47 protein-coding genes are annotated in these 57,671 nt (G+C 46.1%); 18 read left to right on the forward strand and 29 right to left on the reverse strand.

Translation table 11 applies throughout. From position 1 onward, the window contains the following. On the reverse strand, positions 1-240 hold a 240-nt coding region (locus VNM22_21455), incomplete at its 3' end, for a hypothetical protein (GenBank protein ID HWP49737.1). Positions 241-649: 409 nt separating this feature from the next. Between VNM22_21455 and VNM22_21460 the strand changes: the two genes are divergently transcribed. The 7 genes from VNM22_21460 (at position 650) to VNM22_21490 (ending at position 10,232) form a co-directional block, all read left to right on the forward strand. Next, a complete protein-coding gene (locus VNM22_21460) occupies positions 650-1,927 on the forward strand; it encodes a VIT1/CCC1 transporter family protein (GenBank protein ID HWP49738.1) in 1,278 nt (425 codons plus the stop codon). Between the two features lie 66 nt (positions 1,928-1,993). Continuing rightward, positions 1,994-4,705, forward strand: a complete 2,712-nt coding sequence (gene acnA, locus VNM22_21465; protein HWP49739.1) for an aconitate hydratase AcnA — start codon at positions 1,994-1,996, stop codon at positions 4,703-4,705. A gap of 385 nt (positions 4,706-5,090) precedes the next feature. Beyond that, positions 5,091-5,363, forward strand: coding sequence for a TMEM165/GDT1 family protein (locus tag VNM22_21470; GenBank protein HWP49740.1), 273 nt, complete (start codon positions 5,091-5,093; stop codon positions 5,361-5,363). Between the two features lie 256 nt (positions 5,364-5,619). Next, positions 5,620-6,318, forward strand: a complete 699-nt coding sequence (locus VNM22_21475) for a succinate dehydrogenase cytochrome b subunit (protein HWP49741.1) — start codon at positions 5,620-5,622, stop codon at positions 6,316-6,318. Next, complete coding sequence (locus VNM22_21480) at positions 6,315-8,228, forward strand: fumarate reductase/succinate dehydrogenase flavoprotein subunit (GenBank protein HWP49742.1); 1,914 nt, start codon at positions 6,315-6,317, stop codon at positions 8,226-8,228. The genes VNM22_21475 and VNM22_21480 overlap by 4 nt, the downstream gene beginning before the upstream one ends. A gap of 343 nt (positions 8,229-8,571) precedes the next feature. Next, complete coding sequence (locus VNM22_21485) at positions 8,572-9,321, forward strand: succinate dehydrogenase/fumarate reductase iron-sulfur subunit (GenBank protein HWP49743.1); 750 nt, start codon at positions 8,572-8,574, stop codon at positions 9,319-9,321. 26 nt (positions 9,322-9,347) lie between these two features. Continuing rightward, on the forward strand, positions 9,348-10,232 hold the full coding sequence (locus tag VNM22_21490; GenBank protein ID HWP49744.1) for a haloalkane dehalogenase: 885 nt from the start codon (positions 9,348-9,350) through the stop codon (positions 10,230-10,232). A 5-nt stretch (positions 10,233-10,237) separates the two neighbouring features. Here the strand turns inward: VNM22_21490 and sppA are convergent, their stop codons facing one another. From sppA to pheA, 10 genes are all read right to left on the reverse strand, one after another. Beyond that, positions 10,238-11,125 (reverse strand): signal peptide peptidase SppA, encoded by an 888-nt coding sequence (gene sppA, locus VNM22_21495; GenBank protein HWP49745.1) that lies wholly within the window; start codon positions 11,123-11,125, stop codon positions 10,238-10,240. Positions 11,126-11,293: 168 nt separating this feature from the next. Continuing rightward, the gene (locus tag VNM22_21500; protein HWP49746.1) at positions 11,294-13,129 is read right to left on the reverse strand and encodes a 30S ribosomal protein S1; all 1,836 of its coding nucleotides are present in this window, start codon (positions 13,127-13,129) and stop codon (positions 11,294-11,296) included. Between the two features lie 61 nt (positions 13,130-13,190). Then, entirely contained in the window at positions 13,191-13,820 is a 630-nt protein-coding gene (locus tag VNM22_21505; GenBank protein HWP49747.1) for a lysophospholipid acyltransferase family protein, read from the reverse strand. A gap of 48 nt (positions 13,821-13,868) precedes the next feature. After that, complete coding sequence (cmk, locus tag VNM22_21510) at positions 13,869-14,549, reverse strand: (d)CMP kinase (protein HWP49748.1); 681 nt, start codon at positions 14,547-14,549, stop codon at positions 13,869-13,871. 53 nt (positions 14,550-14,602) lie between these two features. Beyond that, positions 14,603-15,682 carry a chorismate synthase gene (aroC, locus tag VNM22_21515; protein HWP49749.1) on the reverse strand — a complete coding sequence of 360 codons (1,080 nt, stop codon included), beginning with the start codon at positions 15,680-15,682 and terminating at the stop codon, positions 14,603-14,605. Next, the gene (locus tag VNM22_21520) at positions 15,646-16,212 is read right to left on the reverse strand and encodes a shikimate kinase (protein ID HWP49750.1); all 567 of its coding nucleotides are present in this window, start codon (positions 16,210-16,212) and stop codon (positions 15,646-15,648) included. Before VNM22_21520 ends, aroC begins: the two co-directional genes overlap by 37 nt. A 45-nt stretch (positions 16,213-16,257) precedes the next feature. Next, on the reverse strand, positions 16,258-17,535 hold the full coding sequence (gene aroA, locus VNM22_21525; protein ID HWP49751.1) for a 3-phosphoshikimate 1-carboxyvinyltransferase: 1,278 nt from the start codon (positions 17,533-17,535) through the stop codon (positions 16,258-16,260). A 90-nt stretch (positions 17,536-17,625) separates the two neighbouring features. Next, on the reverse strand, positions 17,626-18,657 hold the full coding sequence (gene aroF / locus VNM22_21530) for a 3-deoxy-7-phosphoheptulonate synthase (protein HWP49752.1): 1,032 nt from the start codon (positions 18,655-18,657) through the stop codon (positions 17,626-17,628). 66 nt (positions 18,658-18,723) lie between these two features. Continuing rightward, positions 18,724-19,830 (reverse strand): histidinol-phosphate transaminase, encoded by a 1,107-nt coding sequence (gene hisC, locus VNM22_21535; GenBank protein HWP49753.1) that lies wholly within the window; start codon positions 19,828-19,830, stop codon positions 18,724-18,726. 81 nt (positions 19,831-19,911) lie between these two features. Further along, on the reverse strand, positions 19,912-20,988 hold the full coding sequence (pheA, locus tag VNM22_21540) for a prephenate dehydratase (GenBank protein HWP49754.1): 1,077 nt from the start codon (positions 20,986-20,988) through the stop codon (positions 19,912-19,914). A gap of 504 nt (positions 20,989-21,492) precedes the next feature. On the opposite strand from pheA, the gene VNM22_21545 reads away from it, so the two are divergent. Next, on the forward strand, positions 21,493-22,779 hold the full coding sequence (locus VNM22_21545) for an extracellular solute-binding protein (GenBank protein HWP49755.1): 1,287 nt from the start codon (positions 21,493-21,495) through the stop codon (positions 22,777-22,779). A gap of 264 nt (positions 22,780-23,043) precedes the next feature. Here VNM22_21545 and lysA read toward each other — a convergent pair whose 3' ends face one another. The 15 genes from lysA to VNM22_21620 form a co-directional block, all read right to left on the reverse strand. Beyond that, positions 23,044-24,405 carry a diaminopimelate decarboxylase gene (gene lysA / locus VNM22_21550; protein HWP49756.1) on the reverse strand — a complete coding sequence of 454 codons (1,362 nt, stop codon included), beginning with the start codon at positions 24,403-24,405 and terminating at the stop codon, positions 23,044-23,046. Between the two features lie 33 nt (positions 24,406-24,438). Beyond that, positions 24,439-27,219 (reverse strand): hypothetical protein, encoded by a 2,781-nt coding sequence (locus VNM22_21555; protein HWP49757.1) that lies wholly within the window; start codon positions 27,217-27,219, stop codon positions 24,439-24,441. A gap of 108 nt (positions 27,220-27,327) precedes the next feature. Next, positions 27,328-28,731: an argininosuccinate lyase gene (gene argH, locus VNM22_21560; protein HWP49758.1), complete on the reverse strand. Its 1,404-nt coding sequence runs from the start codon at positions 28,729-28,731 to the stop codon at positions 27,328-27,330. Positions 28,732-28,805: 74 nt separating this feature from the next. Beyond that, positions 28,806-29,474: a thiaminase II gene (gene tenA, locus VNM22_21565; protein ID HWP49759.1), complete on the reverse strand. Its 669-nt coding sequence runs from the start codon at positions 29,472-29,474 to the stop codon at positions 28,806-28,808. 82 nt (positions 29,475-29,556) lie between these two features. Further along, a complete protein-coding gene (locus VNM22_21570; protein ID HWP49760.1) occupies positions 29,557-30,654 on the reverse strand; it encodes a zinc-binding dehydrogenase in 1,098 nt (365 codons plus the stop codon). Positions 30,655-30,744: 90 nt separating this feature from the next. Further along, entirely contained in the window at positions 30,745-32,514 is a 1,770-nt protein-coding gene (locus tag VNM22_21575) for a hypothetical protein (protein HWP49761.1), read from the reverse strand. Between the two features lie 271 nt (positions 32,515-32,785). Continuing rightward, positions 32,786-35,065, reverse strand: a complete 2,280-nt coding sequence (locus VNM22_21580) for a TolC family protein (GenBank protein ID HWP49762.1) — start codon at positions 35,063-35,065, stop codon at positions 32,786-32,788. Further along, positions 35,062-35,895 (reverse strand): 23S rRNA (guanosine(2251)-2'-O)-methyltransferase RlmB, encoded by an 834-nt coding sequence (gene rlmB, locus VNM22_21585; GenBank protein HWP49763.1) that lies wholly within the window; start codon positions 35,893-35,895, stop codon positions 35,062-35,064. The genes VNM22_21580 and rlmB overlap by 4 nt, the downstream gene beginning before the upstream one ends. A gap of 2 nt (positions 35,896-35,897) precedes the next feature. Next, complete coding sequence (gene cysS / locus VNM22_21590) at positions 35,898-37,421, reverse strand: cysteine--tRNA ligase (protein ID HWP49764.1); 1,524 nt, start codon at positions 37,419-37,421, stop codon at positions 35,898-35,900. 157 nt (positions 37,422-37,578) lie between these two features. Continuing rightward, positions 37,579-37,803 carry a hypothetical protein gene (locus VNM22_21595; GenBank protein ID HWP49765.1) on the reverse strand — a complete coding sequence of 75 codons (225 nt, stop codon included), beginning with the start codon at positions 37,801-37,803 and terminating at the stop codon, positions 37,579-37,581. A gap of 2 nt (positions 37,804-37,805) precedes the next feature. After that, complete coding sequence (locus tag VNM22_21600; GenBank protein HWP49766.1) at positions 37,806-38,129, reverse strand: cupin domain-containing protein; 324 nt, start codon at positions 38,127-38,129, stop codon at positions 37,806-37,808. A 154-nt stretch (positions 38,130-38,283) separates the two neighbouring features. Then, positions 38,284-38,790 (reverse strand): chemotaxis protein CheW, encoded by a 507-nt coding sequence (locus VNM22_21605; GenBank protein ID HWP49767.1) that lies wholly within the window; start codon positions 38,788-38,790, stop codon positions 38,284-38,286. Between the two features lie 111 nt (positions 38,791-38,901). Further along, positions 38,902-39,732, reverse strand: coding sequence for a CheR family methyltransferase (locus VNM22_21610; GenBank protein ID HWP49768.1), 831 nt, complete (start codon positions 39,730-39,732; stop codon positions 38,902-38,904). Continuing rightward, positions 39,729-41,654 carry a HEAT repeat domain-containing protein gene (locus VNM22_21615; protein HWP49769.1) on the reverse strand — a complete coding sequence of 642 codons (1,926 nt, stop codon included), beginning with the start codon at positions 41,652-41,654 and terminating at the stop codon, positions 39,729-39,731. The genes VNM22_21610 and VNM22_21615 overlap by 4 nt, the downstream gene beginning before the upstream one ends. Before the next feature lie 40 nt (positions 41,655-41,694). Next, complete coding sequence (locus VNM22_21620; GenBank protein ID HWP49770.1) at positions 41,695-42,060, reverse strand: response regulator; 366 nt, start codon at positions 42,058-42,060, stop codon at positions 41,695-41,697. A gap of 221 nt (positions 42,061-42,281) precedes the next feature. On the opposite strand from VNM22_21620, the gene cobD reads away from it, so the two are divergent. Both cobD and VNM22_21630 read left to right on the forward strand, forming a co-directional pair. Next, positions 42,282-43,376 (forward strand): threonine-phosphate decarboxylase CobD, encoded by a 1,095-nt coding sequence (gene cobD / locus VNM22_21625; protein HWP49771.1) that lies wholly within the window; start codon positions 42,282-42,284, stop codon positions 43,374-43,376. Between the two features lie 188 nt (positions 43,377-43,564). Then, positions 43,565-43,909, forward strand: a complete 345-nt coding sequence (locus VNM22_21630) for a hypothetical protein (GenBank protein ID HWP49772.1) — start codon at positions 43,565-43,567, stop codon at positions 43,907-43,909. Positions 43,910-44,170: 261 nt separating this feature from the next. Here the strand turns inward: VNM22_21630 and gltX are convergent, their stop codons facing one another. After that, positions 44,171-45,640, reverse strand: coding sequence for a glutamate--tRNA ligase (gltX, locus tag VNM22_21635; protein HWP49773.1), 1,470 nt, complete (start codon positions 45,638-45,640; stop codon positions 44,171-44,173). A gap of 544 nt (positions 45,641-46,184) precedes the next feature. Between gltX and VNM22_21640 the strand changes: the two genes are divergently transcribed. From VNM22_21640 to VNM22_21670, 7 genes are all read left to right on the forward strand, one after another. Beyond that, positions 46,185-46,655: a (2Fe-2S)-binding protein gene (locus VNM22_21640; protein ID HWP49774.1), complete on the forward strand. Its 471-nt coding sequence runs from the start codon at positions 46,185-46,187 to the stop codon at positions 46,653-46,655. 16 nt (positions 46,656-46,671) lie between these two features. Continuing rightward, positions 46,672-49,005, forward strand: a complete 2,334-nt coding sequence (cutA, locus tag VNM22_21645) for a glyceraldehyde dehydrogenase subunit alpha (GenBank protein HWP49775.1) — start codon at positions 46,672-46,674, stop codon at positions 49,003-49,005. 70 nt (positions 49,006-49,075) lie between these two features. Then, on the forward strand, positions 49,076-49,942 hold the full coding sequence (locus VNM22_21650; protein HWP49776.1) for a xanthine dehydrogenase family protein subunit M: 867 nt from the start codon (positions 49,076-49,078) through the stop codon (positions 49,940-49,942). 86 nt (positions 49,943-50,028) lie between these two features. Further along, the gene (locus VNM22_21655) at positions 50,029-50,598 is read left to right on the forward strand and encodes a carbon monoxide dehydrogenase subunit G (GenBank protein HWP49777.1); all 570 of its coding nucleotides are present in this window, start codon (positions 50,029-50,031) and stop codon (positions 50,596-50,598) included. 317 nt (positions 50,599-50,915) lie between these two features. Next, positions 50,916-51,500 carry a MarR family transcriptional regulator gene (locus VNM22_21660; protein ID HWP49778.1) on the forward strand — a complete coding sequence of 195 codons (585 nt, stop codon included), beginning with the start codon at positions 50,916-50,918 and terminating at the stop codon, positions 51,498-51,500. 177 nt (positions 51,501-51,677) lie between these two features. After that, a complete protein-coding gene (locus VNM22_21665) occupies positions 51,678-53,156 on the forward strand; it encodes an HlyD family secretion protein (protein HWP49779.1) in 1,479 nt (492 codons plus the stop codon). Next, on the forward strand, positions 53,153-54,763 hold the full coding sequence (locus VNM22_21670) for a DHA2 family efflux MFS transporter permease subunit (protein ID HWP49780.1): 1,611 nt from the start codon (positions 53,153-53,155) through the stop codon (positions 54,761-54,763). The genes VNM22_21665 and VNM22_21670 overlap by 4 nt, the downstream gene beginning before the upstream one ends. A gap of 326 nt (positions 54,764-55,089) precedes the next feature. Here VNM22_21670 and VNM22_21675 read toward each other — a convergent pair whose 3' ends face one another. Beyond that, on the reverse strand, positions 55,090-55,506 hold the full coding sequence (locus VNM22_21675; GenBank protein HWP49781.1) for a hypothetical protein: 417 nt from the start codon (positions 55,504-55,506) through the stop codon (positions 55,090-55,092). Between the two features lie 903 nt (positions 55,507-56,409). Beyond that, entirely contained in the window at positions 56,410-56,748 is a 339-nt protein-coding gene (locus tag VNM22_21680) for a hypothetical protein (GenBank protein HWP49782.1), read from the reverse strand. Between the two features lie 351 nt (positions 56,749-57,099). Here VNM22_21680 and VNM22_21685 point away from each other — a divergent pair, with 351 nt between their 5' ends. Further along, positions 57,100-57,324 carry a hypothetical protein gene (locus VNM22_21685; GenBank protein ID HWP49783.1) on the forward strand — a complete coding sequence of 75 codons (225 nt, stop codon included), beginning with the start codon at positions 57,100-57,102 and terminating at the stop codon, positions 57,322-57,324. The last annotated feature ends 347 nt before the right edge of the window (positions 57,325-57,671 follow it).

A 57,671-nucleotide genomic window follows, 5' to 3' on the forward strand; every position in this document is an offset into this window, starting at 1 on the left:
ACACCGGAAGGTAAAGGTAATGTCACTGAAGTAGATCATTCCATCCGGGCCTGCGGCTACCCCTTCGGTGAGGACGCAACCTCCCTCGAAGAGTTTCTCAAGTTTGGCTCCAGGTGGAATAATACTCGGATCCCCGGTTGGATCAGCGCCCAGAGCAGGAATCTGGGTAAGCACGATCCCCAAAACGACCATTCCCAGCAAATAGAAGCTTTTTGGATAAACACAATAACCTTTTAACATGGGCCACTCCTTTCATTTATAGAGTTAAAATGAGTCTAGGTTTACCTGGAGAATACCCTTCCACTAAATTACAGGTGCCATAAAAAGTCAATCAAAAAAGAAATATTTATAAAAAGACATTTTTTTCCCTACTCCTACCGATTCTTTATAGAAATGTGCCATTGAAAATCCTGCTGAGGGCAGAAACAGGTTTAAGACCGTTTCTACCCGGGCGGGTAAGTTTCAAAAGGGAATGGGGAGAGGAATCGGGCAGGATATCTGTAGACAAACAAGTAGAATTTACCATTTGATTAAGATTAGGGTTGATATTGCCTGTGAGGTAAGGTACAATGTAATAAATAGAAAAGATTTTTGAAGATGAATTTCAATTCATCTGGACTCTCAATTTTTTAAACAGGAGGAACACAGCATGGGGAGTAAAACCGATGCTAATCTTCAAGTCGCCCTGGCCGGAGAAGCGGATGCAAATCGTCGCTATATTGCTTATGGAATTCAGGCTTTTACGGAAGGTTATCCGGATATTGCCCAACTCTTCTTTGAGGCAGCCGGTGCAGAAACTATCCACGCACTGAATCATCTCCACGTTTTAGGTGCGGTCCACTCGACTCGAGAGAATTTGATGGCGGCAGCTTATGGAGAAGATCAGGAGATTGAGGAAATGTACCCGCGCATGATCCGTGAAGCCGAGGAGGAAGGACGACAGGATGCTGCGGAAGCCTTTCGACTTTCTTTAGACCGGGAGCGCCATCATCGAGAGATGTTTCGCGCAGCCTTGGAGAAGCTAAATAAAACAACGTCGCCCCGATCTATAGAGTCTTCGTCAGATAAAGAAAGTCCAAAACCCAGAATCCACAGTTCGGAGTCTAAAGGCAGGAGCCCGGAGGTCAGAAGTCAAAGTCCAGAGTCCCGAGGCCAAAGTCGAACGGATACGGGGGTTAAGATTGGGGATTTAGGATCTAAATTAAGAGGTATCGAGGAGTTGGAGACAGAGCCGGCCCGGATCGAACGTCTCTCCAACATTCGGGAAGTCATATTTGGGGCACAGGATGCACTGGTATCAACTTTCTCTGTAGTTGCGGGTTTGGCAGCTGCAGAAACCTCGAATCATATTGTACTTTTAGCAGGGGCTATATCGGCTATAGCCGGAATTTTATCCATGTCGGCAGGCACTTTTTTATCGTCTCGGGCCCAGCGCCAGGTTTACGAAGCTGAACTTGCGAAAGAACGTCGAGAAGTTCGGGAAAAGCCCGGGGAAGAGATTGCAGAATTGATGGCAGCCCTTGTAGCCCGGGGTATGTCGCGGAATGATGCGGTAGAGGTAACTCGACGCATAGGTCGTCACCCGGATCTTTTACTGGAAATCCTTGCTGTCTTCGAATTAGGGCTTGCTCCACAAAGACTTGGGACTCCTGTTCGGGATGCCCTGATCATGGCAGCGGCCTTTGGAGCTGCCTCTCTCATTCCTCTCTTTCCTTTCCTATTCCCCAACATCCATATCGATCTGGCCATATCCGGTCTGTTGACGCTTACAGCCCTTTTTGTCATGGGTGTGGCAAAAGCAGCTCTGGCCGGATTGGCAAGGATACGATCGGGTATCGAAGTTATGCTAGTAGGAGCCGGATCAGGTTTAATAGGCTATGCCCTGGGACGTTTGGCCTCGCTACTTTTAGGAGTGAATATAGGATAGTTCGTGGTCTGTTGTCCGCCGTTTGTTGGTTAAAGACTACGGGCTCCAGACTACGGATCAATAATTATGGAAACCCGTAAACTGAACTCTTTCGGTACCAAGTCTGTATTGAAAGTGGACGAGCAGTCCTTCGATTTTTTCTCTCTAGAAGCATTGGAACGTGCCGGTGTAGGTCAGATTTCCAGACTTCCTTTTTCTCTGAAGATTATGCTTGAAAATTTGCTGCGCCATGAGGATGGGCGGGCGGTAACCCGGGATGATATTGAAATTCTTAGTCGTTCGGCATCTCAGGCCTGGGTTGAAGAGGAAATCGCCTTTCAACCAGCCCGGGTGTTAATGCAGGATTTCACCGGTGTGCCTGCTCTTGTGGATCTGGCCGTTATGCGAGATGTCATCCAACAGTTTGGTGGGGATCCAAAAAAGATTAATCCCTTGCAACCTGTTGATCTGGTCATCGACCATTCGGTACAGGTCGATCAATTTGGAACGGCAACCGCTTTCAATTACAATGCCGAGCTCGAGTTTCAGCGTAACAGAGAACGCTATGTCTTTTTAAAGTGGGGACAGAACGCATTTAAAAACTTTCGAACCCTTCCCCCTGATATGGGTATTGTCCACCAGGTGAACCTTGAATATCTGGCCCAGGTTGTTTTTAGAGAAGAAAAAGATGGACGTATCCTGGTTTACCCTGATACCCTGGTAGGTACAGACTCCCACACCACCATGATTAACGGTATGGGAGTGGTTGGATGGGGAGTTGGTGGGATCGAGGCGGAGGCAGCCATGTTAGGGCAACCCCTTTCTATGTTAATCCCCCAAGTTGTCGGGTTCAGACTTTCTGGGGAACTACCTCCCGGGGCCACCGCAACGGACGTAGTCCTGACGGTTACTCAGATGCTTCGGGCAAAAGGGGTGGTAGGAAAGTTTGTTGAGTTCTATGGCCCCGGAGTGAGTCGGTTAAGCCTCGCAGATCGGGCTACCATTGCCAATATGGCTCCGGAATACGGAGCCACCATCGGATTCTTCCCGGTGGATGAAGAGACTTTAAACTATCTTCGTCTGACAGGACGGGATCCGAACCTTATCAAACTGGTGGAGGCCTATACTAAAGCCCAGGGCCTATTCCGTACCGATCAGACCCCTGACCCGGTCTTCCTGGATACCATCGAGTTAGATTTAAGTACCGTACAGCCCTGTCTGGCCGGACCCCGGCGACCCCAAGATCGGGTACCACTTACGGAGGCCAAATCCGAATTTCAACGGGCCTTGGCTTCCATGTTGGGGGGCTCATTCCCAGGGACCAAAAATGGGCGAGTTGTTGTAGAGATGAATAACGAGCGTTTTGAATTAAGCCATGGCTCTGTAGCCATTGCCGCGATTACCAGTTGTACCAATACTTCCAATCCTTCCGTTATGATTGGAGCAGGTATATTGGCCAAGAAAGCAGTTGAGAAAGGTCTCAAAGTTAAACCCTGGGTTAAAACAAGCCTGGCCCCGGGGTCCCGGGTGGTAACAGATTACCTGAAAGAAGCAGGATTGATGCCTTACCTGGAAGCGCTACGTTTCCACCTGGTGGGATACGGCTGTACAACCTGTATTGGTAATAGCGGACCGTTACCTCAACCCATTGCAGAGGCAATACGTGAAGCCAAACTTGTTGTGGCAGCTGTTCTTAGCGGAAATCGTAATTTTGAAGGACGAATCAATCCCCTGGTACGGGCCAACTATCTCGCCTCCCCCCCTTTGGTCGTCGCCTATGCCATTGCAGGACATATGAATATCGATCTATACCACGAACCCTTGGGGTATAGTCCCAGTGGGGAACCTGTTTATTTGAAGGATATCTGGCCATCCCAAAGGGAAATTCAAGAAGCCATCCAAACTGCAGTTCAAACCAGAATGTTTCATAAAGTGTATGAGGAGGCTTTCAAAGGAGATGAACGATGGAGGGCTCTTGAGGCTCCTATGGGAGACCTCTTCCAGTGGGATCCCCATTCGACCTATGTTAAACGACCTCCTTACTTCGAGGGTATGACCCTGGAAGTTCCGCCCCTCAAAAACATTTATAACGCCCGGGTATTGGCAGTGTTAGGGGATTCGGTCACAACCGATCATATCTCGCCGGCCGGCTCTATTGGGGTGGATACTCCGGCAGGTAAGTATCTTATAAGCCTTGGGGTAGATCCTAAAGACTTCAATTCTTACGGAGCCCGTCGGGGTAACCATGAGGTCATGATGCGCGGAACCTTTGCCAACATCCGCCTGCGTAATCTCATGGTACCGGGAACAGAAGGTGGCTGGACGGTTCATCTACCAGACGGTGAAAAGATGACCATTTACGAGGCGTCCGAAAAATATCGGAACGAGGGAGTACCTCTGATTGTTATGGCAGGTAAAGAATATGGATCCGGCTCTTCCCGAGACTGGGCTGCTAAGGGCCCCTATTTGCTGGGGATAAAAGCCATCATCGCCGAAAGCTTCGAGCGTATCCACCGGAGCAATTTGATCGGTTTTGGAGTTCTTCCCCTCCAGTTTAAAGAGGGTGAAAATCGAGAAACCTTGGGACTTACCGGATTCGAAACCTATAGCCTGGAAGGAATCGCCGATGGGCTTAAACCCCATCAAATAATTCCGGTCAGAGTCAAGAAAAAGGATGGAACGGAAAGGATCTTTGAAACCATCGCCCGTATCGATACGCCCATCGAAGTTCAATATTATCGACATGGAGGAATACTTCACTATGTGCTGAGGCAAATAATCCAACAGAAAAACTCTTAGAGAACAGTAGAGAGAGCGATGGGCAGTAGGCAAAAGATAGGATGAGGTCTTATGGACTTACTCACTTGGCAAGGTTAAAGGGGGTTTTGCTCCCGGGAAGTTACCGGGTATAGGTCGGGGGGTAACTCCTATATGCCTTAAGCTAATGCCCCCTTCCTGACCTTTCCCCGCTTCCCAGGGGAAGGGACTTTGAAGCGAAAGTTCCCTCCTCTGTGAAAACGGGATAAGGTGGAGATGCCCTCTAGTAGGGTTTTATGAAACTTAGCTTGATGCGTATAGGGGTAACCCCCTGAAGGATCTTTCCGAAATTTGACAGAATCAACCCACTTAACCTTCCCGGTGGCTTCCCTTACGTACTGCCCATGGTCTTCTGTAGGTCTGTACAATGGACTGGAAAACTTTTTGGACTGTTTTTGGAACCATTTTCCTGGCCGAATTGGGAGATAAAACCCAGCTTACCACCCTGACCTATGCAGCGTCCAGCAAAGCCGGTTTTTCTGTTTTTCTGGGAGCAGCTCTGGCCCTGGTCTTAACTTCTTTGATAGGTGTTATCCTGGGACAGATAATTCCACGTTATGTTCCAACTTATTATATTCGAATCTTAGCGGGAGGTTTCTTTATCTTTATGGGAATCTGGATATTGGTGAGCAGAAACTAGGACAGAAGTAAAACGGTAGGTAAAGACCTGGGAGTATGCGTTTTTCGCTTGAATATAATTCAAAAGAGGGTTAACCTAAATGTCAAGAACCCGGGTTGTGAACAAATCCCCTGAAGTCTTTACAAATTCGTAAGGATTATTCTTGACGTAGATTGGCGGAGTCAACAGATTCCTGAGTTGGATTTGCCTCAACACCTGGGGATCTTGGAATTCATCTACTCCGAAAATCTGCGGTTTCAAAAATTCTATTTGAGCTATGATCTCGCTGAAATCCTCGACACCTTCGGTCTTAAAGACCTCCATTATTAGGAAAATAGTCACAGGTTTAACCGGATTGGGGCTTTTCATCTTTGTTATTTTTCATCTGTTAGGTAACCTTTTGCTGTTTAACAAGGATCCCGCTCCCTATAACAAATATTCCCATACGTTGGTCAGTTTGGGATGGATTCTTATTGTATTGGAGTTGGGATTGTTGGCGTTTTTCATTTTACATATTGTCTATGCCATATCTATCCGGTTAAGCGGGAAAAAAGCCCGACCGGTTGGATATTATAAAATAAAGAGTGCTGGAAAACCCGGCCGGAAAACCATTGCTTCTACCAACATGTTGATAACCGGCGTGGTTATCCTGGTCTTTACCGTTATTCACCTGAAGACTTTTAAATTTGGGCCGGAATATAAAACCGTGGTGGATGGAATCGAAATGAGAGATTTACACCGATTGGTTGTAGAAGTTTTCCAAAAGCCGGGGTACGTCCTCTGGTATGTGGTGGCCATGGTCTTCCTGGGATATCATTTGAGCTTTGGTTTTTGGAGTGCTTTTCAATCTTTAGGTATTCATCATCCACGTTGGACACCGGCCCTCTATACCCTCGGTTATGTGCTGGCTATCCTGCTTGCGGCGGGATATATAGGCATACCGATTTGGATTTATTTTATGGGAGGTACTCAATGACACTCGATGCCAGAATTCCCAGTGGTCCTATTCAAGAAAAATGGGACCGACGTAAATTCGAAGTAAAGTTGGTTAATCCGGCCAATAAGCGTAAATATACCCTTTTGGTTGTAGGTACCGGGCTGGCCGGGGCGTCTGCGGCAGCTTCCCTGGCAGAGTTGGGTTATAATGTTAAAAGCTTCTTTTTTCACGATTCACCCCGAAGAGCCCATAGCATCGCAGCTCAGGGGGGTATCAATGCGGCTAAAAATTACCGAAACGATGGGGATAGCGTTTGGAGACTCTTCTACGATACCATCAAGGGAGGCGACTATCGCTCCCGGGAAGCCAATGTTTATCGACTCGCCCAGTTAAGTTGCAACATCATTGATCAGTGTGTGGCACAAGGAGTTCCCTTTGCACGGGAATACGGAGGGCTTCTTGATACCAGATCTTTTGGAGGGGCGCAGGTTTCCCGTACCTTTTATGCCCGTGGACAGACCGGTCAACAACTCTTATTGGGGGCTTATGGAGCCTTGATGCGCCAGGTTGATGCCGGACGAGTAACCCTGTATCCCCGGCGGGAAATGCTGGATCTGGTTGTGATTAACGGAAAAGCCCGGGGAATTGTAGCCCGAAACCTCATCACCGGAGATATCGAATCCTATGTGGGAGATGCTGTTGTGCTGGCGACGGGTGGTTATGGAAATATCTATTACCTCTCCACCAATGCTAAAAACTCCAACGCAACCGCCATCTGGCGATGTTACAAGCGGGGAGCGTTTTTTGCAAATCCCTGCTTTACCCAAATTCATCCTACTTGTATTCCGGTTTCCGGGGAGTATCAGTCCAAGTTGACCCTCATGAGCGAAAGTTTGCGAAATGATGGTCGGGTCTGGGTACCGAAAAAAAGAGGGGATAAACGCCCACCTAACCAAATCCCCGAAGAAGAACGAGATTATTTTCTGGAAAGAAAATATCCCAGCTTTGGTAACCTGGTCCCACGGGATGTAGCTTCTCGTAGCATCAAGGCCGTATGCGACGAAGGTCGTGGCGTTGGAGAGACGGGCCTTGCGGTTTATTTGGATTTTGCCGATGCGATTAAGCGGCTGGGCCTGGAAGTCATTAAAGATAAATACGGTAACCTCTTCGAAATGTATCAGCGGATTACCAACGAAAACCCCTATGAAGTCCCCATGCGTATCTATCCTGCAGTTCACTATACCATGGGCGGTTTATGGGTCGATTACAATTTGATGAGCACGATTCCGGGTCTATTTGTATTGGGAGAGGCAAACTTCTCCGATCATGGTGCTAACCGCCTGGGAGCCAGTGCTCTGATGCAGGGTCTCGCAGATGGGTATTTTATCATTCCCTACACCCTGGGAGATTATCTGGCCGGTACTGAACTACCCAAGATCAGTACAGATCATCCAGCCTTTAAGGAAGCAGAAGCACAGGTTAAGAATCAGGTATCTCGACTTCTCTCTATTAAAGGTAAAAAGACTGTGCTCGAATTCCACCGGGAGCTTGGAAAAATTATGTGGGACTACGTAGGTATGTCCCGAAACGAAGCCGGTCTCAAGCATGCCCTGGAAGTCATTCCCAAGCTCCGTGAAGAATTTTGGCAAAACGTGCTGATTCCGGGTGATTCGGATAGCTTAAACAAAAACCTGGAATTTGCTGGGCGGGTGGCCGACTTCTTAGAATTGGGTGAGCTGATGGCCTTGGATGCTTTGCATCGTAAAGAATCCTGTGGGAGCCATTTCCGTGAAGAATATCAGACCAAAGACGGAGAAGCCTTACGGGACGATGAAAATTTCATGTACGTAGCTGCGTGGGAATACACAGGTCCAGATAAAGCCCCGCAGCTTCACAAAGAACCTCTGGTATTTGAGAATGTGAAGGTTAGTCAACGAAGTTACAAGTAGATAAATTCTCTCGCTCCAGTTTTTAAACACGAAGAACCACGAAGATCACGAAGATTCCAGCTATATACAACCTCTTCCCTGTGAAAAGGTTGCCCAAAGGTCAGGCGACCCCTCTAAAGGGTCAACGGTATTAAGCTCAGGAGGGGAGTCCCTGTCGAAGATATCTTCCTGCTTCTCAGGGAAGGGAGATCCTGGTGTTCCCCTCTGCGATAGTCTGGGAAGTCAGGATCAGATAACAGGGCTCCTATCCGTTAGGGGGGGACCCTGACCGGGAGATGATAGAAAATCTCCTTCGTGCTCTTTGGGATCTTTGTGGTTTCTATTTCTTTACATGCAAAGGAAGATGACATTCAATTTGCTTGTCTGGCGCCAGGCGAATGCCGAAAGCCCCGGTAAGTTGGTTCCTTATACCGCCAGAGATATTTCTCCGGATATGTCTTTTCTTGAAATGCTGGATGTAGTCAACGAAGATCTCCTGAAGCGAGGGGAAGATCCCATTGAATTCGACAGCGATTGTCGAGAAGGAATTTGCGGCTCGTGTGGAATGGTGATTAACGGAATTGCCCATGGCCCTCTCCGGGCTACTGCAGCCTGTCAACTTCATATGCGGCATTTTAAAGATGGAGATACCATCACCATTGAACCTTTCCGGGCGAGTGCCTTTCCCATTATAAAGGATCTGGTGGTCAATCGAAGCGCCTTTGATCGAATTATGGCTGCAGGAGGTTATATCTCAGTTAACGTAGGCGGCGCCCCCGATGCCAATACTATTTTGGTTCCCAAAGAAAATGCCGATCAGGCCATGGATTCGGCTTCATGTATTGCCTGTGGGGCCTGTGTGGCAGCCTGTCCCAATGCATCGGCCGCACTATTTACGGCGGCTAAAATAACCCATCTCGCCCTTTTACCTCAAGGTCATCCGGAAAGAAAGCGGCGGGTAATACGCATGGTTCAACAAATGGACGCCGAAGGTTTTGGCGATTGCTCAAATTATGCCGAATGCGAAGCGGTATGCCCAAAATCTATTTCGATTTCCAACATTGCAAAAATGCGACGAGAATATCTCAAAGCGATCCTGGACTTATCAAAATAAATAGGGAACCGGTTCCATAAAAAATTATGAACCAAACTTCTTCCATCTCAGCTTATGATCTTTACCAACGGCAGCGTGTGACGGTGTTGAACACCCAGATGGCTTATATTGATACCGGCCAGGGGGCCCCCATTGTTTTCCTGCATGGAAATCCGACGTACTCCTATCTGTGGCGGAATGTAATCCCCTATGTGGAGGAGCGAGGTCGTTGCCTTGCTCCGGATCTGGTTGGGATGGGAGATTCCGGTAAGGCTCCGGACGGTTCTTATCGTTTTGTCGATCATGCCCGTTATCTGGATGCCTGGTTCCAGGCGCTGGACCTTCGGGAGAAGGTTATCCTGGTAGGACATGACTGGGGGGGAGCCCTTGCCTTCTATTGGGCCTACCGATATCCGGAACGGGTCAGAGCGATAGTTTATATGGAAACAATTGTAAGACCTCTGACCTGGAGCGAATGGCCGGAGGTAGCCCGTAATATCTTTAAAGGTTTGCGATCCTCCGCCGGTGAAGAAATGATTCTCCAGAAGAATCTCTTCATTGAGCGGATTCTTCCGGCCAGTATCCTTCGACAACTCACAGAGGAGGAAATGAATGCGTACCGTCGGCCTTACCTGGAGCCCGGGGAGTCTCGGCGGCCTATGCTCACATGGCCTCGAGAAATACCCTTAGATGGAGAGCCCGAAGAGGTCACGCGGATTGTAAATCACTATGCTACCTGGCTTGCAACCAGTAAAATCCCCAAGCTGTTCATTAATGCAGAACCCGGTTCCATTCTGGTAGGCGCTCAGCGAGAATTTTGCCGAACCTGGCCGAATCAGCAGGAAATTACCGTCAAAGGAATCCATTTCATCCAGGAAGATTCACCGGCTGAGATTGGACAAATCATCGCGGCTTTTATGGCATTGACTTAAAGTACTTATTGAAGCAAGTACATGAGCTTGAAAGAACGCCCTTCTGCCATTTGAGAGGATAAATGGGTTATTCCTTCTACTAACTGTTCTAAAATAGAGAGTCGTTTCTTCTTAGGCTCGATCACCTCGGGTTTGCCTTCAATATTTCCCAATTGGGCAGCTTTTTCCAGGGCATCCTGGAAATTACCCAATTCATCTACCAACCCATACTCTTTCGCCTGGCTTCCTGTAAAAACCCTTCCATCCGCAATGGATCTTAAAGTTTCTTTGTTGATATTCCTACGACCCTGAACGATGGCATCTAAAAATTGCTCGTAAACTTCATCGATCATTGCCTGTAGAAGTTTTTTTTCATCTTCGGTCATCTCCCGATCCGGGGAGAAAATATCTTTATATTTACCGCTTTTAACAACCATGGTCTTCACGCCGATTTTCTTGAACAACTCTTCCATATTCATACCTTGAAGGATAACTCCAATACTACCCGTCAAAGTCCCCGGATTGGCAATGATCCAATCTGCTGCACTGGCAATGTAATAGCCTCCGGAAGCTGCAAGGGAGCCCATGGAAACAACGATCTTTTTCTTTTCTCGAAGTTTCAGGATTTCTTTGTAAATTTCCTGGGAAGGTCCTACACCCCCGCCGGGGCTATCGATTCTCAGGAGAATGGCAGGAACTGCTTCGTTATCTCGAAGTTGATGGAGATGCTCGATGATTTCTTTGGAATCTAAAATAACCCCTTCAATCTTAACGAGCCCCACTTTTTTAACCGAGCTGACAAAACCCGGCTTTTCTTCCTTTAAAACCAGATAAATCCCAACGGCCACAAAGCCCAGAAAAATGAAAACTACCAGACATATTAAAAAACTTAGTATGAAGGTTCGCTTTTTCATGGAAGGATTAAAGAAAACAGCAAGGTATACGATATAGTCTCCTTGCTGCTATTCAGGTAACAGCAAAGTTTGCTTTAATTTTGAAACGCTGGAAGGCTCCGACAAACAAAAAATTAAGAAACCCGCCTTCCTGGAGAAAACGGGTTTCTTGGGCTAACCTCTTCAAGTCTAAGTTTCTTGGGCGGGCTTATCTTCAGAAGATTCGGCTTCGGTTTGAGCTTGTGGGACTTCTGCTTCATGGCCGGTCGATTCCGTTTCCTCATCCTGTTCGGTTTCTCCAACCTCCTCTTTATAGGCCTTAATGCTTAAGCCGATGCGACGATTTGCTTCATCCAGTTTAATCACCTTGGCCATAATTTCCTGTCCTTCAGATAAAACATCAGAAGGTTTTTTGATGCGTTTTTTACTGATCTCAGAGACATGAAGTAGCCCTTCAACTCCATTTTCAAGTTCTACGAACGCACCAAAATCGGTCAACCGAACAACCTTTCCTTTTACGTTAGCTCCCACCAAAATTTGGTTACTGATTCCCTGCCAGGGATCGGGTTGAAGTTGTTTAAATCCTAAGGATAATCGCTCTTTTTCAACATCTATTCCCAGCACCACCGCCTCCACAACATCTCCCTTTTTGACGATTTCAGAAGGATGCTTCACCCGACTCGTCCAGGACATATCCGATATATGAACAAGACCGTCGATACCCTCTTCCAGTTCGACAAAGGCTCCAAAGTCTGTAAGATTTCGTACTGTACCTCGTACCACACTACCTACCGGGTATTTCTCGGCTACTACCGTCCAGGGATTCGGTTCCATTTGTTTCAGCCCAAGCGAAATCCTTCGATTGGCCTTATCTAAATCCAAAACCACAGCTTCTACCATGTCCCCGACGTTGGCTATTTTAGAGGGGTGTTTCACCTTTTTTGTCCAGGACATTTCTGAGATGTGAACGAGTCCTTCAACACCAGGTTCCAGCTCTACAAAAGCCCCATAATCGGTTACACTCACGACTTTCCCCCGGACTTTAGAACCAACCGGATACTTTTGATCTGCAGTTTCCCAGGGATCCGGATACTTTTGTTTGAGGCCTAAAGAGACTTTTTCCTTCTCCCGGTCAAATTTCAGGACCTTTACTTCGATCTCCGATCCTACGGTCAAGATCTCTGAAGGATGATTAATACGGCCCCAAGACATATCGGTGATATGAAGCAGACCATCAATACCACCTAGATCTATAAAAGCTCCGTATTCAGTTACATTTTTAACAATACCCTTAAGGATCTTACCTTCTTCAATTTGCTGAAGCGTTTGCTTACGAAGCGCTCCACGTTCTTCCTCTAAAATTGCTCGACGAGAGAGTACAATATTACCTCGCCGTCTATTGAGTTTAATAATTTTAGCCTTAATCGTCTGACCTATAAAGGATTCTAAATTTTTAACCGGACGTAAATCGACCTGGGAACCCGGAAGGAAAGAGCGAACCCCAATATCCACCGTCAGGCCACCCTTGATCTTTTCCACTACTACTCCCTCTACCACTCTATTCTCCTCATGGGCTTTAGCCATTTGATCCCAGATTTGAATCCGATCTGCTTTTTCTTTAGAGAGAACCACCAATCCTTCCTCATCTTCAGTACTCTCCAGATAGACGTCTATCTGATCTCCGATTTTGATCTCCATGGGGGCTCCAGTGACCGTTTTAAATTCCCTTAAAGGAATCGTCCCTTCAGATTTATATCCAATATCGATAAGAACTTCTGTATCCGTAATTTGAACGATGGAGCCACGTACAATACTTCCTTCCTCAATATCTGCAAGGGTTTCCTCGTAGAGACGGGCTAACTCAGGATCTGGCTTCTCAGCTTCATCCTCCAAATCGAAATCCTCCTCTTGAGGAATATCTGGATTACCCCGGGAAGATGCGTTTACCTCTTTAGAATCCTCCTTTTTTTCATTTTTAATTTCACCGTTAAAATCTTTATCAGGTGAGGTTACGTCTTGAACCATGTAATTGTTTACCTCCTAGTTTTCATAAAATTTTTATGTGTAGCAACTCTATAACCTAAACCTATCTTTTATTTTCGTCAAGAACTTCTTGCTTCAGTTCTCTGATTTTCTCCATAATTAGAGTACTTACCTTGATATACAGTTCTTTTGAAGGGCCCTCATGGGTTATCTGATCTATATAAATGGGTTTTCCAAACTTGATGAGAACCCTATTCAATCTGGGAAATCTTTTTCCCCTGGGAAGAATTTTATCGGTCCCCTGAATCAGGGTTGGAATTATCACCCCCTTGGATTTAACTGCTATCATACCGACTCCCAATTTCCCTTCCTGTAACTCTCCCGTGGAGCTTCGAGTCCCCTCCGGAAACATTAGAAGGACTTCCCCTTGAAGAACGATTTCAATCGCTTTTTTTAAAGCGGCTCGATCCATCCCTCCGCGCTTTACAGGAAAGGCCTGCCATCGGGTTATAAAGAACCGAAGGACCGGATGTCGGAAGAGTTCTTCCTTGGCCATATAGTGGACCCGACGCCAGATCGAACAGCCAATAATGGGTGGATCCAGATAACTGATATGATTCGAAGCGAGGATAACGCCTCCTTTCTTGGGAATATTGGAACGCCCTATGACTTTAAGACGAAAACAAAGGGTGGATACTATAAAGAATAAACCGTGAAAGAAGGCGTAAAACATGGTTCATGACTCGCTGTAGGTAGTCCGTCATCTTATGCCCATCAGGGACTACGGATTACAGCGCCTAGATAATTTTTTCTCTACCTCCGATAACATTTTTTCCACCACTTCTTCAACAGAAAGTCCTGTTGAATCAATATAAATCGCATCCTTTGCTTTCCTTAAGGGGGCTACTGCCCGGGTCATATCCTGGGCATCACGCTGGATAATCTCTTCAGTAAGTTTATCCAGATCAACCGAAATCCCCTTACCTTGCAATTCAAGCCATCTTCGTTTGGCCCGTTCCTCTGGAGAAGCATCCAGATAAAATTTAATATCCGCCTCTGGAAAAATCACCGTGCCGATATCCCGACCATCCAGGACTACATTTCCTTTAGATCCTAAGTCCCGTTGGAGGGGTATAAGATTCTCTCGTACCTCCGAAATAGCCGATACGGCAGAAGCCAGGTTTCCCACCTCCTGGGAATATAAAACGGAAGTTACTTCCACCCCATCCACATAGACTTCATAAGATCCATTTTTACCCCGCCGGATATCTAGCCGGGTTCTCTTCATCAAGTCTAAAAGCCTGGGAACATCGGTGAAAGGAATTCCTTCTTGGGCCGCTTTCCATCCAATGGCACGGTACAGAGCTCCTGTACTAATATGTACGAATCCTAACTTTTCGGCCAGTAACTTTCCCACGGTACTTTTCCCCGACCCGGCCGGACCATCAATGGCAATAATCATCTGAAGGCTCAAGGTTTGAGACCGGTTTTGGATCTCCGGTCCTTTACCCTTTATTAAAGTTTATCGAATCGACTTACTTTATTCCGTAACCAGTGATCCACCAGAACAAGGGCTACCATGGCCTCTGCTACAGGAACCGCCCTTGGACAGAGACAGGGATCATGCCGACCTTCTACCCGGATCTCCGCCGGATGACCAAAAATATCCACCGTGGGTTGGGTTTTAAGGATTGAAGAGGTCGGTTTGACCACCATGCGAACGATAATATCTTCCCCGTTGGAGATACCCCCTAGAATTCCGCCCGCATGATTTCGAGTCGTTCGAATCTTTCCGTCGATCACGGTAAAAGGATCGTTATGTTCGGAACCCATCATTTCGGCGGCAGCAAATCCGGTACCGATCTCGACACCTTTTACAGCAGGTATACTCATCAAAGCCTTAGCCAGATCCGCATCTAATTTATCAAATACCGGTTCTCCAAGACCAGGAGGCACATGTTGGGCAACAACTTCCACGATGCCTCCCAGGGAATCTCCCTGTTTCCGTGCCTGCACAATGGCCTCTTCCATCTGTTTAGCCACCTCCGGATCCGGACATCGGACTAGGTTCTGCTCAATTTGACTGAAATCGATTTTTTGGGCTTTAAAACGCCCCACCTGTTTTGTGTAACCGATAATACGGATTTGTTCCTTCTCCCACAAAATCTTTTTCGCGATGGCTCCGGCAGCTACCCGACCTACCGTTTCCCGGGCACTGGCCCGTGCTCCCCCTCGATAGTCCCGAAGACCATATTTCATCTGATAGGTATAATCGGCATGCCCTGGGCGAAAAAGATGCTTAATGGGTTCATATTTGCTGGAATCTACATCTTTGTTATAAACGATCATGGAGATAGGAGCTCCGGTAGTTTTACCCTCAAAGATACCGGATAAAATCTCAACCCGATCCTCTTCCTTCCGCTGGGAAGTCACCCGACTTTGACCCACACGACGACGATCCAGCTCTTTTTGAATATCTTCTTCTTTCAGGTCAAGTCCTGCAGGACATCCATCGACTACAACCCCTATAGCCTTTCCGTGAGACTCTCCCCACGTGGTCAGGACAAAGAGGTTTCCAAAACTACTTCCAGCCATTCTAAAATTTTCCTTACGGCATTTTCGATTCCCATCGTCGAATTATCAATCACCAAATCGGCCAGCCTTTCATACACCGGAATTCTCTCCTCCAACAGCCTCTGAAAGGATTCGTAAGGCCGATCGGGTTGAAAAAAAGCCGGTATTCCCCGGGCGATAATCCGACGATAGAGAACTTCAGGATTTACTTTAAGGTAAATAACCTTGGAATTTTTCCTTAAAGGAATCGAAAGAGAATTATAAATGAACGTACCCCCCCCGGTGGATAGAACACAGCAATTTATGTGCTCCAGCCTTTCAAGGGCCTGTTTTTCTAAGCCTCGAAAGTAGGATTCCCCATGATTTTTGAATATCTCTCGCGAAGATAATTTCTGTCCGTGCTTTTCCCTATAGAGGGATTCCACAACATGGTCTAAATCTATAAACCGCCATTTAAGCCGATAGGCCAGCTCTTTACCGATAACTGTTTTACCACAAGATTTAAAACCGATTAAAATGAGATTAATAAAAATCCAGGGTCCAAAATCCAAAACCCAAAGTAACCTGTTAAAAACCGGTGAACTCCGGGCTCCGAATTAGGGACTCTCTAATTGCATATTTGCTCCTAGGGCTCTCATGGAATCAACAAAACCAGGATAGGTTACCTGAATGGCTTCGGCTGTTGTGATTTCCGTTGTTCCTTTAGCTTTCAGGCCGGCAATTGCCAATGCCATGACCACCCGGTGATCCCCATACCCCTGAACCAGGCAGCCTTGAAGCGAGCTTTCTTTTAGGACAAGGCCATCCGGTAATTCCTCCACCTGAGCTCCCAACTGGGTTAAAACCTCCCGCATGGTGGCAATCCGATCCGTCTCTTTAATTCGAGCATGGGCCACGTTACGCAACTTAGTTACCCCTCGGGCGAAACAGCCCACGACGGCCATGGCAGGTAAAGCATCGGGTGTATCGTTTAGATCCAACTCTACCCCTTGCAATTCCCCGCCCTGGATTCGGATTCCATCTTCTACCACTTGAATTCGGGCTCCCATTTCTTTCAGATAAGAAATCACCTTTTTGTCGCCTTGCGAGTCCTCCATATCCAAACCTTTCAAAATCACATCTGATTCTGTGATAGCAGCGGCGCAAAGGGGAAAAGTAGCAGAGGAGAAATCCCCGGGAATGCGCTGCCGAAAAGGTTGATAAGCCTGACCACCTTTTATCTTAAAATACTCCAATCCCTCCCGTTCATACCGGATTCCCTGTTTATTCAGCCACCACAGGGTCATTTCCACATAAGGCTTTTCTTGAAGGTGGAGAGGTTGTATTTCAGAATTTTTTTCGGCTAAAGGAGTACTCAATAAAAGACTGCTCAGATACTGAGAGGTTATTCCTTCGACCTGGGTCCGGCCCCCTTTCAGGGGACCCCGCACGACCACAGGAGCCAGCCCGTTTCCCCGGGTGGAAAAGGCTTCTGCTCCCAGATTTTTTAAAGCGGTTAGCAATGGTCCTACGGAGCGCCTCCGGGTCTGGGAGTCTCCGGTAAATACAGTGTATTGCAGGCCATGACAGGCCATCCCCATCACTAAACAAAGGGTGGTCCCAGAGTTTTCGACGTCAATAACGTCATCCGGGGTCTGAAGGTGTCCTCCGGTTCCTTCTACCATCCATTTCTCTTCCTGCACTTCGATATGGCCTCCCAAGGCCTGACAGGCTTTCCGGCAGGCTATGGCATCGGCTGAAGTTAAAGGATTTAAAATCTCCGACTTTCCCCCGGCTAACGTGGCAATAACAAGGGCTCGAATGGTATGAGATTTAGAAGCCGGAATCTCTATAAGACCCTGTAATTTGGGTGTTGGTTGAACCTTTAGACGCATGTAAAAGAGAACCTGTGCCTAAAGTACCCGAACTGTTTAATGTGTCTTTTACTTTAATTCGCTTCGGGCACCCTAGCGCACTTAAGATACTTAACTTATGGGAACGTAGGGCATCTTCTTCCCTATCGCTTCTGCGACCCTTCGACAGGTCTTCATGAGCTCCATGAATACATGGGGATAGGTGGCCTGGGGACCATCGCAGAGGGCTTCAGCCGGGTTTACATGGACTTCGATCATAAGCCCATGGGCACCGGCAGCTACAGCAGCCAGGGCCATGGCCGGAACGTAATCCCGTTTACCCAGGGCATGACTGGGATCTGCGATAATGGGAAGATGGCTAAGACTCTTTACCACCGGAATGGCACTGAGATCGAAGGTGTTTCGGGTTGAATCCTCATAGGTACGGATTCCTCGCTCACAGAGGACAATCTGATTGTTCCCTTCCGATCGAATATACTCTGCAGACATGAGAAGTTCCTTAATAGTTCCACTGATCCCCCTCTTTAACAAGACCGGTTTATTCGTCATACCTACCTCTTTGAGCAAGGTAAAGTTTTGTGAGTTACGGGCTCCAATTTGAATCATGTCAGAATACTTGGCTACCACATCGATATCTCGAGCATCCATCAACTCGGTTACAACCGGTAATCCGGTCTCTTCCCGGGCTTTTGCTAAAAGTTTAAGACCTTCTACCCCAAGCCCTTGAAAACTGTAAGGGGAAGTTCTCGGTTTAAAGGCTCCTCCCCTCAATATTCTTCCCCCCGCCGCCTTGACGGCTAAAGCAGCCTGGATCAATAACTTTTCATTTTCCACCGCACAGGGCCCCGCCATGACAACAACCTCATCTCCACCGATTTCCACATCTCCAACCTTTACAATGGTATCTTGGGGTTTAAAATCCCGGCTAACCAATTTATATTCTTTTAAAATAAGTACCACTTTTTCTACCATGGGTAAGGCTTCAAAAATTTCCCTTCTAGAAGGAGCATCTGAACCGATGGCCCCTATGACCGTGCGTTCCGCCCCGGTAGATAAATGGGGAGTTAATCCTACCTGCCTGACTTTTTCCATAACCTGATGGATTTCTTCTTCAGAAGTATGGGGTTTTAAAACGATAATCATAAAACTCAAAGTACAAGTACCGTGTACTGAGTACCGGATGGGGAAAAATTCAGTACCCGGTACCCATTACCCAGTACCCAGCACCTTTTTGAGAGCTTCAATAAATCGTTCATTTTCTTGTTCTGTTCCGATGGTGACCCGCAGATGATTAGGAAAACCATATCCCTTGACTGGTCGTACGATTACGCCATATCGCAACAGTTTCTCATAAATGGGTCCTGCCTCTTGCCCTACATCGAGCAAGATGAAATTGGCTTCTGAAGGAACATAGGAAAGTCCCATTTCCTCAAATTTTTTATAAAGGTACTGTTTACCCAACCGATTAATCTCTCGACACTTTGCAACATGTTCCCGGTCGTCGATGGCAGCCAGAGCAGCAGCCTGAGCCACGGAATTCACATTAAAGGGCTCTCGAACGCGATTCATAACTTCCACAAATTCCTCCGGGGCAATTCCATATCCTATGCGCAAACCTGCCAGGCCATAAATTTTAGAGAAGGTTTTAAAAATGACTACCTGTCTGCCTTCCCTCAGATATTTTAAACTATCGGGATAATCGGGAGCTTCCACATATTCATCATAGGCTTCATCAATAGCCACAATGACCCGTTCAGGAATGCTGTTCATAAATTTATCAAACAGCTCTTGACCGACCATGGTTCCTGTAGGGTTGTTGGGATTTGCAATGAAAACCATCTTGGTTTTAGGGGTTATAGCCGCCGCCATAGCCAGTACATCATGGGTGTAATTCTTCATAGGGACGAAAATCCCTTTTCCACCGATGGCCTGCAAGACCAGGGGATAAACTACGAAGGCATGCTTTGAGATAACGGCCTCATCTCCGGGTTGAAGGAAGGTTCGCATCAAGATTTCAATGACTTCATTGGAGCCATTTCCCAAAATAATCTGGTCCGGACTCACCCGGTGTTTTTGGGCCAACTTCTGTTTTAAATAAAATCCGCTCCCTTCGGGATACCGGTGAATATCATGCAACATGCGAGAGATGGCCTCCAGGGCTTTGGGTGAAGGACCGATAGGATTCTCGTTAGAAGCTAATTTAATCGAGTCTTTAATCCCTAACTCCCGCTCCAATTCCTCAATGGGTTTCCCGGGTACGTAAGGAACCAGAGTACGAATATGCTCCGGAACTAATGAAGTAATATCTCTGCTCACAAAAATAAGAAGTCAGGAGTCAGAGGTCAGGAGTCAAAAACTCTCCTTCCAATTCCTGACTTCTGATTCCTGACTCCTTTTTTAGGTTTTGGTAGCTGCTTTTGGATAAGATCCCAGGATTTTTAAAAAAATTGTTTCCTTTTCCAATTCCTGAAGGGCCTGCTTGATGTTTTCATCCTCCAGGTGGCCTTCAAAATCCAGGAAAAAATAGTAATCCCAGGCTTTGTGTCTGGAAGGTCTCGATTCGATTTTAGTTAAATTAATATTATTTTTAGCAAAAATACCTAGAATCTCAAACAAAATTCCTACACGATCCTTCACAGAAAAAATGATGGAAGTTTTATCGGAACCTGTTTTTTCCCGGATTTTATTTCCTATGACCAAAAACCGGGTGAGATTATTCGGATTATCTTGAATATTTCCTCGAATAATTCTCAAATTGTAGAGTTCGGCTGCCAGCTTGCTGGCAATAGCGCCGCAGGATGGGTCTTCACTGGCTATTTCCGCCGCTTTGGCGGTACTTTCCACCTCTATCAGGGGAATAGCAGGAACATTCCGTTCTAACCAATCTCGACACTGAGCCAGAGCCTGAGGGTGAGAACAGATTCTCCGGATCTTGTCCAATTCCCCTGTTTTAGAAAGAAGGTTCTGGGAGATTTCTAAACGGATTTCTCCGCAGATTTTCAAGGGAGATTCTATAAAAAGATCCAGCGTATGGGTTACAACCCCTTCGGTGGAATTTTCTATAGGAACCACTCCAAAGTCAGCTTCCTTGACCTCGACCAATCTAAAAACTTGCTTGATACTTTCCGTTGGAATATATTGGACCGAAAAGCCGAAATACTCCGTGCAGGCCTGATGGGTAAATGTTGCCTTTGGACCCAGGTAAGTTACCCGAACAGGTTTTTCCAGAGCCAGGGAGGCCGATAAAATCTCCTTGAAAATATTCCGAATAGCTTCATTGGGAAAAACTCCCGGATTTAATTTTTCTAATCGTTCATAAATTTCCCGTTCCCGCTCCGGTGCATACCAATCCCAATTTGCTTTTCTTTTGAGTTCCCCGACTCGAATGACCATTTCTGCCCGTTTGGTTAGCAGAGCAAGGATTTCGTTATCGATTTTATCAATTTCTTTGCGCAGATTTATAATTTCATCCATGGATTTTCTAATCGCTCCCATCATCTGTTAAAAGTGCTAAATTTTTATTTAAAAGAGAGTTGGAATAAAAGTCAAGAGGAAAAGAAGTTTTAGAGGAGAATTTTTTCTTGCCAAACCGGTTGGGTCCCTGTAGCCTGATATCCAGTTCCTTTAGAAAGACGGAGCTTTTAAGGATTTATCAAGGTTAACTTTACAAGGTCATAATACATTGTTTATTTAATTTTGACCTTCTGGAGCTGCTTTCACTCCCCAACTCTCCTCTTCTACAGCGTGGGAGAGGAGCCGGGGGTGAGGGTTGCTTAAAAGTTAAGCAAAACTAAGTGTGAAGTTAATTCCGGGTAACTCTCTGTCCCCACCGCCAACCCCTCTCCCGAAGTTTCAGGAGAAGGGGCGCTGGGGGAGTTGATTAGGAGATTTGCTGGCTTCCTTTGTAGGAGAAGAGGAGCTGGGGGTGAGGGCAGAAAGGGTTATTCAAACTTAACTTTACAGAGTAATAATTAATTTATGTATGACCCCTCTATAACCCGCCGCCAGTTTATGAAAAAAGCCGCCGGTACTGCCCTGGGCTTATCCAGCTTTTCTATCTTTCAGCCCTCCCGGGTCACATCGGCCACTCCCGAGTTGACGGTACTAAGTTGGAACCATTTTGTACCAACTTCTGATGATAAGTTGAGGGAACAAGCCGCCAGATTTGCTAAAGAACACGGCGTTATCGTTCGGATAGATACCATAGCCCATCTGCAAATCCCTGTTAAATTGGCCGCAGAAATCCATGCTCAGACCGGACATGACATTGTCTGGCTATTTAGAGCTGCTCCCTGGCTCTACCAGGAACAGTTAATCGATGTAGATGAGGTCATCGAAGATCTGGGTGAAAAACACGGAGGATGGTATCCCTTTGTCAGGGAAGCGTCCTTTGTTAAAGCTTCCTGGAAAGCGGTTCCCTGGTTTTGGATATCTGCACCGGGCTTATATCGGGAAGATCTGTTTGGTCAGGCCGGACTCCAGGTTCCCCAGCGTTGGGAGGATGTTTTAAATGTCGGACGGATCTTGAAGAAAGAAGGACATCCCGTTGGAATCCCCATCAGTCAGTGTAACGACGCTATCGGTTCCTTCTGGTCTATTCTATGGGGATTTGGGGGAAAGGTTCTGGAACCAGACGGGAAAACCCTGGCCTTGAGTTCTCCTGAAACAGAAGCAACTCTGGCATATTATAAAAGTCTGTACGAGGAAGCCATGGAACCAGAGGTTCTTTCCTGGGATGATGCCAGCAATAACCGATTTCTGCTGTCCGGAAAAGGTTGCTGGATCCATAATCCTATCAGTGCCTATGCAACGGCTGTTGAAAAGAAAATGGCTATTGCCGATAAAATCGGAATTCATTCGGCATTGGCCGGACCGGCGGGAAAATATGGGGTAGTGGGAACCGCCGGTTTAGGAATCTGGAAGTTTTCAAAGAATCAAGAGCTGGCTAAAACCTTTATCAAATATCTCCTGCAACCCGAAAATTACACCGAATGGATTGTGGCAAGCCGTGGATTTAACCATGGTCCCCTTCGGATGTATGAGAATCACCCTATCTGGACGGAGCATCCGAAAATGAAGATTTTACCCGGAGAAGCTCAATTTGCCCATATCCCGGGCTGGCCTTCTCCTCCAAATGCCCATATGGAACGCATTAACGAACTGTTCATCCTACCCAATATGGTTGCCAGGGTGGTCACGGGAACACCTATTAAAACGGCTATAACCTGGGCAGAGGAGCAGATCAGAAATGTTCTGGAGAGTTAGAAAACTTAATCCGACTTCTCTTTAGAGACCGGGTTTTGTAAAAGTGAGGAGTAGACTGATCTTGTGGTTGACAAGTCTGCATTTGAGGCCTATCGTTTAAAAACAAGAATTTATTATTTCCAAAGCGAGTCATGTTGCTAACCGTACTGAAAGAATGGGGACTCATTTAATGGAGGATCGCTTTGAGGTAGGTCAAACGTCCCGTTTGATGGAAGAGAACCTTTCCAAGATTCCGAACCCTGGAAAGGTTACAGAGTCTTTTTCCTACACTTTGTGAAATTGGGGAATTTCCTCCCCTGCTATCAGATCTTCGTATCGTTCCCGCCGTCGCACAATATGAAAAGAGTCTCCGTCAACCAGGACTTCTGGAACCCGAGGTCTAGAGTTGTAATTTGAAGACATGACAAAGCCGTAAGCTCCTGCGCTCATAAGTGCCAATAATTCACCGGGTTGAACATCTGGAAGTTCGCGGTTTTTTGCCATGAAGTCGCCGGATTCGCAGATGGGACCTACTACATCAGCCTTAATGAGAGGTCGCTCTCTTTTTACCACCGGAATGATCTCGTGATAGGAACCGTACAAACTCGGACGAACCAGATCGTTCATGGCAACATCGACAATCTTAAAGTGTTTTCCTTCATTGATTTTGTCGTACAGAACCCGGGTGACCAGGATTCCTGCATTCCCCACAATGACTCGACCCGGCTCAAAGATGAAAGTATAGGGGGCTTTTTTCATCATGGGAACCAAAACTTCTCCCAGTTCTCTGGGATGGGGAGGAGATTCATCCCGGTACCGGATTCCCAGACCACCTCCGATATCCATATATTTGATGTCAAGACCCATATTTCGAACTTCTTCCACAAAGGAAAGAAGCTTCTCTAGGGCATCCAGGAAAGGTTGAATTTTGGTAATTTGAGAGCCGATATGGGAAGAAACTCCCACCACCTGGATATTTGGATAATCCTTGATAGACTTTAACATATCCAGGGCGACCGACATGGAGATCCCGAATTTATTTTCTCGCAGCCCTGTTGAGATATAGGGATGGGTTTTCGGATCTACATCGGGATTAATGCGAGGGGAGATAGGAGCCTTCCGGTGGAATTCTCCAGCTATTTGGTCGATAAAAGCCAGTTCTTGTGGAGATTCCACGTTAAAACTCAGAATCCCTGCCTGAAGGGCCTCTTCAATTTCCTTACGGGTTTTACCGACCCCAGAAAAAACGATCTTTGAGGCGGGAATCCCGGCTTTCAAACACCTGTATAACTCGCCCCCTGAGACGATATCGGCCCCGGAACCCTCATCGGCCAGAACCTTCAAGACGGCTAAATTAGAATTTGCCTTCATGGCAAAACAGACCATATGGGGAACTTCTTGAAAAGCCGAATCAAAGGCCCGATAATGCCGGATTAGAGTCCGACGACTGTAAATGTAAACCGGGGTGCCAACTGCTTCAACAATCTTTTCAATGGGAACCTCTTCGCCATAGAGGATATTATTCTTATACTCGAAATAGTGCATAGGTTTAAGATGTAGGGGAGTGTGGGAGTAGGGGAGTGTGGGGGTATGGGGGTGTGGAGGCATAGGTAAGTCCCCCTCACTTCCATACTTCCATACTTCCATACCCCCACACCCCCGTACTTCTACACTCTTCTTTCATTCTTCAGGTGTGGTATTGATTTCCAAAATATTTGAATCCTTACTTTCATTGGGTGGTGAGGCATTATCTACAGCAGTCACTTTATAGTAGTAGATTTTATTTCGTTCAACATTAAAATCCCGATAAGAAGCCTGAGGAAAGGGCTCATCGTTTAATTGAACGTAGCCATCTTCCCGGGGGGTTAGCAGGCGGCAGATACCTGTCCGAGCATCGGGTAAGTACCATTTACAAAAGGTCAGAGCCAGAAGGTCTAAGGATAAATTTGATTTAGACTGTTTTCTAAGTAGAATCTCCTCTGGAGTCGCGCGGTAAATATTGTACCCAATAAAATCTCTCTCTCGATTTGGGTTCCAATATAAGCGTACAGAATCTTCTAGAAAGGTACCGCTAAGTCCGGTCGGAGGGGCCGGAGGAATAAGATCTCGTGGAGTTGCCTGCACTTCCCGGGAATTAGCACTCTCATGGGGAGGATTTCCAGGCTCACTGACCGTTCTAATTACGTAATAATAAGTTTGTCCGTTTTGGAGAGGAGCGTCTGTCCACTCAGTGTCCGTGAGAAGAGTTGTATTAACGGGTTTATCTGGATATTGACCCGATGTCGTAGATCGATAAACATTGTAACCTGCCAAAGACCTGAGCTTAAAACCGTCCTTGGTAAAAAAAACTGGCTGCCATTGAAGAATTACCTTCCCATCATCGGCTTTAGCCATAACTCTGGACGGTGGGGCAGGATCTCTCGAGATCTGAACGGTAACCAGATTGGATTTATCGCTCAGCTTTCGTTTACCTAAAGTGCTTATAACATAATACTCATACTTTGCTTGAGGTTTTACCTCAATATCTGGAAGCTGTTTTCTTTCTGAATCCCCTATCATTTTTTTGATAAGATCTTTCAATTCTACATGGACCAATTGCCCGGTATCTATAAATTTAACCCGACCTTTTTCAATACGAGCGGGTTCCGGGCGGTCCAGATGAATGACGGCAAGTTTAATGGGATCCAGACTCTTCTCTTTACCTTCCGGTAAGGCTTCATAGGAGACAAAGGTCGAGGTAGATCCCGAATCTGTTTCCGAGGCCTGTTTAGTGAGAACTGCCTCTCGTATTTCTTGATCTGACGGCGTTGTACTCTCTTTAGAGGAAGATACCATGGTTAAAAATTTTGGAGAAACGGTTTTACCAGGTGAAGGAGACGAAGGGAAGGTTTCCGTATCCCGATCCGGTTTCTGATCCTCATCCTGGGAGAACTTATCTGCGAAGGTCATGGAACCATCAACTGGAAGATTGGAGGTTGAAGACAAGGGTTGAATATAATCTATAAATACTTCTCGCTCACCTTTCACAGGGGGAAAGAGCAGACCGATTCGTCTGACCTTTCCGGTCCAACCTGGTAAGGTAGACAGGTTAAACCGATAAATTACATAAGTATTCAGATGAGGAATAGAAAACTGAATCCGATGGGGTGTGACCAGGGTGGAAAACTCCTTATTGTAGGAGGTATAAACTGCCGGAACATATTGCTGCTGCAAATCCAAATCCCATTGAGAAGCATTCTCCGGCTGAAACATCAAGTAACCCTCTCCTCCCTGGCTTACTTTCAGGCGGATTTCGATTTGATCGAATTTACTCGTATCTAAAGCGATTCCATCCCGGGAAGTCAAGAATATGGGAGTATTTTGAGACTTCGCATAGAGAAAACCTTTAGCCGCCCCGAAGACGATAGGTTGGAGAGGCGACTGGTCGGTCGCCCGTACCAGGGAGTCTGAGGGACCGGGAGATCCTTGAAGATTTTCATACTGCCGTTCTCCCACAGGAATAAGCTTACAGCAAGGGGATCCTTCCACGGGTTGGACAGACCAGCCCTCTTCATCTTCTATAAAGAGCCAGGGAGGTCGTTCATACGGAGTTGCCAATGGCTCTTTACCTTGATCGGTACGAATGTAATCGATCTCGATTTCTCGATCCCCATTTGGAGGAGATAGGGCAGTTATTTCCCTTTTCGCCTCTTCTCCCCTTCTTCCTTTTTCCTTTTCCTTCTTTTCCCTGGCTTTGGTGGATAAGAGTTCGGTCGTAAGAGTTTCCTCTGGCTGGGGTTCGCGGGAATAGACCAACAACAGACCAACTTGAGTGATATTTCCTGTCCAGGCAGGAACCGTACTCATATCCAGCGTATACTCATGAAAATAAGGATCATCGGCTAGTATAAACTTCTTTTGCTTAAGAGGAGCCAAATTTGATGAATAGGTTGCAAAGGAAGTATAAACCGAGGGAATATACTCTCGATTAATATCTAAATCCCATACCTTATCTGCTTCTGTAATAAACAGAAAATATCCTTCCAGGCTATTCCTGGCTCTTAATCGAATCCGGATATACTTTGTAGTTGTTGCATCGATTAGAGGTTTACCTTCTCTAGAAACCATGAAAGCGCGGTTGCCTTCTCTTAATACGGTCCGCAAAATTCCTTCATGAACCTTAAAAGGGGCCAGGGATCCTTTAGGAGTCCATCCTTCGGGATCTTTGGAAAATTCCCAGGGTGGAAAAGGAGGGATCTCCCTTCGATATACCTCAAAGGTTTTAAGGCCACGGAGCTCTCGACCCTTAGTATCCACGGTCGGAATAGTCCATTCCAGTTGAACGTGCCCATCTTGAACCACTGCAGTAAGATCTGTAATATTCGCCGGTACGACAGGTGCCGGCGCCTTTGGTGGCCCTGCCCGACCACAGCTTATATTTATTAAGCTTACAAAAAATACTAAAATACCAATAAGCCGCAAATCCACTTAAACCCAAACCGATGGAAAAACAGGAGGGCAGGAAATAGAGTATGTCATTTTCTATACATTAAATGAGACGTTTGACCTACTCCCCCATTTCCCCATCTTTTATTCCCTGTGCTTCTGTCTCTCCAGGTCTCCCAGCCGCTTTTTGGCCTCTTCAATGGCCTTTACGACACACTCCCGAGCCGTACCTCCCCGGCTCTTTCGGCTGTTGATAGATTCTGAAACTTGAATGACCTGGAGGATATCAGAATCAAAATCCTTGGAAAACTTGTGAAATTCTTCTAGATCTAAATCTAGAAGCTTTTTCCCCTGCTCCAGGCAGTAGCGGATAAGGTTTCCGGTAATTTCGTGGGCTACCCGGAAGGGAATACCTTTTCGAACCAGATAATCTGCCACATCGGTGGCGGTAGAAAATCCATCGTTTGCCGCCTGAAAGGTTCTGGATCGATTCACTTTGATTTCTAAAAGAAGTTCAGAAAGAATTTGTAAAGAAGCTTTTACGGTATCGATCACTTCGAAGATGGGTTCCTTATCTTCCTGCATATCCCTGTTATAGGCTAAAGGGAGAGACTTCATGGTCGTTAAGAGGGAGATGAGAGCTCCATAGACCCTTCCGGTTTTCCCCCGGATGAGTTCAGGTACGTCCGGGTTTTTCTTTTGAGGCATGATACTACTTCCCGTACAGAAGGCATCACTCAATTCGATAAAACCAAACTCGGCAGAGGACCATAAAACCAACTCTTCACAGAGTCGACTCAAGTGCATCATCACCAGGGAGGCGGCCGAAGCTGTCTCAATAACAAAATCCCGATCACTCACCGCATCAATACTGTTTCTGGAAACTTCTTGAAATCCCAACTCCCAGGCCACAAACTCCCGGTCAATAGGAAAAGAAGTACCGGCCAATGCGGCGGAACCTAAAGGTAACACATTCACTCGCTTTTGACAATCTTGAAAGCGCTCCTTATCCCGTTCCAGCATCTCAAAGTAGGCCATTACATGATGGGCAAAAAGGATGGGTTGTGCTCTCTGCAGGTGGGTATAACCCGGCAGGATGACCTCTAAATTATTTTCGGCTAACGTCAGCAGGGAAAGCTGAGTTTGTTGAATGAGATCAATGAGTTGCTGGATTTCCTCTCTTAGATAAAGTCTGAGATCCAGGGCGACTTGATCATTTCGGCTTCTGGCGGTATGAAGCTTACCACCTACCTCTCCGATTTTCTCGATAAGGCGTCTTTCAATAGCCATATGGATATCTTCTAATTCTGTCAAAAAGGCAAACTCACCCCGCTGGATTTCGGCCAGTATTTCTTCCAGGCCTTGAACGATCTGTTTAGATTCGGCTTCCGTAATAATCCCGCATTTTCCCAGCATCCTGGCATGGGCAATGCTTCCCTGGATGTCCTGTTTGTAAAGCCGTTTATCGAAATGGATGGAAGCCGTAAATTCTTCGACGATTTTAGAAGTGTCCCGGGTAAATCGTCCCCCCCATGGTTTTTGAGACAAGTTAGAGAAAGTACCGGGTACTGAGTGCTGAGTTTTTCTATCCTGCTCAGGACTCCGTACTCAGTACTTAATGGTTAAACTATCCAGTTTTCTTCTCGATAACACATTTCCCAAAACATATATTCATAGCGGCTGCTGACGAGGAATTGTTCTTCCATTCTGGCCAGATTCTTTTCTTTCTCCCCTTCTGCCAGGGTATTCATCAGATCAGAGAGTCCCTGTGCCAGCGCCCCAAACTCTTGGGAAGAATACATCTGAATCCATTCCTGGTAAAGAGGTTGAAGGGGAGGTTTTCCGGTTTGGGCGAGATGGTTGCCGATCTCCCAATATCCCAGTTGGCAGGGAAGAATTGCAGAAATTAAATCTCCCAGGGTTCCTGTTTCGGCCACGTGTAATAAGTGACGGGTATAAGCGTGGGTAGTGGGCGCCATGGAAGTGCATTCTAATTCCTCGGGAGTGATTCCGAATTTCCTGGCATATCCCCGATGGAGATCCATCTCCACGGTAAGGGTTGCGTGTAAAAGCTGTGCGAACTTTCCCATCGTAGGAAGATCTGGGGCTTTAGCCACGGCTAAGGCGAAAACCCTACAATACTCGATGAGGAAGAGGTAATCCTGACCCATATAAAACTTGAATTTTTCCACGGGCAAAGTTCCATCGCCGATTCCCTTAACAAAGGGATGTTGCAACTCCTTTTCCCAGATAGGGGCTGCTTTTTGTCGGAGTCTATCGGTAAAAAGCATGGGGTTAGAATCCAAGGTCAGAAGCCGAAAATTAGAAGTTTTTTACTCTGATTTCCGGCCTCTGACGGGCTTCTACTTTTGTTTAATCCGGTACCAGTGCTACTCGAATGACCTGACGCTGAAAGGCCTTTTCAAACGCCTGGTTGATATCGGTTAGCTTGAACTTATGAGAAATGATCTTTTGATAGGGGTATTTATGAAGTGTTCTCTTCAGAAAACCCAGGGTACGTGGAATGACCCAGGGTTCGTAAACAATGACACCCAGAATGGTTTTAGCCCCCCGTACGGCCTGAGCCGGGTCTATTTCTCCTTTAAGTCCCAGGTTAATATTTCCGATCCAAAGATATCTTCCGCCGGGTCGAAGCATTTCCAGGCCTTCTTCGAGGACTACGGGAGATCCTACGAGTTCGGCCACCACATCTGCTCCGATATTTCGGGTGAGGTTTTTAATTTCGGCCACCCGGCTCTTACTATCTGTTTCATCGGCATTAATCACATGATCTGCTCCGAACTCCCTGGCCAGTTCTAAGCGATCCTTCAACTTATCGATCACGATGACCTGTCCGGCTCCCATTTCTTTGGCAATTGCAGTAGCGTAAAGTCCCAGACCTCCGGCACCCTGAACAACCACTGTATCCCCCAGCACCACACCTATTTTATAAAGACCATAGACGAGTTGAGCAAAGGCACAGTTAATAGGGGATACCACCTCATCAGGTAATTCATCGGGTACTTTAAAAAATACCTGACCCGGTCCCATATAGTAATACTCTCCAAAAGCCCCCACGAAATGAGGGGGTTCCTCACAGGATACTCCCAGCCAATGTTTATAACGGTTGGGGCATCCTGGTTGTCCGGTTAAACAGGCCCAGCATTTACCACAGGGACGGAAGTAAGAGTAAACCACGCGGTCTCCGACTTTAACAGGCTCTCCCAGACTGTCGGTTTTAACATTTTCACCCAACGCATAGATCCTACCCGTCATTTCATGCCCCAGGATCTGGGGAATACCACTTGGAATTCCGGGTCCCAATCCTTTCAGGAAGTGCAGATCAGAACCACAGATGTTGGCCATGGTAATTTTTAATACAAGGGAATTGGGATCTGGAGTAGGCACGGGATATTCTCGAATTTCTAAAGGTTTTCCTACTCCTGTAAAAACGGCGGCTTTACCTTTCATTTCAAAAAAAATCCAAAGTCCAGAATCCAGAGTCTAAAGTTCCGAAGAACCGGAAACTTTGGACTCCGAACTTTAGAATGATTTTTAGATTTATTGTCTTCTCAGCGCTTCGATGTATCTTTGATGAAAGTACTGTGCATTTTTTGCTTGAACACAGGGGTCCCGGCGAGTGTCAGGGACGGGAAATAGTTCCCGGCGGGTATCAGGAATAAGGGAGCGCTCCTGGCGGGTACCAGGAACAGGAGTTTGATCACAGGGTGCCTGACAAATGAGAAATTCTTCGAATTCTCGGGCAGAGTCCGGGGATACTCCCAGAAAGTCTCCAAAGATCATGCCTCTAGAGTCACGAATTCTTTCTCTAGGTCGAACATTTCTATGTCCGGTTGGTCTTTCCGGGCGTCTCTCCCGGGTAGGCTTTTCTCGCGTAATACCTCGGGTTCCTGTCTCCGGGGTCGGAGTGGGCAGGGGGGGGATAGGGGTTGGGAAAATCGTCACGGTTTCTACGACCGGAAGTCTCGGTCGAATGTTAAGATATAAAAATCCCAGATGAAAGTGGGCCGGGGCATAGGTACACTCCTGACCCCCCTGTCTGGCTAAAGCTACAACCTCTTTGAAGGCTTTGATGGCCAAATCATTATTTTTACAGACCCGTTCATGAAGTAAGCCCAATGCCATAGTTAAATCAATATTATTGGGAGTAGCCTGAACCTGTTTGGTTAACGTACGAATTGCCTGTTCATAACGATCCTCGGCAGGTCGTAAGAGATCATAGTTGAGGTAAATTTCTGCAACGACGGTATCGGCAAAGGCTTTCTGTAAAAGATTTCCACTTAAACTCGCCTGAAGATCAATTTCCTCAATAATCTGGGGATAAGAAAGGGCTTTTCTTCTACTTTTATCTAAACCTCTCTCTTCTGAACGAGAGGTAGCAGGTGGTTCCCTCTCATTAGATGGCTTTCGACCTATAGCCTCCAACATCATCTTCTGAAACCAATCTCCCTCTTTGTTTCCAGGAACGGGAGGATATTGACCGGACCTGTTTAAATAAGCCAATAGCTCTGTGGTAAAATCCCTGGAATCATCTACCGGAAATTCTTGTAGTTGTCGGCATGCCTGGATGGCCGCTTCATAACCTTCCAACGTGTGGTCATTAAAATTCTCAACAATATATTCAATCCTTTGAACCAAGGGGGTAGGATCACTACATCCCAAAACCCGGGCTCGAGGTACACAAACCCGAATAGCCTGCAGGGTTTGTTTCTCCAGAGTTTCCCAGTATAAACTCTCAACCCGCCACCAGTTAGGTCCCAGACACCAATCATACCCCTGCCACCAGGCCCTAACCCCTCCTCCCGCCGTAGGTGTCGGAGTTGGTATAGGACGACTAAAACAGGCGGCTCCAGGGCCTCTTGCAAACCCACCTTCTCGTTTTAATCTCTCAATGAGAGCTTTGACTTCATCCATGTTATATCCGATCTTTTCAGCATAATCGATCCGCGCCTCCATATCGGCAGCCCAATTCTCGCCCCCTTCGATGGGTTCCAGAGGAATCCTTCCCCTTTCCCGCAGATTAGGACAGACTTCCCAGAGAGTTCTGAGAACATCCTGAATCTTACCGGTAATATTATCGGTTACCTCTCTCACCCAGCGGCCTAAATCCCGGCTGATCGCTACGATTCGATCTATAAGCCTATCCAGGAAATCCAGAATTTTTGGAGTAACCGGAGCAGTTGGAGGAAGTATCGGCCTTGTTAGAAGTACATCGTATAGGGCAATCAATAGGATTAAAGCCGCCACAACAATCAGTAGATTCCTGATGAGAGAAATCCCTCTTTCTGAGCCCAGTAAGGTACGTTTCATAGATCCGGATACTATATAGAAGGAGTTTGTAGACCCTATCGACTCCCCTATATAAAACGGTCCTTATGTGTTGAACCTCCCGGCGATAGCATAAATTATTTATTGAATTTACACGGTTTATGACTTAGCTGTCAAGCAGGAATAGCATTATCTCTTTCTACCTGTGAAGTCCCTATGCTCCCACGAAATCCTCCAGGAAAGTTCCTTCCAGAGGCCACTATCTGGATGTCCTCTCAACTTTTCTGGGAAGCCAGGATAGATCAGTTTCAAACTACTGGACTTTGATATTCTTGGCCTCCAGGGTAGTCCCCATAGCTCTTTGCAAATTGGCCAAAGATTTATTATAATCTGTTATGGCTCGAACTTCGTTACTTACGGCTGTGGCAAGATCACTTTGAAATTGAAGCACGTTAAAGTTGGTTGACAGACCTTCGTTGAATTTTTTCTGCTCGGCATCTAATTGTTTTTCGGCAAGCTCCCGAGCTATCCGGGTTGACTCGACGCGTTTAATATTCGTACGAATTTGCCGAACTGCCTGACGAACATCGAGGATAATTTGTTGTTCGAGATTCTTAATGGTAACCTCGGCCTGTTCTGCCGCCAGCTTGGCAACGGCATAGTTACTTTTGGCAGCTCTGTTTCCCAGGGGAAACTCGAAATTAATCCCGGCCTGCCAGGTATAGAAATCACCGCTGGTTAATTCATTGAGATTATCCCCGTAGCTGGCCCCCAAACCGTTAAGTCCTAAAGCTCCCTGGAAATTGAGAGCAGGTAATATTTGATTTCGGTTGGTTAAGACATCAATATTCCGGTTTTTTAAGTTAATTCGAGCCTGCACCAGTTCAGGACGTTTTTGAAGGGCTATTTTAATACTTTCTTCCACAGATACATCCCGAATCTCGAAAGGCGGTTTATCCAGCGGCACGATCGAAACATCCCAAAATTTCCTATCCCCTGCCTGGAGATTGAGAATCCTTTTTAAATTATCTTCGGTATCTCGTAGGGTTTCTTCAGCAACGAGAACTCCTTCCTCTCTGGCTGCGGCACTGGCTTCAGCCTGCAAGACCTCAATGGGAGCCAGAGTTCCTACTTCTACCTGAGCCCTATTAATTCTTATAAGATCCTGGGCCAATTTCAAGGCAAGCCGTTTGGCATCCAAATCACCAATGGCAAAAACCAGATCCCAATATGCATTCTGAACATCGGTGATAACTTGAATAACCCGACCCTCCAGGACGCTTACGGAAATATCACGGTTGTTTCTGGCAATATAGATAGGGGCCTTATTGACGGCCGTTCCAAACCCCCTGAGAAGCGGCTGGGTGACCGTCAACAACCCGTTGGATCCATAAGCAGGATTAATAATAGCCAATGGACTATTCGTTTGCCGCCAAGAATTATTAAAGGCAAAGGAATATGAGGTACCTGGACTTAGAGTTTGTTGAATCCCGGCATTAAAATTTCGCGTTTCTTCTTCTGAGCCGGTAGTCTGGCTGGCTGCCGGAGTCAGACTTTTGGAGGCGCTGCCATTAGCTACTACCGTAGGATCGAATTTAGCTTCTGCTACAGTAATTCTTTCGTTGTTAATTTTTGGATTGAATCTTTCAATGGCAATATCAAAGTTGTTAACCAAGGCCAGATTAATCGCTTCCTCCAGGGACAGGAAGACTTTGGGAAGTTCTTCTCCGGGCTTAGCCGATGGAGGGGAAGGTTGTTGGGTCGTAGGGGAAGGAGTAGTTGTTGGAGCTTGAGGGGTTCCAGTTGAAGGGGCTGGTTGGGTAGTTGCCGGGACCTGAGGTTTCCCGGTTGTTGTAGCCGGAGTCTGCGGCCTTCGAGTCGAAGGGGTCGGCGATGGAGTTATGGGGGCCTGAGGTTTCCCGGCTGCAGGTGCCGGAGCTTGCGGCTTTCGAGTCGATGGAACCGGTTGGGTGGTTGCAGGGGCTTGAGAACTCCCCGTTGAAGGCGCCGGTTGGGTAACCGCTGGAGTCTGGGAAGCTCCTGGGGATGGAACTGGTTGGGTAGTTGCGGGGACTTGAGAACTCCCCGTTGAAGGCGCCGGTTGAGTCGTTGCAGGAGCTTGAGGAGACTCTGTTGAAGGTGCGGGCTGAGAAGTCGTCGAGGCCTTGGATTTCTTTGTTCGAGAACCGGGCCTGGAGGGTGTTACCTGGGATTTTTTAGGGGACAGCGGTATTGGGGTCGGTGTTGGAGAAGATTCCGGAGGTGGAATCGGGGGATTAGACCCAGGAACCTGGTCTGTTGAGGGGGTAGGAGAGGGATTTTGAGTCGAAGGGGTGGATTCTGCCCCTTGAGAAGTATCAGCTGGAGAAGGATTCGCCGGAGTCTCCTGCGTAGCAGCAAGTATTAAGGACTGTGGGATTTCACTTCCTGGAGGGGGGAAAGAGGCCGGGTTTTGAAGATAATTTACTAAGATGGCTTTAGCCCGAAGTTGATCCCGGACTGTAATGGAAGAATTGCCTCCTTCGGTTGGAATAAATAAAAAAACAGTGGTCACTCCAATATAAATCAACAATCTATTCACTCTATATTTCAACGTGTAACCTCCTTTTTTTCCCGTTGCTGCCGAACCTCGAACATGAGGAGGGCAGCAGCAACAGAAGCATTAAGGGAAGCAATTTTACCGTATAAGGGAATAGAGATAAGAAAATCACACTTCTTTAACGTTAAGTTTTTAAGACCTTTAGATTCTCCTCCGATAACCAGGGCTACAGGTCCTTTAAGATCTACACAGTAATAAGCCTTTCCAACTTTAGGTACCGCTCCATAAATCCAGAGACCATAATCTTTAAGCCGATCCAGGGCCGAAGCCAGATTAGAAACCCGACAAACCGGAAGATACTCGAGGGCCCCGGCTGAAGTTTTAACAACGGTAGGGGTAAGTCCCACGGATCTCCGCTTGGGCAGAATAATCCCATGGACTCCGGCTCCTTCTGCAGAGCGCAAAATAGCCCCTAAGTTATGGGGGTCTTCAATGCCGTCTAAAAGGACGATAAAGGGAGGTTCGGTTTTTCTTTGAACTTCTTCCCATAATTCTTCCAGGGAATGGTACCGGTAAGGAGATGCGATTCCTAACACCCCTTGGGTATGAGGGGGAGGAGGGGGGGAGGGGCGGGAGTGTGAGAGGGATTCATCCGTACCTTCATATTCCCATACCCCCATACTCCCAGACAGTCTTTCCCTCTCCTGAGCCCGTCGAGCGATCTGCTCAATTCGTTCCCTGGATTCAAATCGAATTTCAATTCCCCGGGACCGGGCCAGGTTTAGAATCTCCTGGATAGGTTTGCCCTTCCGGCCCGAGGCTATGTAGATCCTTTCAAAAGAGCGATCTGCACGAAGGGCTTCCAGTATGGGATTAACTCCCATGATTATATTTTCTTCTCCCAACTTGTCTCACCCCCCGGATGGTCTTTTAAAATAATGTTGAGCCGGGCTAATTGATCCCGGATCTGATCGGCCAATTTCCAGTTCTTGTCCCTTCGAGCCTGCTTACGAACTTCGATTAAAATCTCGATCAATTTATTTATCAATTCCTTATCTTCCGCTCCCGCAGTTACATCCTGTCGGGATCCTTCGCCCCCTTCCTGAGAGAATAGACCCAAAATCTGTCCCAGCGATTTAATAAGGGAAATAGCCTCTACCAAAGGTATAAGGGCCGATTCTTCATATTTTTCTTCTGCGCGAACTCTGGCTATCACCACATTAACCTGTTTGACCATTTCGAAGAGATACCCCAGCGCATCGGCGGTATTAAAGTCATCATCCATCGCTGCTTCAAAATCCTTTTTTAAGTTGAAGGAATGGATACTCAAATTTTTTAATTCAGCTTCGAGTTCTTCAGAACTTCCAGGGGCCAATTTCCACTCTGATTCTGGAACAAGTTGGCGCTTTTTTGCCAGGGTTTGAAGTGCCTCCACATCGTTAAAGGTATTATAAAACCTTTCTAAAGCTCTTGTAGCTTCTTCTAAACGATCTTCTGAGAAGTCGATGGGACTTCGATAATGGGTCGAGAGGAGGAAAAACTTTACCGCTTCCGGTTTATATTTCTTCAAAATTTCCCGAATGGTAAAAAAATTCCCCAGGGACTTGGACATCTTTTCTCGATGGATGGTCACAAACCCATTATGCAACCAGTACCGGGCGAAAAGCTTTCCCGTGTAACCGGTCGACTGAGCGATTTCATTTTCATGATGGGGAAAAATAAGATCCTGGCCTCCTCCATGGATATCAAAGGTTTCTCCCAGATATTTCATGGACATGGCCGAGCATTCAATGTGCCATCCGGGACGTCCTTTTCCCCATGGACTCTCCCAAAAAGGTTCTCCGGGTTTGGAGCTTTTCCATAGTACAAAATCTAAAGGACTTCGCTTTCGCTCGTCTATTTCTACCCGGGCTCCCGCTATCATCTCTTCTAACTTCCTGCCCGAGAGTTTTCCATAATTTTTAAACTTCTCCACCTCAAAGTATACATCCCCGTTGACCCTATAGGCTAATCCCTTTTCCATCAGACCCTGGATAAGGGCTATCATCTCTGGAATATGCTCGGTAGCTCTGGGTTCAACAGAAGCCCTTTTAATTCCCAGAGCCTTCATATCCCGATAGAACTCCTGGATGTATCGCTCGGCGATTTCTTGGGAACTAACCCCTTCTTCTTGAGCCCGCTGGATAATCTTGTCATCTACATCGGTAAAATTTCTTACAAATCGGACCTTAAAACCTTTATACTCCAGGTAATTCACTATGACATCAAAGGTAAGCATTAACCGCGCATGACCTAAATGACAGAGATCATAAACGGTCATACCACAGACATACATCCCGACTTTTCCAGGTTCAAGGGGAATAAACTCTTCTTTTTGTTTCGTTAAAGTATTATAAACCCTTAAAGCCAAAAAACTATTCTTTATCTGTTGTCCGCGATCTGTTATGAATTTGAAGGGGTGATCTCTATAAAGGGCATCTTAAGCCCTTCGACAAACTCAAAACAGGTTGATGGATCAACTTCCCTATCTTCAAATTAACAAGTAACAGATAACGGACAATAGACAACTAAGCTATCAAAAAAAGAAAATATCGCTTCGCCTTTGGATTTTTATGCGATATTCTTTTTAATTTGTATCGATCGTAAGAAACGCTGGGAATTTTACCTGCTGCCTCAGGATAGTCCAGGGAAGGAAGCAAAATACCGGAATCGGGGTGTTGAGATAAAACGGATAAGCTGGTTCTGGGACTCTGCTCCCTCCGCTCATTCCTTTTGCTTAAACCCTTTTTCACACCTATCTGTACTCTTCTCTGGGCGGAGAGAAGATATCCATAGCGACTGCCGGTTTATCCAGAACTCTTACTCCGTGCATAACCCCTCCTGGAATGATGTAGGTATCTCCTTTCTTGCAAATGCGCGTCTCATTTCCGATGGTAAACTCCATCTCACCTTCCAGGATGATCCCAACCTGTTCATGGGGATGATTATGTAAGGGAACCTCGGAGTGAGGGGCCAAGGTCACATAGGAAATCATCATCTTCTCTCCCGAGATAGTTCGAATCTTAACATTTGGAGCAATCTCTTTTTCCTTTAGTTCATCCAGTCCGAAAAAGTACATAATTTCTTTATCCTTTACCTGTAGTCCATTGTTTTTTGCGATTTTGTGTAGCCATTTTCTAACAAATTCCACAGGGATTTTCACTTTCTATCCGTACCCTGAGACTCCGTTACTATCAAAATACAGCCAACAAAGGACAACAGACAAAGGATAATTACAGTTTAGCCAGTTCCTTTGCTTCTTTAGTCGATAAAATTTTATTAAAATCTAAAATGATCAGTAAACGATTCTCTAGTTTACTAACCCCTGCAATATATTCAGAATCCACCCCGGCTACCACCTCGGGGGGCGGTTCGATAATACTGGTTGGAATACGTAATACCTGGGATACGGCATCTACAATGAAACCTGTGATTTTACCCTCCAGCCGAACGACCATAATCCGGGTATTCCGGCTGGATGCCTGGTCACTCTTCACATTAAGCCTTTTTCTCAAATCAATGACCGGAATAACTTTTCCCCGTAGATTAATAATTCCTTCTACAAAATGGGGAGCATTGGGAACCCGCGTAATAGGCACCATGCGAATAATTTCCTGAATCATCAAAATATCTGCACCAAACTCTTCGTTCCCTAAGAGGAAACTTACCACCTGGAGTTCTTCCACTTTTTCACCGGTTTTCAAAGGTTGAAGTCCATCATACTTTTCCGGTTTGTTCATATTAACAGATGGTGAGGGCGTGAGGAAGAAAGCCTGCCATGCCCCCTGCTCTTGCCCTCTCCTCCTCCTACTCCCTTACGCCTTTACGGTAAATTACAGACAACCGATTGCTTACTCTTTCATATATACCAAAGAATTCTTAAATTTAACCAGTTTAAAAATTGCCGTAATTCGATAAAGAGACTCTGAATGCCCCAGAAATAGATACCCCCCTTTATTAAGACTGTCATAAAAAGCATTCACTACTTTTTTACAACTTTCCGGGTTAAAATATATCAGCACATTTCGGCAAAAAATAACATCTATATTACGCAAGGACTTCATCTGTTCGGTGTCGACTAAATTTAAGGTCGCAAAGCTGACCATATCTTTAATTTTCTCTTTAATGAAATATTTTTTATCCTTGAAATGAAAATATTGTAAGGTATATTGAGAAGGCATTTCTCGGATAGATCGATAATCGTAGACTCCTTCTTTAGCCCGTTCCAGGACCTGGGTATTAATATCGGTTCCCAGAATTTGGATTTTCCATTGATAAATATCGGGAATGACCTCTAAAAGGAGCATAGCGAGGGTATAAGGTTCCTCCCCGGTCGAACAGCCGGCACTCCAGATTCTTAACTCATAATCCCGAATCTTCCGCTTTCGGGATATTATCAGAGGAAGGACTTCCTCTTTAAAAGCCATAAGTTGAGGGATATTTCTAAAAAAATAGGTCTCATTCGTTGTTACGACATTAAAGAGGTTAATGAGTTCTTTGCCCGACGTATCGTATTTTAAGAACCGGTAATAATCTAAAAGCGTTTCACAACCCAAAGTCCTCATGCGATTTTCCAGGCGCCTGATCAGATAATGCTTTTTCTCATCATCAAAAAAGATCCCGGTTTTCTCACAAATCAGATCCCGCAGGTATTTGAACTCCTGAGTTGCCAGATCCTTCATACCCTTGATGTCAGAATTTTAATGGCCTGGGTTGCTTCCTTAACCAGATCCGGGTCCTGCATCCTTACTAACTGACGAAGCGGTTCAAGGGCTTCAACGGCTTTAAAATGACAGAGAGTTTCAATAGCTGCTAATTGAACCATGCCGCTACGATCCTGCAAGCATTCTATAAGCTTGGGAATAATACAAGGATGATTAAAATTTTTTAACTGTTTACATATTTCGTAACGAACCCGTGGATCCGGATCTTTCAGTTGAGATAGGAGCACTTCAACGGTCTGATTTCCCGGAAAACGGGCTATAGCTTTAACCACCATGACACGAACCTGAGAATTTTCGTCTTCTAATAGGGGAAGTAAAAACTTATTAACTTCCGGATTTGTAAGAGAACCTAAAGCCCGTACGGCTCCTTCTCGAACTTTCCAACTGGAGTCTCTTAAACATTGGAAGTAAAGGGGGAATAACTTTTCTCCGGCTATATGAAATAAAGTCTGAAGGGCCAGTACTCTGACCTCGTCTCTATCCTCATTTAGCAAGGGTTGAATCCATCGGATCTTTTCTTCAGAAGGCAGGCCTTGAATTTTCACTATGGCCTCAGAAGCCGCCATTCGGACATCTGGATAGGGATCCTTGAGGATTTCAACTAAAGGGATTAAGGCCCTTGGATCTCCCATGGCGCCAAGTGAGGAGGCCGCAGCACGCCGGACATGCCCAAAACTATCTTGAAGCCGTCTGATTAGAGGGTCCACCGCCATAGAAGATCGAATCTGTCCTAGAGCCTTGGCTGCAGCTACTCTAACTTCTTCATGGGAATTCTCCAGGGCTTGAAGAAGAATAGGAACCGAAGCTTCCTTTCCGATTCTTCCTAAAACTTCCAGGACAATCGTCTTGATTCGAAGGGACTCCATAGATAAAGCCCGATGGATAGCCTCCAATTCCTGATCTCCAATGGCCACTAAAGCATCCACCGACCGCTCCAGAAGCTCTTCGTCCTCTTCAAATTCAATCAAACCAATTAACGGCACGATAGCCTCTTTAAGACGAAGTTTTTCCAAAAAACGAAGGGCACTCCGTCGGATGGCTACCTTATGACTCCTCAACAGGGGAATTACATCTGTCCAGTTGGCCTTAGCTTCCCTGACTTTTTCGTAAATCTCATCCCCCAGTTTCTCGCTTAACTTCTCCAAGGCCTGAATCACCGGAACCACGAATCTGGGATGGTATTTCAAAGCGGAAAGAAGGTAAGGTAAACAACGCTCATCCTGCAGGTTTCCTAAGGTCCGGATAACCATGAAGGTTACCATCAAGTTTTCTTCAAAGGGAATTTGCATTAAGGGTTCCAGAACCCGAAGATCTCCTATTTTCCCTAAAGCCTCTATCCCGGCACACCGAACCCAGGTAGGTCCTTTCAAACTCTGGAGAAGATAAGGCACTGCCTGAGGGTCTCCGATTTGCCCTAAAGCTTCCGCAGCTCCCATAGCAACCAGGACATGGGGGCTCTGCAAACAGAGGATTAAATGGGGAATACTTTCCGGATCCCCCAGGGCTCCTAGAATTTCACAATAAGTTTTTTTAATGAAAGGATCCTGAGCTTCGTGAAGGCCTGTGAAGAGGACATCGGGAGCATCTCCACCGATATGCTTGAGGACTTCCAGGGCCAAATTACGGGCCGTAAGATTGGTTTCCGCAAGAACAGGAACCAGGGCCGTAACAACCTCCCGTCCCCGGATCTGGATCAAGGCATCTACCACAGCTTCTTGTACAGCCCGGACAGGGTCCTGGAACAAGTTTATCAACCGGGGAATAGAGCGCTTATCCTTGAGTTCTCCTAACTTGAGAATAGCCCGTCTTCTTTCATCTGGATCTTCATGGGAAAGATTCTTTAAAACCCTTTGGATATCCGAAACATCGTTTAAGTACATAACTGTTATTCCTTGAAGCAGGTAAATCCGTTTTTGGTTATCAACTTTGATCCAGTATCTGGCTCACCTGACGAATTAGATGTTCGGGTTCTATCAATTCAGATAAATATAGCGGACCACTATCCGGGAATTCTTCTGGATCTACGGGCTCCCCCTTGGTCATTAACAAAATGGGTAAGTTCTTATAGTGCTCAACCTTGCGTATCTCTTGGATTATTTCGTAGCCGGAAAGCCCGGGTAAATCCCCACCGATAATGGCAAGATGATAAGGACTTGAATGAATTTTTTCTAATCCTTCGGTTCCCTGGGCCGTCGTATGGACTTTAAAACCCTCTGATTCCAGGAAGAATTCCAGAATTGTCCTTACGACGGAAGAGGATTCTATGACCAAGATAGATTTTTTCATAAAGTCAGGAGTAGAAATTATCTCTCTGGGAGAATAAATAATTTTATTCTATCATAAGTTAATTATTAAGCAAGAAAAAAGTATAGAGAAAATTTATCGCAACGAATTTCTATAAGACTATTCATTTATTCTGGATTAGGAGAAAGAAATATAGAACGTAAATTTCTTATTTCGGACCGTCCGAACAGTTTACGTTTTATATTTTTTACATTTACCCTGGGATGCAAGATATTCATGGCGGTAATATTTGGAAATGGCGGGAAGCTCTCAACATTCACCTTCTGGACTTTAGTGCCAGTATCAATCCCCTGGGTCCTCCTCAAGGGGTTTTCCGGGTTATTACCGAGAATCTATCAAACCTGGTTCATTATCCAGATCCTGAGAATCAAAAAGCCTGTCAGGCCCTTTCAGAGTATCACGGCATCGATTCCTCCCATATCATTTTTGGAAATGGAGCCATGGAACTCTTATACCTTCTCCCCCGTGCCCTTCTTCTCCAAAGTGCTTTAATCCCCATTCCTACTTTCAGTGGCTATGAAAAGGTTCTATTTTACCATGCTGTGCAGGCTAAGTTTGTAAGCTGGTGGGTCCGGGAAGAAGGGAAAAAGGACCACCTCCCATCTCCTTCCCCTTTAGCTCTCCTGTCTTCAGCAGCAAAGGAGGTTCAGGGAGTTTTTATCTGCCATCCCAATAATCCAACGGGAGAAGTGCTGGAAAAAGGGTTTCTTTTGAACCTCCTGGATTTTTGTGAAGAACAAAAGATCTGGTTGATTCTGGATGAGGCTTTCATAGATTTTCTGGATCAACCCGATGCCTATTCCCTGATTCAGGAAGCAGTCTCTTCAACCCGATTGGTGGTTATCCGTTCTTTAACTAAGTTCTTTGCTTTACCGGGTCTTCGATTAGGTTATGGGGTGGGCCCTCAAGCTATCATTCAAAGACTCAAGCAGGTGCAAACCCCCTGGAGTGTTAATGTTCTAGCCCAACAGATCGTTAACGAAATTCTGAAAGATGAAGCCTATGCCAGAAATTCGAGAAAATTCATCCAATCGGAAAGGGTTTTTTTGCTTAACGCTTTATCTGAAATGGAAGGAATTCAGCCTGTATCCGGATCAGTTAATTTTTTGCTGTGTCGACTGACCCGTCCGGGATGGACTTCCCCTCAACTCACCACGAAATTAGTCCAATTCGGTATTCTCATTCGAGATTGCAGTACCTTGCGAGGGCTTAATGAGCGGTATTTCCGGATTGCCGTGAGAACCCGAGAAGAAAACAGGAAGCTCCTCTCCACGCTTCAAGAAGTCTTATCCGAATAAAAGGGTAGTATAATCTTTGAATAGCTATCTTTAATAAAGTCATTTTATCGTATTAAGAAAATTATTTTAACGCAAGCTTCCTGAAAGGTAAGAGAATTTCTCCTTAATAAATTTCTTGACCTTTTGTTTAGAAAAGGTATTAATTAAACAAATAAAGAGATTTTGTGGTCAGAGACCGGATTTAGATCTTGAAGTCTCAATTCAGTCATCACGTTGAGCTTAAAGAGCCGATGGAAGAAGCGTGTGATGACCAAAAGGAGGTTGTTAATATGGAGCCGGAGGAGCCGCGACAAGAACAACTCCGCACAAGTGAAAGATTATATGAAAAAAAATGGTACCTTTATCAAGTATCTCAATGTAATAGTATGTTCGATTTTGTCATGAACCGGGCTATTATTGAAACGACTTGTGCGGCCTTTGTATGCTTTCATGATAATGGCTATTTACCCTACACCTGCAACAAAAACCGCTGTATCGGAGTTGAACTCTATTGTAGACAAAAAGCCGAGGAAGAAAACCAGGAGCTCGTTTAAACTGAAAGAGGCTGTGAGCGGACCTTAGATTTGAAGAGCCGCTGAAGTTCCCGGTGAGGACGCTTGGTTTTAAACGAATCCAAAACGAATTTCACCTCAACGATGACTGTCCCTTACCGAAGTAGGAGAAGGATCCGAGAGGAGGAGGTTTATATCTCACCACCTTCTAAGAAAACTACCCCCTGAAGGGGTTTAATCCCCGGGCCTCTTGCAAAGGCATGAGGGGAGAGGCAAGGAACTTTTTAACGAAGACTTCCCGGTCTATGCCTTTGCAAGCTGTAGTGCAAGGTCCAGCCGTTTTAAACATTCCTCTTTACCGAGAATATCCATGAGTTGATATAATTCAGGACCGTGGGTTTGTCCGGTTAAAGCGGCCCGAACAGGCAGGTAGAGATTTTTACCCCCGCTTCCTGTTTTTGCTTTTAGGTAAGCCAGGAGATTCTTAAACGTATCCGGAGTTATTTCCTTCATTCCTTGAAGTTCCTCCCGCAGGACTTCGATAACCCTTTGGGCAGAATCGGTTTTCAAAATTTCTTTAGCCTCCTCACTCCATTCTAGCCAGGAAGTGTAAAAAATCCTGGCATGTTCCGGAAGTTGAGCGAGGGTTTCCACATACCCCCGGGTGACTTGGATGACCCTTTCCAGTTTAGAGAGCTCTTCTGAAGTAGGCTGGTTAGATACCATCCCTGCCCTTTGATAATAAGGAAGAGCCAGAGAACTCAGCTTTTTAATATCTTCGTTTCGAATATAATTCCCACTCATCCAGTTTAGCTTTTTTATATCAAAAATGGCCGCACTTTTCGATACCCGTTTAAGGGAGAATTGACGGATCATCTCCTCCCGGGAGATAATCTCTTGTCCGGATTCCGGAGTCCATCCCAGTAAGGCCAGGTAATTGATTAAGGCCTCCGGTAGATAGCCTGCTTCTCGATATTGAGCCACAGAGGTAGCTCCATGCCGTTTACTCAGCCGGGTATGATCAGGACCCAGGATCATGGAAAGATGGGCAAATTGAGGGGGTTGAAATCCCAGGGCTTCATACAGGAGGAGTTGTCGGGGTGTGTTGGAGATATGATCCTCTCCCCGAATAACATGGGTAATCTGCATCAAGGCATCGTCGATAACCACTGCAAAGTTATAGGGAGCTATACCATCGGAGCGAAGAATGACAAAGTCTCCAATATATTGCTTTTCAAAAACGACTTCACCCCGAACCCAATCCTGAAATCCTACACTTCCCCAAGGGTCGACTTTAAAACGCAGGGCAAAAGGGATCCCTGCGGCTTTTCTTTCTTCAACCTCTTTTGGGCTTAAATTTCGGCATTTTCCACCATATACCGGCATCCGGCCGGCTGCCAGCAACTTTTGTTTTTCGGCTTCCAGCTCTTCCTCTGTACAAAAACAAGGATAGGCTTTCCCGGCATCTACGAGTTTTTGGGCATACTCCCGATACAGGTGAAGCCGCATAGACTGCCGGTAGGGACCGAAGGCGCCCCCTTTATCTGGCCCTTCATCATAATCCAAGCCCAACCACTTCATGTCTTCTAAAATCAACCGATCTGACTCCTGAGTTGAGCGTTCGATATCGGTATCCTCAATACGGAGAATAAAAGTTCCGTGATGATGCCGGGCAAATAACCAGTTGAAAAGCGCCGTCCTGGCATTTCCAATATGTAAATAGCCGGTAGGGCTGGGAGCGAAACGGACTCGAACCGGATTGATTACAGACATAAGACAGGACTCTTTATCTGGGTTAAAATCACCAGGAAGTCCAGAACCCAAAAGTTAACCCCATATTTTCCCCCTCTATTAAGTTTCATCTGTCTTCTGGGATTCCTCAAGACAAGTTCCTTCCTATCTTGTATTCGGTGAATCATGGGTTATCTCTGGGTCTGTTTTCCTTCTCCAATTGAAGAGTTAAGAATTTTTTTATTTCTGATAACAAATTACTTGAAAGACCCTTCTTTTGCAAAAATTTTAAACCTTCCTAATCCTTTGGTTGCTTTATGGCCCGGTGGTGGGGAAACTTTAGACTTCGGGCTGAGGATTCCCAGGCAGGCCAAAATAAAATTATTTTAAACCGCTTATCTGGAAAATAATAATTGACACCATCCGCAGGTTATGATTTTATGATCTAACATAAGAGCTGTCTGTGTATTTCCTAATTTTTGCGAATAAGCAGGTTCATTTTGAATAGCTTTAATAGAAAAACCCTGATTTTCCTTTTAAATCTCCCAGGATCAAAACCTTTTTTAAACCCGAGGAGGTGAAGAGAATGAAACAAGTTATCCAGGTTACGATAAACGGCAAGCCTCGTCAGGATGAGGTGGAACCCAGACTCCTGTTGGTTCATTACCTTCGGGACGTTGTAGGATTAACGGGAACCCATATTGGTTGTGAAACGAGTATCTGTGGAGCTTGTACGGTCTTATTAAATGGAGTTGCGGTTAAGTCCTGTACGATATTGACGGTACAGGCAAACAATGGAGAGGTCGTGACCATCGAAGGATTGGCTACCGATGGTAAGTTACATCCGGTTCAGGAAGGATTCTGGGAACGCCATGGGTTACAGTGTGGTTTCTGCACACCTGGGATGATCATGGCCGGTGTCCAAATTCTTCAAAGAAATCCAAATCCGACCGAGGAGCAGATCCGAGAAGGTTTAGAGGGTAATCTCTGCAGATGTACCGGATATCAGCATATTGTCGAGGCTATCCAGTATGCTGCACAAAAGATGAGAACCTAAAAAGGAGGGATAAAATATGGCTACGAAACTTATTGGGGAAAGAATTAAACGAAAAGAAGATCCCCGACTTATTACAGGAACTGCAAGTTATGTAGATGATATCAAGTTGCCAAATATCCATCATGTGGCCTTCCTCCGAAGCATCTATGGTCATGCAAAAATTAACAAGATTGATGTATCAGAGGCCCGTAAGCTTCCCGGGGTTGTGGCAGTCCTGACCCATGATGACATTAAAGGGGTTTTGAAACCCATGCCCTGTGTAGGGGGGGTTCCGGACATGCATCTACCGGAGCATTATCCCCTGAGCGGGGGAAAGGTCCGATTTGTCGGAGAGGCTATTGCCGCCGTGGTAGCCAACGACCGTTATGTGGCCCGGGATGCCCTGGATTTGATCAATGTAGATTATGAACCCTTACCCGTGGTGGTGGATATGGAAAAGGCCCTGGAAAAAGGAGCTCCTCTTCTCTACGAGGAGTACGGTGAGAATCGGGGTTTTACCTGGAAAATTAGTGGAGGGGATATAGATAAAGCTTTTCAGGAGGCCGATCGTATTGTTAAGCTTCGATTGGTTAATCAACGGGTTGCTCCCATCCCTTTGGAGACCCGGGCCGTGTTAGCCCAATACCAGGATCGTGGAGTCGAAGGGGAGTTAACGGTATGGACTTCTACACAAATTCCTCATGGAATCCGCACTTCAATTGCCAGCATGCTCAATCTCCCCGAACATCGAGTTCGGGTTATTGCACCCGAGGTGGGTGGTGGATTTGGTTGCAAGGTTGATTTCTACGGAGAAGAAGTTTTGATTCCTTATCTGGCCATGAAGCTCAAAGTTCCGGTCAAATGGGTGGAAGGACGACGGGAGAATATCCAGGCCACAGACCATGGACGGGATCAAATTAATTATATCGAAGCCGCAGTTAAAAATGATGGAACCGTGGTAGGATTAAGGGTCAAAGTGCTGGCAGATATGGGGGCTTATTACCAACTTTTATCCCCGGCTATTCCTACCCTCACAGGCCTCATGATGTGCGGTCCTTACAAAATTCCCAACGTATCTATGGAGGTTCTGGGGGTTTTCACAAATAAAATGACCACCGATGCTTACCGGGGAGCCGGACGACCGGAAGCCACCTACCTCCTGGAGCGTACCATGGATGCCATTGCGGCTGAGCTGAATCTGGACCCTGTAGAGGTAAGGATGAAGAACTTTATCCAGCCCCAAGAATTTCCTTACAAAACGGCTACAGGCCTTGTTTACGATAGTGGTAATTATCAGGCCGCTTTGCAGAAAGCATTAGATCATGTTGGATACAAGAAGTTACGGGAAGAACAGAAAAAACTCCGAGAGCAGGGCCAATACATGGGAATCGGGATTTCCAGCTATGTCGAGATTTGTGCTTTTGGTCCTTCTGCAGCCACGGCAACCGGTGGCTGGGAAAGTGCTACCGTCCGTATCGAACCTACCGGTAAGGTTACGGTGTTGACAGGATCTTCTCCCCATGGTCAAGGACAAGAGACCACCTTCGCACAAATCGTTGCGGATGGGTTAGGATTAACCATGGAGGATGTAACCGTTCAGCACGGGGATACTGCTGTGGTTCAGTACGGAATCGGAACCTTTGGAAGTCGGGCCACCGCGGTGGGAGGAACGGCGGTTTATCTGGCCCTCCAGAAAGTTAAGGAAAAGGCAAGTAAGTTTGCGGCTCATATGTTGAAGGTAGATCCGAAAGGCCTGGTTTTTAAAGACGGAAAGATCTTCCCGGAAAATAATCCGGAGAAATCGGTCACCTTAACCGAGGTCGGATTGGCGGCTTATCTGGCTAAGGATCTTCCCCCGGACACAGAACCCGGACTGGTAGCTACAGCTTTTTACGAACCCAAGAACTTTACTTATCCTTTTGGAACCCATATCGCAGTCGTAGATATAGATCCGGAGACCGGCCAGATTAAATTCCGTCGTTATGTAGCCGTAGACGATTGCGGTAATATTATCAATATGTTGACAGTCCATGGTCAGGTGCACGGCGGAATCGCCCAGGGGTTAGGCCAGGCATTGTATGAAGAGATCGTCTACGATGAAAACGGACAGCTCTTGACCGGTTCCTTTATGGACTACTGCATCCCCAAGGCCCATCATCTTCCAAAATTCGAACTGGATTACACGGTCACTCCCACCGATGTAAACCCGTTGGGAGCTAAAGGAGTCGGAGAAGCAGGAACGATTGGCTCTACGCCTGCTATTGTCAATGCGGTTGTAGATGCCCTGGCCCATCTTGGGGTACGAAATATCGATATGCCCTTAAAGCCGGAAAAAATTTGGAAGGCTATCCGAGATCATGCAAAGAAATAACTTTGTCTTGAACTCGAAGTCCGGTATCTAAAGAAAACCCCGGATACCAGACTGAGAGACCCAGGACTAAATGAAAATGATTCCAGTTGCGTTTGAATATTTAGCCCCCACGACCCTAGATGAAGCTTTATCTGCGCTCTCGACCTATACCGATGCTAAGATACTGGCCGGTGGGCATAGCTTGATTCCCGCCATGAAATTAAGGCTGGCCTCTCCCAAATATCTCATTGACATCAGCCGAATTTCAGATCTGAACTATATCCGGGAGTCCGGAGGTCAAATTTTGATCGGTGCTGGTACCACCCACTATCAGATCGAAAGCTCAACGCTTCTTAAGGAAAAATGCCCTTTGCTGACTGAAACGGCTCCCTACATTGGAGATGTTCAGGTTCGTAACCGGGGAACCCTGGGTGGAAGCCTGGCCCACGCAGATCCGGCGGCCGACTGGCCTGCGGCTATACTGGCTGTTGGAGCCGAAATTAAGGTGAGAAATTCCCGAGGAGAGCGGACCCTTAAGGCTGAAGATTTCTTTGTGGATATGATGACCACGGCGCTTCAACCCAACGAAATCTTAACCGAAATTCGGATTCCTATACCTCCCCAGCGTACCGGAAGTGCCTATGAAAAGGTTAAACAACCGGCTTCCGGTTTTGCTTTGGTGGGGGTGGCCGTCCAGATTACCCTTGATACCAACCGGACCTGTCAGCAGGTTCAAGTGGGTATTACCGGGCTTGCACCAAAGCCTTTTCGGGCTACAGGAGTTGAAAATATGCTGAAAGGTAAGGTTATTAATGATCAACTCCTCGCCCAGGCAGCCGAGAAAGCTGCCGATGGCGTAGATCCACTCTCGGATATCCATGCCTCAGCAGAGTATCGTTCGCATCTGGCGCGGGTTCATACAAAGAGAGCTTTACAACGAGCTGTAAGTCGAATCTAAAGGATCCTACAACCAAATCATGAGGGATATAAGGGCGGGTTTGACCCCGCCCTTATCCTTTATACTCATGGAGTAGTAGCATTTTTATGAGAATAGAGGGAAATCATACCTTAAAAGGAAAACCAGAAAAAGTCTGGAACACCTTGACCGATCCGGAGATTCTTGCTAAATGTATCCCGGGTTGCGAGAAATTAGAGAAGACCGACGAGGATACCTATAAAGCAACCCTTAATATGGGAATTGGATCTATAAAAGGTACCTATACCGGACAGGTCAAGCTGGTGGATAAGCAACCTTATTCCAGCTTTAAAATGATTGTTGAAGGAAAAGGAGGACCCGGCTTTGTTAAAGGAGAAGGGGTCTTGAATCTACAAGAGCAAAACGGTCACACCCTGATTACCTATCAGGGAGATGCTCAGGTGGGCGGCACCATTGCCAGTGTAGGACAACGCATGATCCAGGCTTCGGCTAAAATGATCATCGGCCAGTTCTTTACTGCCCTGGATATGCTCCAGGAACAACAACCTCCCTCCTCTGAGACCTCCTCAGGAGGAGCCCCTTCAGGAAGTTCGTCTCCTCCATCGAGTTTTTTTTTTAAAGTCACCCTCCGATACCTTTGGAATGAGCTAAAGAAAATCCTCGGAATTAAAATTTAACTTCCATTCCCCGTCTCCCCTCTCCTTAAAGGAAAGGAGAGACGGTGCCAGACTTTGATTCCTTCCCTGTCTTCCTGAAAAGGGGGCTTAAAGGATCAGGTAACCTCAAGGAATCCATCCAACAGGACATCCCCATAGGGAAGTAAAAGAGGATCTTTTCTATCTTTCTTTTCTTTAAAATTTAGTTAGGATCTTGACATTTTACTTCTTAACCATATATTAGTCTCATATGGTTCGTATCTTAATAATTAAGTTCTTAACTATTTTAAACCGTAAAAAGGGTTATAAATTTCTTCTTCATCGGCCTTGATTTTTATATGAGCCAGACATCCCAGGTCCGGTTGGACAAACGTAAGTATTATTCTCAAGACCAAATCATTCGACATGCCCAAAAGTATCCGGCGTTTCATTGGCCTACCACGGAGTTACTTTTGAATCTAGTATATGCCTACGACCTTATTGCTACTTATATTGCCCGAATTCTCAACAGATATCATCTCTCCCTTTCAGCTTTTAATTTGTTGATTATCCTGGCTCGTAGTGAAGGTAAAGGACTTCCTCTCCACGAGATAGGGGAAGCGTTGTTAGTGAGTCGGGCAAATGTAACGGGATTGGTGGATTGTCTTGAGCGGAGAGGTTTAGTAGAACGCGTGGCCCATGCAGAGGATCGGCGTGTACGGATTGTACGGATTACCCAGAGTGGTGAGGGGCTCTTAGAATCCATACTACCCGGTTATCATGGAGAAGTCAGAGAATTGGTAAACGAGTTGAGCGATGAGGAAAAGGCTCAGCTAAACCGGCTTCTGTTAAAATTGCAAGATAGCATTCTCCATACAGTTGAGAAAAAATCCAAGAAACGAGAAGATGGCCTCATGATGGATAATATGGGTAATGGAGGGTAGAATTCATAATGCTATAGTCTTCATCCTTTCTCCCCTCTTTCACAGTATAGGAGAAGGGTTGATGAGGGGGATGGGGGAAGTCGTGAGTACCATATCGAGAGTGAGCTGACGAACTTGTTTTACTGAATTGGAAACAAGTTAAACGTAAAGCCCACTCCAATATGGGAAAAGAATATCATGGACGAGGTTGAAATTTTAAATTCATCCACCCAGGTCCAGTCTTCCAGGCTGAGTAAAGTGGATCAAACTATTACAGATCTGCCGGAAACGGTGCACGAGGAAAAGAACTTACCTGGGACCTCTTCAGCGGTAGCGGCGCCTAAGATCGTCCCAGAGGAAGATGGCCAAATCAAGAGACCTTTTTATCGGCGCCCTCGGATACTGATAGCCATAGCAGGGCTATTCATAGGGGGAATTCTCCTGGGTTTACCTTATTACAACCATGTCATATCCTACGAATCGACCGATGATGCGTTTATTGAAGGGCGCATCATCCAGATCAGTCCAAAAGTATCTGGGCACATCTCGAAGGTATATGTGATCGATAACCAACAAGTCAAGGAAGGTGATTTACTGGTTGAGCTGGATCCCCGTGATTTTGAAGCACGGCTCGAGAATTCAAAAGCTTTACTACAACAGGCTATTTCAAAACAGAAAGCGGCTCAATTGAATGTGGATTTGACGGATGTTACCTCTCAGGCCAACGTCCAACAAGCCTATTCAGGGGTACAATTGGCTAAATCCGGTTTACAAACGGCAAATGCAGAATTAATAGCGGCACGCAATCGGCTCGAGCAGGCTCGAGCCCAGGTTAAGACGGCTATAGCCAATGCTGAACAGGCCCAGGCACAGGTGGCAGAGGCTGAAGCTGAAGCGACGCGGGCCAACACCGACGCACAACGTTACCAACATCTTTATGAGCAAGATGGAATTATATCGCGTCAGCAACTGGATTATGCTTTGTCTGCTGCCCGTAAAGCAACCGCCCAACTGGAAGCTGCTCGTAAGCAGGCTGCAGCAGCCCAAGCCAGAGTTGCTGAAGCCCGGGCTGCGGAGCAAGTAGCCGTTGAAGGTCTTCACCAGGCTGAGGCCCAGGTAGCAGAAGCCCAGGCACGGGTTGGAGAAGCCCAAGCACGTCTAGCTTCGGCCAATACAGCTCCCAAGCAGGTAGCCATTAGTAGCTCTCAGGCTGAAGCAATTCAAGCTGAAATCGAGCAGGCCCAGGCGATGGTCAAGCAGGATCAATTGCAACTCTCTTACACAAAAATCTATGCGCCGGAATCTGGACGTGTAACCCGCAAAATGATCGAAGAAGGTGCCTTTGTACAGGTTGGACAGGCTTTGATGGCGATTGTCCCCGATGAATTTTGGGTTATAGCCAACTTCAAAGAGACTCAACTTGCCAGCATACGCCCAGGACAACCTGTCCATATTAAAGTGGATGCTTACCCCGATAAGATTTTCAAGGGTCATGTAGATAGTATTCAAGCAGGTACGGGAGCGCGTTTCAGTTTGCTACCCCCTGAGAATGCAACGGGTAACTTTGTTAAAGTAGTGCAGCGGGTTCCGGTTAAAATTGTTTTTGATGAGAAACCAGATTCAACCCATCCCTTAGGTCCAGGTATGTCGGTTGTACCGGAGGTAAAAGTAAAATGACGGCCAATCCAGCAAAAAAGAGTTCGGTCCGAGGAGCCAACATGGGTAATTTTACCCAAAGCTGGCAACCCAGCGCCAATCCCTGGCTTATCGCGGTGTCTGTTATGTTGGCTACCTTTATGGAGGTTCTGGATACCTCCATTGCCAATGTGGCATTACCCCATATTGCAGGCAATCTCTCAGCCAGCATCGATGAATCCATGTGGGTCTTAACCAGTTACCTGGTCTCCAATGCGATTATCTTGCCGGCAACGGGTTGGTTAAGTAATTTCTTCGGCCGCAAGCGGTTCTTAATGGCCTGTATAGTTCTGTTTACGCTTTCCTCTTTAGCTTGTGGTTTTGCAATAAATTTGGGGATGCTGGTCTTTGCACGGATCCTTCAAGGGGCCGGGGGAGGTGCTTTACAGCCCATTGCCCAGGCTGTTTTATTGGAAAGCTTTCCACCGGCCAGGCGTGGAGCAGCTATGGCGGTATTCGGCTTGGGGGTCGTAGTGGCACCGATTATCGGTCCGACTCTGGGAGGATGGATTACAGATAATTATTCGTGGCGATGGGTTTTTTATATCAATTTCCCGGTTGGAGTCCTGGCCATCCTGATGACCCAGGCGTTTGTCGAGGACCCTCCTTATATCAAGAAATCGGTCCATGGCCGAATCGATTATGTCGGTTTCGGACTCATGGCCATCTGGCTGGCGACCCTTCAAATTCTACTGGATAAGGGACAGCAAGAAGACTGGTTCGCAGCCGCGTGGATTCGTTGGTTTGCCTTCATCTCTGTTATTTCAATGATTGCCTTTATCCTTTGGGAGCTTCGATCCAAAGAGCCCATCGTTAACCTGCGTATCTTGACCAATCGTAACTTTGCCTTTGGTACGTTATTGATAACGATTGTAGGCATGGTGCTTTACAGTACACTTGCATTGCTACCTCTGTTTTTACAAAATTTGATGGGCTACCCGGCCCTTCAAAGCGGTATGGCTATAAGCCCACGGGGACTCGGTGCCATGTTATCTATGATCATTGTAGGCCGCGTCATAGGTCTCGTAGACAACCGATTCCTTATCGGTGGGGGCTTCGCAATACTTGCTTTTTCGGTATTTTCGCTCGGTCATATTAACCTGGATATCGGAATGGCAAGTGTAGTATGGCCGAATATCATAAACGGTTTAGCCATGGGCTTTATTTTTGTTCCGCTATCCACAATGGCCATGGGAACTTTACCCAACGAGCAAATTGGCAACGCAACAGGCATTTTTAATTTGATGCGTAATATTGGAGGCAGTATTGGGATTTCGGCTGTGACCACATTACTTTCACGTAGCGCCCAAATTCACCAGGCGATGTTGGTTTCTCATCTGACGCCCTATGATCCGGAGTTCCAGCAGCGGCTTCATGTCCTTCAAGGAACCCTTACCTCCCAGGTGGGTCCGGTTGCGGCAGTTCAAGGGGCCTATGGCATGATCTATGGAACTCTCATCAAGCAGGCTACGTTACTGGCATTTGTAGATAATTTCCGGCTGATGAGCTTACTGTGCCTTTTCTGTATCCCCCTGGTTTTGCTCCTTAAAAAGGTCGGTAGGAGAAGCGGCCCGGCAGCTCTACACTAGACTTCTCCAACTAGATCCTCACAATCCCCGGTTCAATCTGGATCAGATACCCTTCCCTGGCGAACAACTCTCACGCCTGCCTGCCGGCAGATAGGCGTAAACCCCTTAAGCTAAATCAAACCAACGGTTTCTATTATCCAAAATAAATATATCTGGTATTAAATTTGCCAAATCCCATAACCGGATTGATAGAGCCTGGCTTTTTTAGGTACCTGCTAAAGGCCTGTTCTGAAGTACCTCCCTTACCGAATCATACGGATATTATCCCATGTATTCAACTCTCCCCCCCCCCTTCTTATTTTTTAATGCCGATAACCACTTTAGATTTAATGGTTATGAATATGCACGGTGGTAGCAACATTCTGACCATTCACTACTTTGTACTTTACATTCACATGCTCTCCGACTTTAATATCTGCAATGGTTCCTGGCCGATTATTGTTACCTATAAAGATATGGGTCTGATTGGTAACCAGGATAGAAACATCATTACCGGAAGTTTTATCTCTCACACTGATGGTCAGTGTACCATCCGGGTTGGGTGTGACTGCGTCAATAACTCCTTTCACAGACTGGGATTTAAAACTTTCTGTAAAGCTTTCAATGGGGATATCCTCTCCCTGGGAAGTAAGCAGGCTCTCTGGATTCCTGGGAGCGGTTGGGCTATTGTTCGAACAACTGACTGCCATAAAGATAAAAGTTAGAATAACGGTTAAATTCCTGACGGAGGATTTTCTTATCATAATATTTTCTTTACATAGGTTTCGACTCAACACAGATAAAGAAATAGGTTGTCTACTTTCTGATTGATTCGTCCTATTTTATAGGTTTTTTTGAGCATTCATATCTCATTTGTCAGCAGACCAGATCTACGTCTCTTGATGCCAAAGAAAGAGTAAAGAAGATCAACGGCAAAGCTAAACTAAAAAATGATAAGATTTGTAATTGTTAACACCTTAGGAAGGGATATAGGAAAATTTTGGTACGAATCTTCGCCCATCTTTATCTTTCTCTAAATGAAAAAGGGTATTCACGGGAAAGCTATCCACGTAACTCCTTTTTTGTTTTTAAAATCTTCTCTCCTGGAGTACCTATAATGCCTGATACTTAGGGTTTAGTGCAGAATCCTGCTCTTTGAACGGCACCTATCGCCACTGCTGTTCTCCTGTGTTTGGCATAGGCACGTTGGGTATTATTTATTACCCACGGAAATTAACTTATCTAAGGCAAGCTGGGATGGATAAACACAGAGGAAGGTAAGCAGGCAAGGATCCCTGGTCCACCCCTCTTACTGAACTGGTGTATGAAAGACCTTCCCTCTTACACCATTAAGCAAGAGCGGTACCATAGAACTCCTGGAGCAGGGATTATCAAGAACGTATGGAAATGGGGGCTATATTCTCAGGTCTTGCTGTCATAGTTCCATGACAATTCACCTGGCATCTAAGTAAGATTCCCCTTGGAACCTAAGGAAATAGAAGCTGTAATTTTTTAAGTCCTGTTGTCATAGTTCAATGACAAAAGAATTAAAATTAAATAGTTAATTTTGAAGATTTTTCCATCAGGTCTGGTACAAAGCTTGTACTCTTATAACAGGATAGGCAAAAATATCCTTCAAAACTTATGAACTGGATAGATTTTACAAGTTACGAACAACCTGGACCTTTAACTTCCCTTGCCGCCGTATCGGCAGGAAGAAGACCTGCCAGGAACCCTTGGGGGTCTGCCTGATACGCATCGATAAAGGTTTGAAGTTGTTTAAGAACCTTCTCCCGGGTGGAGAGTCCATATCGATAAATATCCATGGGGCCTATGAGCTTGAGATAATAATGATTACCTGCATCATATTGGGTGGAACAGGCACTGGGTTTATGGGCAATGCTGAGCAGGTTACCAAAGGTTGCTGCAAATTTGGCAAGCACAGGTTCCTTGTGAAGATCACGGGGAATTTCCGGAAATCTGGCAATTAATTCCTGAACCGTCATGCGTGTCCTCCCTTCTGGGCAAAAAGAGCCTTTATTTACTTTTAAAAATTACTTACTTATTTTATTTTATCCAGTGTGAGAGAAAAGTCAAGAGTCAGTTAGACTTTTGTAACTGTAACAATTTAGTAGGTGTCACTTTTTCTGTCTGAATATCCCCTGGCCCCCCTCCAGGGGGGACTTCATCAGCAGCAACCCTATGTCAGTCCCCCCTGGAGGGGGGCCAGAGGGGGGTGTTTCTTTTTCTACCTAAAGTCAAACGAGACGTTTAACCTACTAATATTAATACGGATACTAGACTTTCTCAACCTGGAAAGGGTATACGATGATGAAACCTATGAAGGAGTAATTTATATGGATTCTTTAGATAAAAATGCAAAACAGAGGGTCAGCATCCTCTACACTAATTATCGGGGTGAAACGGCTGTGAGAAAAATTATACCCCATCAAATCTGGTTCGGAAAAACCCACTGGCATCCCGAAGAACAATGGTTTTTGGATGCTTTTGATATTGAAAAACAAGCAGAAAGAAAATTTGCAATGAAGGATATAAAAGCCTGGTTTGTGGAGAAGGAATAATTTGTATAGAATCGTTGTTACGGTACGACAGTATTTCGCAGCTTTAATAAGCTATTCCCATTTCCCAGGTTATCTTGCAACTTCTTCATCATTTGTTTCCATATTGAGCCACGTACGAATCTGGTCCTGTTCGTCAACCAACTCAATTGCCCGATGCGGAGGACCAATGGAACACTTTGCCAAACATCGGGTTGGGATTGGGTCGCGATCAGGATAACTCGTTAATATCGGTGTAAATCTCCACACCTAACTCTCGGGCCAACTCTTGAGTACCAGCCTCCACATGGGGCGCAATAATCAACTTGCGGTCCACCTGCCGGCCCGTCTTCCGCATGTAAAAAGCTACC

Source organism: Candidatus Limnocylindrales bacterium (genome assembly GCA_035559535.1).
GTDB lineage: Bacteria > Moduliflexota > Moduliflexia > Moduliflexales > JAUQPW01 > JAUQPW01.

What these genes read in the sequence shown, in the direction of transcription:
- VNM22_21460 (HWP49738.1), top strand. Translation starts at nt 650, where the DNA reads ATGGGGAGTAAAACCGATGCTAATCTTCAAGTCGCCCTGGCCGGAGAA.
- acnA (HWP49739.1), top strand. Translation starts at nt 1,994, where the DNA reads ATGGAAACCCGTAAACTGAACTCTTTCGGTACCAAGTCTGTATTGAAA.
- VNM22_21470 (HWP49740.1), top strand. Translation starts at nt 5,091, where the DNA reads ATGGACTGGAAAACTTTTTGGACTGTTTTTGGAACCATTTTCCTGGCC.
- VNM22_21475 (HWP49741.1), top strand. Translation starts at nt 5,620, where the DNA reads ATGATCTCGCTGAAATCCTCGACACCTTCGGTCTTAAAGACCTCCATT.
- VNM22_21480 (HWP49742.1), top strand. Translation starts at nt 6,315, where the DNA reads ATGACACTCGATGCCAGAATTCCCAGTGGTCCTATTCAAGAAAAATGG.
- VNM22_21485 (HWP49743.1), top strand. Translation starts at nt 8,572, where the DNA reads ATGACATTCAATTTGCTTGTCTGGCGCCAGGCGAATGCCGAAAGCCCC.
- VNM22_21490 (HWP49744.1), top strand. Translation starts at nt 9,348, where the DNA reads ATGAACCAAACTTCTTCCATCTCAGCTTATGATCTTTACCAACGGCAG.
- sppA (HWP49745.1), bottom strand. Translation starts at nt 11,125, where the DNA reads ATGAAAAAGCGAACCTTCATACTAAGTTTTTTAATATGTCTGGTAGTT.
- VNM22_21500 (HWP49746.1), bottom strand. Translation starts at nt 13,129, where the DNA reads ATGGTTCAAGACGTAACCTCACCTGATAAAGATTTTAACGGTGAAATT.
- VNM22_21505 (HWP49747.1), bottom strand. Translation starts at nt 13,820, where the DNA reads ATGTTTTACGCCTTCTTTCACGGTTTATTCTTTATAGTATCCACCCTT.
- cmk (HWP49748.1), bottom strand. Translation starts at nt 14,549, where the DNA reads ATGATTATTGCCATTGATGGTCCGGCCGGGTCGGGGAAAAGTACCGTG.
- aroC (HWP49749.1), bottom strand. Translation starts at nt 15,682, where the DNA reads ATGGCTGGAAGTAGTTTTGGAAACCTCTTTGTCCTGACCACGTGGGGA.
- aroA (HWP49751.1), bottom strand. Translation starts at nt 17,535, where the DNA reads ATGCGTCTAAAGGTTCAACCAACACCCAAATTACAGGGTCTTATAGAG.
- aroF (HWP49752.1), bottom strand. Translation starts at nt 18,657, where the DNA reads ATGATTATCGTTTTAAAACCCCATACTTCTGAAGAAGAAATCCATCAG.
- pheA (HWP49754.1), bottom strand. Translation starts at nt 20,988, where the DNA reads ATGGATGAAATTATAAATCTGCGCAAAGAAATTGATAAAATCGATAAC.
- VNM22_21545 (HWP49755.1), top strand. Translation starts at nt 21,493, where the DNA reads ATGTATGACCCCTCTATAACCCGCCGCCAGTTTATGAAAAAAGCCGCC.
- lysA (HWP49756.1), bottom strand. Translation starts at nt 24,405, where the DNA reads ATGGAAGTATGGAAGTATGGAAGTGAGGGGGACTTACCTATGCCTCCA.
- tenA (HWP49759.1), bottom strand. Translation starts at nt 29,474, where the DNA reads ATGCTTTTTACCGATAGACTCCGACAAAAAGCAGCCCCTATCTGGGAA.
- VNM22_21570 (HWP49760.1), bottom strand. Translation starts at nt 30,654, where the DNA reads ATGAAAGGTAAAGCCGCCGTTTTTACAGGAGTAGGAAAACCTTTAGAA.
- VNM22_21575 (HWP49761.1), bottom strand. Translation starts at nt 32,514, where the DNA reads ATGAAACGTACCTTACTGGGCTCAGAAAGAGGGATTTCTCTCATCAGG.
- rlmB (HWP49763.1), bottom strand. Translation starts at nt 35,895, where the DNA reads ATGGGAGTTAATCCCATACTGGAAGCCCTTCGTGCAGATCGCTCTTTT.
- VNM22_21600 (HWP49766.1), bottom strand. Translation starts at nt 38,129, where the DNA reads ATGTACTTTTTCGGACTGGATGAACTAAAGGAAAAAGAGATTGCTCCA.
- VNM22_21605 (HWP49767.1), bottom strand. Translation starts at nt 38,790, where the DNA reads ATGAACAAACCGGAAAAGTATGATGGACTTCAACCTTTGAAAACCGGT.
- VNM22_21610 (HWP49768.1), bottom strand. Translation starts at nt 39,732, where the DNA reads ATGAAGGATCTGGCAACTCAGGAGTTCAAATACCTGCGGGATCTGATT.
- VNM22_21615 (HWP49769.1), bottom strand. Translation starts at nt 41,654, where the DNA reads ATGTACTTAAACGATGTTTCGGATATCCAAAGGGTTTTAAAGAATCTT.
- VNM22_21620 (HWP49770.1), bottom strand. Translation starts at nt 42,060, where the DNA reads ATGAAAAAATCTATCTTGGTCATAGAATCCTCTTCCGTCGTAAGGACA.
- cobD (HWP49771.1), top strand. Translation starts at nt 42,282, where the DNA reads ATGCAAGATATTCATGGCGGTAATATTTGGAAATGGCGGGAAGCTCTC.
- gltX (HWP49773.1), bottom strand. Translation starts at nt 45,640, where the DNA reads ATGTCTGTAATCAATCCGGTTCGAGTCCGTTTCGCTCCCAGCCCTACC.
- VNM22_21640 (HWP49774.1), top strand. Translation starts at nt 46,185, where the DNA reads ATGAAACAAGTTATCCAGGTTACGATAAACGGCAAGCCTCGTCAGGAT.
- cutA (HWP49775.1), top strand. Translation starts at nt 46,672, where the DNA reads ATGGCTACGAAACTTATTGGGGAAAGAATTAAACGAAAAGAAGATCCC.
- VNM22_21650 (HWP49776.1), top strand. Translation starts at nt 49,076, where the DNA reads ATGAAAATGATTCCAGTTGCGTTTGAATATTTAGCCCCCACGACCCTA.
- VNM22_21655 (HWP49777.1), top strand. Translation starts at nt 50,029, where the DNA reads ATGAGAATAGAGGGAAATCATACCTTAAAAGGAAAACCAGAAAAAGTC.
- VNM22_21660 (HWP49778.1), top strand. Translation starts at nt 50,916, where the DNA reads ATGAGCCAGACATCCCAGGTCCGGTTGGACAAACGTAAGTATTATTCT.
- VNM22_21665 (HWP49779.1), top strand. Translation starts at nt 51,678, where the DNA reads ATGGACGAGGTTGAAATTTTAAATTCATCCACCCAGGTCCAGTCTTCC.
- VNM22_21670 (HWP49780.1), top strand. Translation starts at nt 53,153, where the DNA reads ATGACGGCCAATCCAGCAAAAAAGAGTTCGGTCCGAGGAGCCAACATG.
- VNM22_21675 (HWP49781.1), bottom strand. Translation starts at nt 55,506, where the DNA reads ATGATAAGAAAATCCTCCGTCAGGAATTTAACCGTTATTCTAACTTTT.
- VNM22_21680 (HWP49782.1), bottom strand. Translation starts at nt 56,748, where the DNA reads ATGACGGTTCAGGAATTAATTGCCAGATTTCCGGAAATTCCCCGTGAT.
- VNM22_21685 (HWP49783.1), top strand. Translation starts at nt 57,100, where the DNA reads ATGGATTCTTTAGATAAAAATGCAAAACAGAGGGTCAGCATCCTCTAC.